A 57671-nucleotide genomic window follows, 5' to 3' on the forward strand; every position below is an offset into this window, starting at 1 on the left:
TTATATATATAACTTGGGCAAGTGTACTTTTCTAGGTTCCGATTCGACGAAAAACACTGTTTCTCGTTAAGCGGAGAACTCTTGGATAAAGTGCAAAAAAATCCCGATGAACGTAACGGGCAGCAAAATCACTTTAGCGATAAAAATTTTCATTTCATCGATGACTGTAAGTGTTTACTTACAATTCAAGGTCTTTAATTTTTATAATCCAATAAGTAAAACGACAAAAACCGTGGAATTAATCCATCCTAATATTAAATGAATTCCAATAATATTCTTTCCTTCTTACTTTTGTTATATGAAAAAAGCCTTGGACCGTTTTTCCATACAATCAAAAATCTACAAAGACCACCGGCCTACTTATCCAGAGGTGTTGCTTAAGTACATATACTCCTTTTGTGATGCCATGAATACCTGTTGGGACTGCGGTACAGGTAACGGCCAAGTGGCTGCTTTGCTATCCAATTCCTTCGATCAAGTTTTTGCCACCGATATAAGCCAGCAACAAATTAAAAATGCTATTACTAAACCAAACATACACTATAGTGTTCAAAGAGCAGAAAAGACTACATTTCAAGATCATTATTTTGATTTGATCACAGTAGCCCAAGCCGTACATTGGTTTGATCTTACAAGCTTCAACAAGGAGGTTAATAGAGTTTTAAAGCCCAATGGCATTATCGCTATTTGGGGCTATGGACTTCTAAAAATCAATCCAGAAATAGATGCCATTGTGAATCACTTTTATCAACATATCATAGGGGAATATTGGGATAAGGAAAGGGATTACATAGATCAAAACTACAGTACAATTCTATTTAATTTTAATGAAATAGACCTCGAGAAGACCTTTAAAATTGAAACCCAATGGACAATTGATCAGTTACAGGGTTATTTTAATTCCTGGTCCAGTGTACAAAATTATAAAGACAAGAATAAGGGCAACAATCCCGTAGAACAACTTATAAAGGATATAACTCCTAAATGGAATACATGGCAACATCAAATAACGTTCCCCATCTTTATACGCATTGGCACCCCGATAAATAATAAAATTTGAATATTGATTATGTATAATTGCCTGTTTTAAGCAACGCGTCCGACTATATTCAGTTTATCAACCACAAATTTTAGGCAGAAGCCATAACCATCCTTCTTCTCATCAACATAAAAATACCAAGAGAAATACATCCACAAACCGAAAACCCAACAAAAAGCGGAAGTGTTGTTCCATGAATAAAACTACCCACATATGTTGCTATAGGTATGGCGATCATTGTAGATATAAATCCTGTAATGGCAGCCCCTATACCCGCTATGTGGCCAATAGGTTCCATCGCAATGGCCCTTAGGTTGCCAAATAAGAAGCCTATTGTAAAAAATTGCATGGCCAAGAAGGTAATCAACACCGCCAGACTTGGATTTTGGGCGTTCCAGAACAGGGCTAAATAGACAATTGAATTAGTACAAAACAATGTTAAAGCAATCCAAGCCAATCTTCTCATTCCCAATTTAACCACCAAGGTACCATTTAGCAAGGTGGACAATCCAACAGAAATAGCCAATCCTGCAAAAACATAGGGGAAATTGTCGGCCAGGCCATACTGAACTTCAAATATTTCTTGTGCAGCGCTCAAATACACCATAAAGGCTCCTGTAATTAATCCAGACACTATAGTAAAAGCCATGGTCTCCCGGTATTGGATCAACTCTCTGAATCCATTTACGAACACCTGTCTGGAAAATTTAATCTTGTATTCAGGTTTTAAGGTTTCGGGTTGCCTTCTCCAAAACCAGACTCCAACCATTATAGTAGCAACCAATTGCATGTAAAAAATGGCCTCCCAACCGTAATGATCCAGGAAAAACTTTCCCAAAGCAGGGGCGACAATGGGCACCAAAATAAAAAATGCCGTAACGAAGGACATAATCTTTGCCATATAATCTCCCTTATAGGAATCCCTTATCATGGATATGCTTATGGTTCTAGGAGCAGAAAGTCCTATTCCTTGAAGTATTCTCCCAAATATCATCCATTCCAAAGAAGGAGCAAGAACGCATATAACACTGGCCACACTAAATACTATAAAACCAATATAGACAATAGGTTTCCTGCCAAAACTATCCGATAAAGGCCCAAAAACCAATTGACCCAAGCCCAAGCCCAAAAAAATCATAGTAATAAACTTCTGATTTTCAGTAGGATCCAAGCTGTGGATGTCCGCCCCAATTGTGGACATTGCCGGCAAGAGGGCATCAATGGCCAAGGCTACAATCGACATTAACGACGCCATTATGGCGACAAATTCGAATTGTGGTCTCTGCTGATTTTTTTGCATTCGGCAAAATTAAACATATGGAATAAGATTAGCCCACTTATTATAGGAAATAACAAAACCATAACATATAATAAATAAAATGCAAAGCATTGATACTTTGTTAATTATAAAAATCATTAACCGTATTTCAATAATCCAATCCGTTATTCCAATTACCATTAAGGAAAAATTATTTCCATGGTAGCTTCCCTAAAATATAATTCTTATACATTTGGAGGTATAAACGCTAATTATTTATTTATGAGAATTTATTTAATCACTGCTCTAGTATTATTGTCAACCTTATTTAGTTATGGCCAAAAGCTAAAAGTTAAACAGGGAGATTTTAATTTTATCAAAGGTCAGAAGGAAATAAACGTAGAATTTGTCTATGACAATATGAAACTTTTGAAAAAGAATCTGTCAAATGATGAATACGTAAAAGAGCATTCCGCAGAATTGGAAGAAAAAACACGGGGAAAAGGTACATCTTGGGAAAAAAGCTGGTATGCAAGTAGGGAGCTGATCTATGCCCCAAAATTTTTGGAATTAATGAATAGATATCTTTATGAGGACCACAATGTTTTCTTTAATGAGAATTTAGCTGAGGCCAAATACACCCTTATTGTGGAAACGATATGGGTTTATCCAGGTTGGGATGCCGGCGTCATGAAGCAACCTGCAAAAGTTAGCACCTTATTAAAGTTCGTTGAAACCAATAATAGAGATAATGTACTGTTGGAAGTTTCTAGTGAGAATGCACCTGGAGACCAATGGGGAAGTTCATTTAGCAATGAAGACCGATTGGGCGAAGGTTATGCCAAAACTGGAAAATCGTTTGCGAAGTTAATTTTGAAAAAAGGATTCTAGACCAACCTTAACGATGCTCTAAAAAAAAGTGAATGACAATGTTATTCACTTTTTTGCTTTTCAAGCTCAATAATATGGGCCACCGTTCTAATAAGTCTGTTGTGCTTTGTCACAAAGGGATTGGTCTTATCCCAAACATAACCTGCCAAAACCGAACATATTTGTCTTTTTACTTCAGGATTTTCCGGTTGGTGAAAAAATAAGGTCTGTAGATTACCGCTATACCATTCCTTAACATAAGAAGAGAATACCTTTACCCCTTCTTTAATATATTCTGAATATTCCTTCTCCCAATCTACTGGTTCATTACTAAGTTCCCTGGCAATCAGTTTTGCCCCCAACAAGGCCGATTCCGTAGCAAAAGTAACTCCCGACGAAAAAACAGGGTCCAAAAATTCGGCACTATTTCCCGTTAAAACAAACCCTTTTCCATAAAGTTGTTTTACCGATTTGGAATAGTTCTTTATCAAAACAGGCTCGAACAAAAATTCAACCCCTTTAAAGCGTTCATAATAATAATCGGACAGCTTTAATAACTGACTCAATTTTTCTGCATTATTTCCTTCAAAAGATTCTAAAAATTCTGTAGGGCCTACATAACCAATACTTGTTCTTCCGTTTGAGAATGGAATAACCCATAACCAAACCTCGGTCTCGACAACATCAAAAGTAATTAAGGTCCCCTCCCTACCCTCAGGCCGATTTACATCCACAACATGGGTAAAAATAGAAGAATGATTAGGCAAAACAGAGGGTTTGTCCAAGTCCAACAATCTGGGCAATACCCTTCCATAACCACTGGAATCTATAATATACTTGGCTTCCACATGGTATGGTATCCCATTTTCATCCTTTATGGTAGTCGTAGAAATACCCTTTTCGTTAATGGTCACATCTACAACTTCTTGTCCAAAGGAGACTTCCACTCCTTTTTTAATAAGTTCATCTACCAATACCTTGTCAAAGTCCGCTCGTGGCACCTGCCAGGTCCAATCCCAACCTTTGGTATGCTTCTTACTAAAATCAAATTCACAGATTTTATCCCCTTTTATAAAGCGGGCTCCAAACTTTTTTTCAAAACCAAAGGCATTCAAGCCTTCCAATAGCCCCACTTCCTCAAAATGATCCATACATCTTGGCAAGAGACTTTCTCCAATTACGAACCTCGGGAAAACACTTTTTTCAACCACATGGACCTTAATTCCCTGACTGTGTAAATAAGCCGCCGATACGCAACCAGACGGCCCTGCACCAATTACTAAGACTTCGACAAAACGTTGATTCATTATTTTTAAAATATTGATTGGTTAAATATCATACATTTGCAATCCAAAATAACTATTTTTATTAATTGTTATTCAATTTACTTTTTAAATATTGAATTTATATACATGTTGACTCTTAAAGGAAAGTTGGGAATAGAGGATTTCTATCAAATAATTTTTAAAGAAGAACCTATTCTAATTAATAAAGACGTTTTAGCAACCGTTGAAAACAGTTTTAAATTTTTAAGCCAATTCTCCCAAAACAAAATTATTTACGGTGTAAATACAGGTTTTGGACCAATGGCGCAGTACAAGATAAAAGATTCCGACAGGATTCAATTACAGTACAATCTAATAAGGAGTCACGCTTCCGGATCAGGAAATTTAATCCCTACCAAATATGTTAAGGCCGCCATGTTGGCCCGATTAAACACTTTAAGCCTAGGACATTCAGGAGTACATGTTTCGGTAATCCAATTAATGTCCTCTCTAATAAATAAGAATATTACCCCTGTAATTTTTGAGCACGGTGGTGTTGGAGCCAGTGGGGACTTAGTCCAATTGGCTCATATTGCCCTGGTACTTATTGGGGAGGGTGAAGTTTTTCACGAAGGAGAGAGAAGACCAACGGAAGAAGTTTTTAAAATAGAAAACCTAAAGCCGATAACCGTTTCCTTAAGAGAAGGCTTGGCGCTCATCAATGGAACTTCTGTAATGACCGGAATTGGCTTGATCAACACAATAAATACCAGGAAATTACTGGATTGGATGATATGCTGTTCTTCTGCTATCAACGAAATTGTAGAGGCCTATGACGATCATTTATCCTTGGAGCTTAATCAATCCAAAAAACATAAAGGTCAACAGCAGATTGCCAAATCCATGAGAAATCATTTAAAGGATAGTACACTTACCCGAAAAAGGGAGCACCATCTGTACAATGGCAACAATGAAGTATTAATTTTTGAAGAAAAGGTGCAAGAATACTATTCCTTGAGATGCGTACCGCAAATTTTAGGTCCTGTCCTTGACACTTTGAACAACGTGGAAAAAATTCTTATCGAAGAGGTTAATTCAGCAAACGACAATCCAATTGTGGATGTTGAAAAAGAACACGTTTATCACGGCGGTAATTTTCATGGGGATTACGTTTCCCTTGAAATGGACAAGCTAAAATTAATTGTGACCAAAATGAGCATGCTCGCTGAAAGACAATTAAATTACCTCTTAAATCCAAATCTAAATAATATACTTCCCCCTTTTGTAAACCTCGGTAAACTTGGTTTAAATTTTGGAATGCAGGGCGTACAGTTTACCGCTACCTCCACCACTGCTGAAAACCAAATGTTGTCCAACCCCATGTACGTGCACAGTATCCCTAACAACAACGACAATCAGGACATTGTAAGTATGGGTACCAATGCTGCCAACATTACCAAAAAAGTCATAGAAAATACTTTTGAAGTCCTTGCCATTGAGACCATAACCATTGTACAGGCAATTGAGTATCTTAAAGTACAGGACAAAGTATCATCAAGAACAAGAAAAATGTATGATGATATTAGAAATTTAGTCCCCATCATCTCCGACAAAGACGTTCCCATGTACCCTTATGTAAATAATGTTAAAAGCTTTATTCAGAATGTTGAAGTAGAAGCTTACGCTTGTAAGCAACTTAATTAAAATTTTGAGTTAGAGCGGTAATATATGTAAAATAATCCCTAATTTAATAGTGGTATAGGATTATAAACATACACCAAGTCCTAGCTTGGCAATTATTGATATTGAACGTATAATTTTAAAAAAATCTCAGATGAAAACAAAAATTACATTTTCAGTTGCACTTTTTTTAATGTTCGGCAATTTTTATGCCCAAGAATACGCCCTCGTAAGGGAAAATGGCCTGTTTGGGTATATTAACACCTCTGGGGAATACGCGATAAAGCCACAATTCAAGAAAGCGGACAACTTCACTAACGAGCGCGCTGCAGCATCAATGGGCGACAAATGGGGATACATAAATACTGCTGGCGAATGGGCAATTCAACCCGAATACGAACATGTAAAGGAATTTAATTCCGGACTGGCCTTGGTAAACAATGGCGATCAATGGAACTATATCAATGTTTCGGGCGAGGTATTGGAAACACCTGTTTCGGAAAAATATTTCGATTTTGACAATGGGGTAGCCTTTTTTAAAAGAGGCGATAAAATAGGCCTTTTGGGTACCGACGGAAAATTGATCGCGGAACCGGATTTTGATGAAATAAAACCCTTTATAGACGGATATGCCAAGGCAAGAAAAGGTGAACTTTGGGGAATGATCAACCAAAAGGGTGAGATTTATATCCCTATTGAGAACCAAGAAATTGGTGATTATAACAGTAAAGGGGTCTGGGTAAAAAAACAGGAATCTTTTGGTATTGTTTCCAATGGCAACTTTAAACCGGTCAAAAATGCCGATAAGATTTGGGAATTCACGGACAAATCCAATTTAACATACGCCAGAAGCAATAAACTAATGGGCTTCATCAACAACCAGGGAGAGTGGGTCATTGCTCCTACTTATGAAAAAGCAAGGGATTTTAGCCAAGGATTGGCGCCGGTATTTATGGATAAAAAATGGGGATACATCAACGAAAAAGGAGAAAAGGTCATTGATTTCAGTTTTAAGGATGCCGAAGTATTCTCCGCCAATGGTCTAGCTCCTGCTAAAGATAAGAAGTGGGGTTTTATAGATAAGAGCGGAAAATGGGTAATACAGCCCGAATATGATATCACGGCCGGATTGTCATTTTCTATATTTAAAAAGAATTTGGAAAAAGGGTTCATAAACGGACTCGCCCGAGTTAAATACAACAAGGAATGGGGATTTTTGAATGCCAAGGGAGAAGTTTTGGGCAATAAATGGTACGAGAATGCGGAGATATTCGATGACGTAAAGAATTAAATCATACTAATTAGATAAATGAGCGAAAAAAAGAAATTTGCACTGGTAACCGGAGGATCAAGAGGAATTGGCAAAGCCATATGCCTGCAGCTCGCAAGAGATACCGAGTATAAGATTCTTATAAATTACCAGTCCAATGAATCCGCAGCACAGGAAACCTTAAATGCAATAGAAAAAATTGGTGGGAGCGCGGAACTTATACAATTTAATGTTGGCGAAGCGGAAGAAGTACAAAGTAAATTGGATAATTGGCATGAGGACAACAAGGAAGCTATTATTGAAGTAATAGTAAACAATGCCGGTATTACCAAAGACGGGATGTTCATGTGGATGAAACCTGAGGATTGGAACAGTGTAATCAACACAAGTCTAAATGGTTTTTTTAATGTTACCAATCATCTAATCCAAAAATTATTGGTGCATAAATACGGGAGAATCATTAATATGGTTTCCGTATCGGGACTTAAAGGGACACCTGGACAAACCAATTATTCCGCTGCAAAAGGAGGAATAATAGCGGCAACAAAAGCCTTGGCTCAGGAAATAGCAAAAAGGAACATCACAGTCAACGCCGTGGCACCAGGTTTTATAAGAACGGATATGACGGGCGAATTGGATGAAAAGGAGCTTAAAAAAATGATTCCTCTTAACCGCTTCGGGGAAGCAGAGGAAGTGGCCCATTTAGTTTCGTTTTTGGCATCCAGAAAGGCATCGTATATTACAGGAGAGGTCATAAATATTAACGGAGGAATTTATTCTTAAAATAGCAGAAGGAAAGATGAGCAGGGTGGTTATTACAGGTATGGGAATATATTCTTGTTTGGGCAAAAACTTGGATGAAGTCAAAAAATCTCTTTACGACGGAACTTCAGGAATTGTTTTTGATGAAAAGAGGAAAGAATTTGGATATCGTTCCTGTTTAACGGGAATGGTGGAAGAACCAGACCTTAAAGAGTTATTATCCAGAAGACAACGGTTAAGTTTGGGAGAAGAAGGAGCCTATGCATATGTGGCTACATTGGAGGCTCTTAAAAATGCAGGATTAACTCAGGAATATATAGACCAAAACGAAGTAGGTGTACTTTATGGAAACGATAGTACGGCCAAATCCGTGATAGAGTCCATAGATAAATTAAGGGAGAAAAAGGATACAACTTTAGTTGGTTCTGGCGCTATTTTTAAGGCCATGAACTCGTCTGTAACCATGAACCTTTCCACCATCTTCAAATTAAGAGGTATCAATTTTACCGTTAGCGCAGCCTGCGCAAGCGGATCGCATGCTATAGGTATAGCCTATCAATTGATCAAGAGTGGACTTCAAGATTGTATTATATGTGGCGGCACCCAAGAAATCAATGAATTGGCAATGGGTAGTTTTGATGGCCTTGGCGTATTTTCTGTCAACGATGTTAAACCAGAGACCGCTTCACGCCCCTTCGATAAAAGTAGGGATGGACTTGTCCCAAGCGGAGGTGCGGCATCACTTATTGTTGAAAGTTATGAATCCGCTAAAAAAAGGAATGCTCCCATTTTAGGAGAAATTATAGGATATGGGTTTTCCTCCAACGGAGACCATATCTCTACCCCCAATGTAGATGGCCCAACAATAGCCATGAAAAAAGCTATAGACCAAGCACATATTAAACCCAGTGAAATAGATTATGTAAATGCCCATGCAACTTCTACGCCAGTTGGGGATTCCAATGAAGCCAAGGCCATATTTGCCGTTTTTGGAAAAGATGGCCCCTGTGTTAGTTCCACAAAATCCATGACAGGACACGAATGTTGGATGGCAGGTGCCAGTGAGATCGTCTATTCCATGCTAATGATGGAGCATTCGTTTGTTGCGCCCAATATAAATCTTGTAAACCCGGACGAGGATGCCGCCAAATTAAATCTGGTAAGAAAAACACTGGATAAAAAAATTGATGTATTTTTGTCCAATTCTTTTGGATTTGGAGGTACAAATTCAGCATTGCTAATAAAAAAAGTGAAAGATTAAAAATGAATAAAGAAGTAATTATTGATAAAATAAACAACTTTCTTATAGATGAATTTGAAGTTGATGCAGATGATATTTCCCCAATGGCCAATTTAAAGAAAACACTTGAATTGGACAGCTTGGATTTTGTTGATTTAGTAGTGGCCATCGAATCTAACTTTAGTGTAAAATTGATGGGAGAAGATTTCATAAATGTAATTACATTACAAGATTTTTACGACCTTATTGAGCAAAAATTAAACTAAAATTTAGTCGCATAACTGGTATATTCCTTTAAAACCTTGCGTATTGGATAAGCAAATATCAAATCAATGGAAAGGAAAGTCCAGAGGTTCTGTTTTAGGATATAAAATTTTTGTTTTTTGTATTAGAAGGCTGGGATTAAGATCTGCCTATTTCATACTGTATTTCGTTGCTTTCTATTTTTGCTTTTTCGCGGCCTCAAGTACTAGGGCAAGTTATTATTACTTCAATAAGAGACTTAAATACAATACTCTAAAGAGTATTTTAGCCATATATAAAAGCTACTATGTATTTGGGCAGACCATTTTGGACAAGGTGGCCATTTCGTCGGGACTTAGAAATAAGTTTACCTATCATTTTGATGGAATAGAACATTTAAACCAAACTTTGGCCAATAAAAAAGGTGGGATATTGATCAGTGCCCATTTGGGAAACTTCGAAATAGCTGAATTTTTCTTGGACGAATTGGAAGGGAATGCCACTATTAATTTGTTGACCACGGATGTGGAGCACAAGGCCATAAAGGAATACCTTGATCAGTATATTAAAAAATCCAAAACCAAATTCATTATCCTTAAGGAAGATCTTTCCCATATCTTTGAAATGAATGCCGCTTTGGCAAAAAATGAAATTATTTGCATGACAGGGGATCGATATGCTACAGCGTCCAAGTTGATGACGGCACCTATTTTAGGTAAAAACGCACAATTTCCCTCAGGTCCTTTTTTATTGGGATCTAGATTAAATGTGCCGGTCCTATTTGTATACGTAATGAAGGAGACCAATAAGCACTATCATCTTTACGCAAGAACGGCAGACTTTAAGAAGAGGGATGCCCAAGGATTATTGGCCAATTATATTGAAAGTATGGAATGGATCATAAAACAATATCCATTCCAGTGGTTTAACTATTTTGATTTCTGGGATTCAAAAAAACCAAAGTAGTTGAACCGAAAGTGTAAAATCCTGTTTTTAGATATAAATTAGGCTATGGCCTAAAGAATTAAAAACAAAATTTAGATTATATTCAAAGTCCAGGAACAAGTCTTTTACCTTTTGGTTAAATGGCGATCTTGGCGGCATTAATAAAGAGTAATAGGTTACCCATGAAAGAAGTTCTTATAATTTATTATTCCCAATCAGGGCAGTTATTGGATATCGTTCAAAATTTGGCATCTTCGCTAGACCCTGAAAAAGTAAACATCACCTATTACCGGATACAACCCGAAAACGATTATAAATTTCCCTGGAAACAGGAGGAGTTCTATGATGCATTTCCAGAATCCTTTTTGCAGATACCATGTAATCTACATCCTCCAAAGGCAGATATTCTTGAAAAGAAATATGACCTTGTAATACTCGGTTACCAGGTCTGGTATTTAACACCTTCCATACCTATAAACTCTTTTCTAAAATCCGATTTTGCCAAAAAAATCCTTGACAATACTCCTGTAGTAACGGTAATAGCTTGCAGAAATATGTGGTTAATGGCACAGGAAAAAATGAAACGCCTGCTAATTTCATGTAACGCGCAACTGGTGGGCAATATAGCTTTGGTGGACCGCCATATAAATCATATCAGCGTAATAACCATAGTGCATTGGATGTTAGGCGGAAAAAAAACCAAGTATCTGGGCATTTTTCCAAAGCCAGGGGTGTCCGACGAGGATATAAAATCCTCGGCAAAATTTGGAAATCCAATCAACAAATCATTATTAAGTAATGATTATACCAACTTACAGAACGATTTATTAAAATTGGATGCAGTTAAGGTAAAACCCTTATTGATCCAGACCGATATACGGGGAAATGTATTATTTACCAAATGGGCCAACCTCATAATTAAGAAAGGACCTTCAGGTAATCCGAAACGGAAAAAATTGCTGGTATTGTTCAAATATTATTTGTTATTTGCAATCTGGGCTATAGCTCCAATAGTTTTTATTGTATTTTTGGCGACTTACATTCCCCGGTACAGTAAAATTAAAAGGGATAAAGCATACTATTCATCCGTTAGTTTAAAGAACAATTAATGAAAGACGTTTATATTACCAGAATAGCCAAGTTCTTACCAAATAATCCTATTGACAACGATCAAATGGAGGAGAAATTGGGTATTATTAATGGTAAAAACTCTAAAGCCAGACGTATCGTCTTACGTAACAATCAAATTAAGACCAGATATTACGCAATAGACGATAAAGGAAACATTACCCATAACAATGCCCAACTAACCAAGGAGGCCATTGAGCTTTTATGTGATGACACTTTTACCACTAAGGATATTGAACTTCTTTCTTGTGGCACTAGTAGTCCTGACCAAATATTGCCCTCCCACGCCTCTATGGTGCACGGCTTTTTAAAAAATGTAAATTTAGAGGTGAATTCCCCCTCAGGAGCCTGTTGTTCGGGAATGAATGCCTTAAAATATGGTTTCTTGGCCATTAAGGCCGGGCAAGTATCCAATGCAGTATGCACAGGATCCGAAAGAACCTCAACTTGGATGAAATCCGATATTTTTGAAAATGAGGTGGAGCACTTGAAAGAGCTGGAGGACAACCCCATATTGGCCTTTAACAAGGAGTTTTTGCGATGGATGCTTTCCGATGGCTCTGGAGCCGTATTGCTGGAAAGCGAACCAAAGGGCGCGGCACTCAAAATTGAATGGATGGAAGGATATTCCTATGCACATGAAATGGAAACATGTATGTATGCCGGTGCCGATAAGTTGGAAAATGGCCATTTAAAACCTTGGAGCGAATATCCTGCATCAGAATGGGCGAAAAAATCCCTTTTCGCCATGAAACAGGACGTTAAATTATTGGGTGAAAACATATTGGGCAAAGGTGTCGATAGTCTAAAAATGGCCATGGCAAAACACAATATTACTACAGCCGATTTTGACTATTATTTACCACATATCTCTTCTTATTATTTTAAGGAAAATTTATACGAGGAATTAAAACGACAAGGAGTAGAAGTACCTTGGGAGAAATGGTTTATGAATTTGACCAAGGTGGGCAATGTTGGTGCAGCCTCGATTTTTGTAATGCTTGAGGAATTGGTAGGTGCCGGTAAACTAAAAAAAGGCGATAAAATATTGTTGCATGTACCGGAAAGTGCTAGGTTTTCCTACGCATATGCTTACCTAACGGTCTGTTAAATGAATTTATTAAAACAAACAATAAACGATAAAGGGTTAATTGAAAATCTAATTCCCCAAAAAGCACCCTTTATTATGGTAGACAAGCTGTTGCACTTTTCCGAGGAAAAAGTGATAACTGGTTTTACGCCACCCAGCACTAATTTGTTTGTGGACAACAATAAATTTATGGCTGCCGGACTTATTGAACACATGGCACAGTCCGTTGCCCTTCATACAGGATACCAATATTTTTTAAAAAATGAGTCGGCCCCAACAGGCTACATAGGGGCCATTAAATTGGCTGAAATATTGGAATTGCCAAACCAGGATCAAGAACTAATTACGACAGTCACAATTCTACATGAAATTATGGGCGTTACCTTAGTACGGATCCAAGTAACCTACAATGACAAAATTATAGCAAACAGTGAAATGAAAACCGTATTGGCAAACTAATTGAATACAACACCTTCACATATAGATATACATAAGTTTTTGCCCCACAGAGCACCAATGCTCTTGGTCACAAAAATAATTAACCTTGATAAGGAAACGGTGACTACCGAATTTAAAGTAACCGAAGATTGTATCTTTGTAAAAAACAATAGATTTACCGAATCGGGGATTATTGAAAATGCGGCCCAATCATGTTCGGCCATCGTTGGCCAGGATTTTTTTGCCGCGGATGATCTTGAGGGTGAAGGCAATAGTGTTATTGGGTTTATTAGCGGTATTAAGAAGGCAAATATTCTGTTTTTGCCCAAGATGGGAGACACCCTAACAACTAAGGCTAAACTCGTATCCAATTACAGTTCGGGAAATTTTAGCATATGCACCATGGATTGCAAAATTTACACAGACGAAGTATTGGTGGCAGATTGTATATTAAATTTTCTAATACAGGAAGTTTAAGTTGATAGAGCGATCGAATAGAAAATTGTAAAAATTACTTTATAAGCCTGCTATTTGAGGCCTATAATTTATAAAGACCTAGGGGATGAAAAAAAATGAGGTGCCACAGGACAAAAGCAATCTAGAATCGGCCAATTTCAAGGAACTGTGTTATGCCATTGATGAGAATGGGGAATACACTACCGAATTAAGTACCGGGTGGGACCCAAAGACCATTGCGCTGAACAATGCTATCGAAGCTATAAACGAGCGCATTTCCGAATCAAAACAGCGGGTAAAGGATTATAAAGTGAGCCCCTTGGAATACTATATGGAACTCCATAAAATGGACCTCCCGATCCTAGCCAGTTATGTTGGGATCTGGAAGTGGAGGGTTAAAAGACATTTTAGACCTGCCATATTTAAAAAACTAAATAATAAGACATTACAAAAATATGCCGATGTCTTCGATATTACGATCGAAGAGCTACAACGTACCGACCTCTAAACAATGGAAATAGATTTTAAACACAAACAAGCCGCACATTGCGAAAATGGTGTAGTAGCCAACCTAATGACATATAATGGGTTTACCGTAAGTGAGCCCATGGTTTTTGGAATAGGATCTGGGCTATTGTTCAGCTATATCCCTTTTTTAAAAGTAAATCATGCACCAGTAGTGTCGTACAGGGCAATGCCCGGAATTATCTTTACGAGATTTGCCAAACGTGTAGGGATTAAAATTAAGCGCGAAAAATTTAGCAATGCGCAAACAGCCAAGACAAGATTGGATGAAAACTTGGAAAGAAACAATCCGGTAGGACTGCAGGTAGGCGTTTTTAACCTACCCTACTTTCCCGATGAATATCGCTTCCATTTCAACGCCCACAACATGGTCGTCTATGGCAAAAAGGATGGCAGTTATTTAATAAGTGACCCTGTAATGGAAACTGTTACCTCACTTACCGAAAAAGAACTGGAAAAAGTAAGATTTGCCAAAGGAGCCTTTGCCCCTAAGGGACACATTTACTATCCTACTGCTTTCCCTAAAAAGCTACAGCTCGAAAAAGCTATTATCAAAGGCATAAAGCACACCTGTAGGGATATGCTGGCCCCGGTTCCGATTGTTGGAGTAAAAGGAATACGGAAAATTGCAAAACTTATTCGTAAATGGCCAAAGTCCAAAGGAATTAAAACTGCCAATCATTATTTGGGGCAAATTGTACGAATGCAGGAAGAAATAGGCACCGGAGGTGGCGGGTTTAGATATATTTATGCTGCATTTTTGCAAGAAGCTGGGAAGTTATTGGAAAACAATAAACTTTTGGAACTTTCCAAAGAAATGACCTTGATCGGTGACGAATGGCGCGATTTTGCAGTAGAGGCATCACGTATTTACAAAAATAGGAGCAACTCCGAAGCTGTTGACCAATACGATCATGTGGCTACACTACTGGAAGACATTGCCAACAAAGAGGAAGTTTTTTTTAAAAAACTAAAAAAGGCAATATAAGGTAACAGATGATCCAAATTTCCCAACTCTCCAAAAGATATAAAAATGCCGAAGAATATTCGGTATTGGGCCTAGACCTTCAAATTAACGAGGGTGAAATTTTTGGACTTTTAGGACCTAACGGAGCAGGAAAAACAACACTGATTTCCATGCTGAGCTCATTGATAAAACCCACATCGGGCCATTTTTCCATCAATGGATTGACTTTTCAAAAGAACGGAAATCAACTCAGACAACTAATTGGCATTGTACCACAGGAATATGCGCTCTACCCTACCCTAACGGCATATGAGAATTTGTATTACCTAGGCAGCATGTATGGTCTAAAGGGGAGGCAGTTAAAGGAAAAGATCAATTTTCATTTGGAAGTTTTAGGCTTGGAAAAATTTTCCCGTAAAAAATTGGATACCTTTTCTGGCGGTATGAAACGCCGTGTCAACTTAATTGCCAGTATCCTACACGACCCCAAGGTTTTATTCTTGGACGAACCTACCGTTGGCGTGGACGTACAGTCCAAAAATGTAATTATAGATCATTTAAAAAAATTAAATACCCTAGGCACCACCATAGTATATACATCCCATCATTTGAACGAAGCAGAACAATTTTGCACCAGAGTGGCCATTATAGATCACGGAAAAATCATCGTAGAAGGCGCACCTAAAGATCTAATTTCCCAACATCCGGAATCACATAATCTTGAAGATGTCTTTTTAACCTTAACCGGAAAAGCCCTAAGAGACCATGCATAAACTATGGGCCTCCACATATAAGGAATTACTACTCCTATCCAGGGATATTGGGGGGTTGGCCATCCTATTTGTGATGCCATTGGTATTGGTGATCACCATCACCTTGATTCAGGACAGCACATTTAGATCCATCAATGACCACAAAATTCCCATCCTTTGGGTGGATTATGATAAAGGTGAGGTTTCCAAAAATATTTACGATGGTCTGGCAGAGTCCAAATCCTTTAATATCATTGAGAAAAAATCGGACAAAGAAGCCAAAGAACTTGTGTTTAAGGGAAAGTATCAATTGGCTATTGTGATTCCAACCAACCTTAGTTCGGAACTGGAAAAAAAAGTGAATCTTAATGTTGAAGGGTTGTTGTCCAAATTTGGTTTGGACCAAGAAATGCCTGAGTCACAAAAAGTAGATTTGAAAAAAAAGGAGGTGATACTTTATTTTGACCCAGCTACTCAAATGGCCTTTAAAAATTCCATAAAGAATGGAATAGACAAGATGATCTTTAAAATTGAGACCCAGACTATTTATAAGGCTTTCCAATCCCAAATTACAGACGATGAAACCGAAGCCATATTTGACACCGAAAGTTTTATCACCTTTAAAGAAATAACCCCCACTATTGGCGAAAATGAAATAATACCGAATTCCGTGCAACACAATGTTCCCGCTTGGACATTATTCGCCATATTTTTTATAATTGTCCCCTTGTCCATCAATATGGTCAAGGAAAAAAGTCAAGGTACCTTTGTTCGCCTTAGGACCAATCCGGTTTCCTATTTAACCGTATTGGGAGGAAAGACTTTGATATACCTGTCCGTTTGCCTTATTCAATTTGGGCTTATGTTGGGGATAGGGGTTTATCTTTTTCCTATCTTAGGGCTTCCAAGTCTTGATGTTTCAGGAAAAATTCCGCAATTGTTCCTAGTTGCTATTTTTGCAGGACTTGCGGCCATAGGCCTTGGTTTACTTTTGGGAACCGTAGCAAAGACCCAGGAGCAATCCGCTCCCTTCGGAGCCACTTTCGTGGTTATATTGGCAGCTTTGGGCGGTGTGTGGGTACCTGTCTTTATTATGCCTAAGTTTATGCAGACACTATCAAATTTATCTCCGATGAATTGGGGCCTAAATGCCTTTTATGATGTTTTTTTGAGAGACGTGGGCATTATTGATCTTGTTCCTGAACTAACCTTATTGTTTTTATTCTTTGTCATAACCACCGCAATTTCTATTTTGTATAATGAAAGAAAAAATGCCGTCTAATAACAAATCGGAGATTAGCTTTACCAGTGAAATTAGGGTTCGCTTTGCGGAAACAGACCCTTTGGGCATTGTATGGCATGGAAATTATATCCAATATTTTGAAGATGGCAGAGAAGCCTTTGGGCGCCATCACGGGATTTCCTATCTGGATCAAAAAGCAGCTGGCTTTACCACTCCGATCGTTAAATCCAGTTGTGAGCACAAACTTCCTTTGCGCTATGGTGATGTTGCCACCATTAAAACAATTTTTGTAGATTCACCAGCGGCAAAAATGATATTTAAATACGAAATTTATAATCCACAAAACAAATTGGTATGCACTGGGGAAACCGTTCAGGTTTTTGTGGAAGACGAAGGAAGTTTATACTTGACCATGCCTACATTTTTTTTGGAATGGAAACTTAAAGTTGGACTATTAAATGAATAAGACCTATCTCTCATATAACAATATTGTTTCATCAATAGGTTTTGATAGTCCTACAGTGGTGCAAAATATCCGTAAGGGAGTATCGGGGATTACATTAATTGAAGATGTAAATTTATTCCCCACCCCATTTTACGCCTCGGTTATCAATTCCAATTCAATTTCAGAGGCCTTTGAACAGTTGGGTTCCAATGATGAATATACGCGTTTGGAGCAAATGATGATAATTTCCTTGGACAAAACACTTAAAGAATCCGGGGTTAAATTAACGGATAGGGTTGGCTTGATTCTTTCCACTACCAAAGGAAATATAGACACCTTGGACCCAAAGCATCCAATGCCCCCTGAAAGGGCTTATTTGGGAACTTTAGGACATATAATCAAAAACTATTTTGGATTTACTACAGAACCTGTTGTGCTATCCAATGCCTGTGTTTCAGGAGTATTGGCCATTTCAATTGCTAAAAGATTTATTGCACAGGGGACGTTTGATCAAGTTTTTATAGTAGGCAGTGATATTGTTTCCAGTTTTATTCTTTCCGGTTTTAATTCCTTCCAAGCCATGAGTTCCTTGCCCTGCAAACCTTATTGCAAACATAGGTCCGGAATTAATATCGGGGAAGTGGCCGCCAGTGTACTAGTGAGCAAAGACCAAGACAATTTAGTGCCAGAGGCCGTAGAGGTATTGGGTGAAGCCTCCTGTAATGACGCCAATCATATTTCTGGTCCATCTAGAACTGGGGAAGGCCTATATCGCAGCATTCAATCAGCCTTTAAAGAAGCCAAGGTAGGCCCTGAGGATATAGATTATATATCCGCCCATGGCACTGCTACCTCCTTCAATGATGAAATGGAGGCAATTGCCCTGAACAGATTAGATTTGGGCAGGGTTCCTTTAAATAGCCTTAAAGGATATTTTGGGCATACACTGGGAGGGTCCGGCCTTTTGGAAACCATTATTGGCATGCATTCCCTTTACCACAATACCTTATATTCCTCCATGGGGTTTACCGAGTTGGGAGTATCGCAACCCATCAATGTAATTACGGAAACTACCTCCGGGAATTTAGATTACTTTTTAAAGACTGCCTCCGGTTTTGGGGGCTGCAATACTGCTGCCGTATTTAAAAAAGTACAGTCATGAAGGTCCAACAACTAAAAATAAAGGCATATTGCAGCATTTTCAATAACAAGGTAATGTTGAACGACCAGTTGCTCTTTGAAAACCAGGAGACCGATTTTAGCTCATTTATAAAACTGGCCTATAAAAATATGGATACCAACTATCCAAAGTTTTTTAAAATGGACGACCTGAGTAAACTGGGGTTTTTGGCCGCTGATATTTTACTCAAACCACTAACCACAGATTCGGAAAGGGCAAATAATATTGCCTTGGCATTTTCAAATAGTGCATCCAGTCTGGAAACCGACAGGAAGCATCAAGATTCCATTGTTGACAAAGAAAACTATTTTCCGAGTCCCGCTATTTTTGTCTATACCCTGCCCAATATATGCCTTGGAGAGATTAGTATTAGACATAAGCTATATTCTGAAAATAGTTTTTTTATCTTTAACCACTTTAATGCGGGATATCTATATGACTATGCAACGTGTTTAATTAATACTGGTAAAGCGGACGAAGTGTTATGCGGATGGATAAACCGTGACACAGATGACTATGAAGCATTTTTGTACTTAGTTTCTACAGAAGGAAGCATTACACATAATAAAGAAGAAATAATAAAATTGTACACAACCAAATGAGCGATTTAAAACAAGAACTAAAGGAAAAAATTATAACTCAATTAAACTTGGAAGATATTGCAATTGATGAAATTGCAGATAACGATCCGTTGTTTGGTGACGGTCTTGGGCTGGACTCCATTGACGCCTTGGAACTTATAGTAATGTTGGACAAGGATTATGGAATTAAACTAACCGACCCTAAAGAGGGTAAAAAAATATTTGAGTCCATAGAAGTAATGGCAAATTATATTACAACGCATCGAACAAAATAATCCAATTACTTTAAGTATACCGAAACTTAAGTGTTCATTCACCTAATAAAGAAATTGGTTACATCCAAGGAAATCTAGACCCTAAATATAAAAATTACATGTCCAAAGGAGTAGCTATAACGGGAATGGGAATAATATCTGCTATTGGAAACAATGTGGCCGAGAATTACCGGTCACTTTTGGAGGGCAGAACTGGAATTTCCCAAATTTCCAAAATAGACACCCTACATAAAGACAGTATTATGGTAGGTGAAATTGAATTCAACAACGGGCAATTAGAGGAGAAATTGGGCTTAAGCCCTAATAACAATTACTCTAGAACTGCTTTATTAGGGGCAGTAGCAGCTAAGGAAGCTATTGCTAATGCCAAAATAACCGACATAAAAGCTTACAGGACGGGTCTTATTTCATCCACCAGTGTTGGAGGCATGGATATGACCGAAAAATATTATTACGATTACTTGGAAAGTGGGGACAATAGGAGATATATAGAAGGTCACCATGCTGGAGACTCTACAGAAAAGATTGCGGAACAATTGGGCATAGATCAAAGTTTGGTCACGACCATAAGTACAGCTTGTTCCTCTGCTGCGAATGCGATAATGTTCGGGGCCAGGTTAATAAAAACGGGGCAATTGGATAGGGTTATTGTGGGTGGGGCCGATTGTTTATCCAAATTCACGATTAATGGTTTTAAAACCTTAATGATCTTATCCGATACGTACAGTACCCCTTTCGACGAAAATAGAAAAGGCCTTAATTTAGGGGAAGCAGCTGCCTATTTGGTGTTGGAATCGGAGATGCTGGTGAAAAAAGAAAATAAAAAAGTATTGGGATATGTGGCCGGATATGGCAATGCCAATGATGCGTTTCACCAGACTGCATCTTCAGAAAATGGTGATGGTGCCACCCTATCCATGGAGAAAGCCCTTGCCGTTGCAGGACTGAAACCGAAGGACGTTGATTACATAAACGCCCATGGGACCGCCACTGGTAACAACGACTTGTCCGAAGGGCGGGCCATTATCCGAGTTTTTGGGGAAGAAGTTCCCGAATTCAGTTCAACAAAAGCCTATACCGGACATACCTTGGCTGCAGCAGGGGCAATAGAAGCGGTGTATGCTATACTATCACTTCAAAACAATATTATTTATCCCAATTTGAATTTTAAAACTCCAATGAAGGAGTTTGCCCTAACCCCTGAGACCACCTTAAAAGAAAAAGTATTAAACACAGTGCTTTCCAATTCCCTTGGGTTTGGCGGAAACTGTTCCACACTAATTTTTTCAAAAAACCCCTAAGAGGGAATTGTTATATTTACATCTAGGTCACTTGATCTTTTTAGATATTATATTATAAATCGGCATTTTCAAAAAGTAATGGAAAAAGTTTTTATTAACAGTATCGGTTCCATATCTGCCCAAAAAACATTTGATAACAAGGTTTTTTTGGAGGAAATTACCACCTATGAAGACAACGTTATTCCTGCAATAGAACCCAACTATAAGGATTTTATTCCGCCAGCGGCGGCCAGAAGAATGGCAAAGGGAATAAAAATGGGAGTAGTTGCTGCCAAAATAGCTATGGAGGAAGCCAATCTATCGAATGTAGATGCCATTATTACCGGAACAGGAATGGGATGTGTTCGGGATTCCGAAAAATTTGTCACCGCCATTTTGGACAACCAAGAGCAGTTTCTCACCCCTACCTCCTTTATACAGTCCACCCATAATACGGTTGCGGGCCAGATAGCCCTGGGTATCGGATGCAAAGGATATAATTTTACCTATGTCCATAGTAGTATTTCATTTGAATCTGCATTAATAGATGCCTTAATGCAATTACAGACCAAGGAAGCAGAAAACATTCTTGTCGGTGGTGTTGATGAATCGGGCGAACATACCAATACCATTCACAAACTAATACAGCACATAAAACTGGAAAAAATAAACACCAACAAGCTGTTGCAGTCCAATACCGAAGGTGCTGTTTTTGGAGAGGGAGCCAATTTTTTTGTATTGTCCAACAACAAACAAAATTCCTGCTATGCCCAAATATTGGGTGTAAAGACTTTTAACACCCTACCCATATCAAAGCTAACGGCCAATCTAGAGGGATTTTTAAAAGACAATAATCTTTCTGTAGACGATATAGACGTGCTGATCAGTGGAAATAATGGAGACCTTAACTTCGACAATTATTATTTGGAACTCACCCAGGGGCTTTTTAATAACACCCAACAAGTTTATTACAAACATCTAAGTGGTGAGTTTAACACCGCATCCTCATTCGGATTTTGGTTGGGTGCCAAAATTCTGAAGACCCAACATATACCTAGTGAGATTGCCTTAAATTCGATTAAATCCAAAGGGTTTGGAACTGTTTTACTGTACAATCAATACAGAGGTAAAAACCATAGTTTCACCCTCCTTCGCCAATGTTGAAGTTTCCTGTAATAAATCGCCTTTTTGCAATTGCATTTATCGCTCTAATTATATTGGATATTATTTGGGAGATCAGATGGTGGACATATCTACTAATGGCAATGCTTTGGGCAACTTTTACCATTATTGGCTCCTTCCATATCCGTTGGAATTATCATCTTCCAGCCCTTCATTTCAATAAAGAGATCCAAAAGAATTGGGTTGCCATTACCTTTGATGACGGTCCCCATCCAGAATTCACACCAAAAGTCCTGGAATTACTGCAAAAATATAATGGAAAGGCATCTTTTTTTTGTGTGGGACAGCAAGTTAGGCAATATGGCGAAATTGTAAAGGATATCATTGAAAGAGGTCATACCATAGGAAATCACACTTATACACATTCCAATGGCTTTGGATTCTTAAGTACCAAAAAAGTATTATTGGAACTACAGAAAACAAATGAAATCATAAATGATCTTACAGGGCTCAATACAAAAATATACAGACCCGCCTTTGGGGTAACAAATCCCAATATAAACAAGGCAGTAAAAAAAATGAAACTTCAAACAATTGGCTGGAGCATTCGATCTTTGGACACCACCAAAAGATCAAAAAAGGACATTTTGGAACGTATTACCAGTAATTTAAAGAAAGGCGACATCATCCTACTTCACGACAGTAGTGAAAAAACAGTTGAAGTATTGGAACAGTTATTGCTATTTTTACAGCAGAACAAAATGCAATCGGTTTCTGTAGACCAATTGCTAGATATTGAAGCCTATGCGTAACGTATTATTTCTAATTGTCCTATTTAGCCATGTTTCTCTTTTGATAGCCCAGGAAAGCAACATGGACAATGCCGAAATTGTAAGGTTTAAGTCCATGATCAATGAAACTTCAAAGGCAACGACGACAATCCAAAGCAATTTTACTCAATATAAGCACTTGGATTTTTTATCCAATGATATCATAACAGAGGGAAAAATGGCGTTTAAGGCTCCCAACATGGTAAAATGGGAGTATCTAAAACCCTTCGAATACAGTGTTATTTTTAAGGACGATAAATTATTAATAAACGATTCTGGAACCAAAAGCAATGTGGACCTAGGAAATAGTGCCCTTTTCAAAAAACTAAATGAACTAATCATTAATAGTGTAAAAGGCAACTTGTTCCAAGATTCGGACTTTAGTATGGATTACTACAAAAGCCCAAATTATTACAAGGTCATCTTTATCCCTAAGGACGAGAAAATAAAAGGTTATATCGCCTCTTTTATATTATTATTCGATAAGAAAAATGCCGACGTTCTAGAGGTTAAAATGATTGAACCGTCAAAGGATTTCACTAGAATTGTATTTACTGACCGACTGATTAACAAACCATTGGACAATGAAGTATTTACTAACTAGCTTAATAGCATTGTTATTGGCTTGTTCTTCCTATCCAAAAAAGAATAATTTAGAAAGGAAAATTGGGGTTACCTCAACTATATCCAATCCTTACTTTTCCGATATGGCCAAGGATTACGTATATAAGGCCAAAATAAACTTCGCCGCGAAATCCTTTGGCGGAATATTCATAGTAAAAAAGCTGGGTGAAGAGCACCATAGAGTAGTCTTTACAACAGAAATGGGAAATAAAATATTTGATTTTTCGTTTATCAAAAACGAATTCAAAATTAATTTCATTCTAGAAGAAATGAATAAAAAAATTCTCATTAACCTTCTTAAGCGGGACTTTCATGTTTTGACCAATGAATATCCCAAAATTTTGAACCATTACGAAATACCAGGGGATACCATATTCTTGGAGACCCAGATAGAGAATAAAACATACTTTTACCTTACCGCAGACCAGCAATTGCATCAAATACTGGAAACACGGGGGGGGAAAGAAAAATCGGACTATATTTTTACACAAGTAGAAAACAATCATGCCAGGGAAATTAATATAAGGCATAAAAACATTAAGTTAACTATTGATTTAAAAGCGATTTAAAGATGAAAAAACTACTGTTATTGAGCCTTTTCCTCATTATTTCTTCCAATCTATTTGCCCAAAGTAAATCCCAATTAGGTATAAGGTTGGGTGCAAACAGTGCAAGAGTGCTGAATTCGGAACTGGACACCAAAACGGGAATATATGCGGGGTTATTTTTAGCAGTCCGCTTCACGGATAGTTATACAATGCAGCCAGAAATCGCATATTCCAATCAGGGAGGCAATGCTAGCTTCAGAAATGGGGAAGACTTAAATATCAATTATGTATCCATTGGTCTGGCCAATAAGTTTTTTGTAAGTAAGAATCAGGGGTTCCACTTTACTTTGGGTCCGAGTCTAGACATTAATTTTGATGATAATTTTATCAACCTAATTAACGATAATGGCGATAATTTGGAAATAACTCCCATAGACATAGCCGTATTTGGAGGAATTGGGTATGAGTTCGATTTTGGATTGGCAATGGAATTGAGATTTAAGCAAGGATTAATCGATCTGGATTTTAATGACTCCGGGGAGTATGGAGGCAATTCAGAAGAAAATCAATTAAACAGAGTCATCCAAATTGGACTGGCCTATAAATTTAATATGTGAGGCAAATGTTAATACAAGGTCTATATACTACCGAAACTTTTAATAAAAACGAAGAAGGCATATCCGCCCAAATCAAATTAAATCCCAAGCACGAAATATTTAAAGGCCATTTCCCAGGAAAGCCTATTATGCCAGGTGTTTGTATGATTCAAATTATAAAGGAACTCACGGAAAGGGGTCTTGGTAAGGATTTGTTTCTATCCATTGCTTCCAATGTAAAATTTATGGCAATTATAAATCCTGAAACCGACCCGACACTGGTTATAGACATAAACCTTAGTGAATTGGACGGTTTGATCAAAATAAAAAGTACTACCACCTTTGGGGAAACAGTTGCCCTTAAACTTAGTGCAACCTTTAAAAGTATGGCCTAAATGAAATTCCTCTGTTTTCTCGTATTACTGATTTCCCAATCGCTTTTCACTCCCGATTTAGCCCAGATTCGCAAGGATTTTAAATTGGCCACCAATAACCGTGAATCAGCCTTGGACTTAAGAGATAAATTAGAGCCTATAACCAAGGAGGACAACAAACTACTGGTAGCCTACAAAGGTGCGGTTATGGCGTTATCAGCAAAATACACCAAGGATAATGTAGAAAGAAAAAACCTCTTTAAAAACGGTGTAACATTATTGGAGTACGCGGTATTGCAAAAACCTGAAAGTATAGAAATAAGGTGTCTTAGATTAAGTATTCAGGAAAATTCCCCTAAGTTTTTGAAATATAAATCCAACATTCAAGAGGACAAGACATTCATTTTAAACCACTACGAAAAGACCAATTCACAAGCGGTCAAGGATTTTGTGAAATCATTTATATTACAATCAACAGAATTTAATACTGAAGAAAAGCAACGGTTTTAACTTTAGTAATTCCTATTTTTGCGAACCATATCTTGTTTTTTCCTTCAAGGAAGAACAACCAAATTGCAAAAAACCGTGTCACAACAAACCACATCCACAACTGAAGCTATGGATCAGCTTAAATGCTGTGTGGTTATACCTACATACAATAATCACAAAACCCTAAAAAAAGTCATTGACGGGGTGTTGCAATACACCAATGATATTATAGTCGTAAATGACGGGTCTACGGATACCACTTCCGATATATTGACCAAATTTCACAATATCCGTACTATTTCCCTTCCGCATAACAAAGGCAAAGGATATGCCTTGAGAAAAGGTTTTGAATTGGCTCTGGAACAGGGTTTCCACTTTGCCATCACCATTGATTCCGATGGTCAGCACTTTCCGGATGATATACCCGTACTTATTGATAGCTTAAATAAAGAAACGTCCAAAAACGTACTTTATATAGGGGCAAGAAATATGGGACAAAAAGACGTTCCTAAAAAAAGTAGTTTTGGAAACAAATTTTCCAATTTTTGGTTTTGGGTAGAAACTGGGGTAAGACTACAGGACACCCAATCTGGTTATAGACTATATCCCATAAAAGCTTTAAAGGATATCACCTTCTTTACAAGAAAATTTGAGTTTGAGATTGAAGCAATCGTAAAGGCCGCATGGAACGGAATACAAGTGAAGAATATCCCGGTAAAAGTAACCTACGATGTCACGGAAAGGGTATCCCATTTTAGACCCTTTGTAGATTTTTCACGTATTAGCCTGTTAAATACTTATTTGGTAATACTCACATTTCTTTATATTTTCCCCCGTGATATAATCCAAAAAATAAAAAAAAAAGGAATTAAAAGATTCTTCTATGAAGACTTTCTAGGCAGTAATGATTCCCATGAAAAAAAAGCACTTTCCATAGCATTGGGAGTCTTTATTGGTTTATCCCCCCTTTGGGGATTCCAAACCTTGATAGTTATTTTCTTGGCCGTACTGTTTAAACTGAACAAAACCATTGCCTTTGCCTTTTCCAACGTAAGCTTCCCTCCATTTATCCCTTTTGTGTTATTTATTAGCCTAAAGATAGGACACTGGGTCTTGGGCACCGAGTTTGACTTTACCTTTGAGGAAGCTGGAGCAAATTTTGAAGTGATAAAACATTTAAAATCCTATATAATCGGTAGCATAACCCTTTCCTTTTTTGGAGCTTTAACCACGGGATTCTGTGGATATATAATATTGAATATTTTTGACAGAAAGAAAATTGCACTTAAAAATGGGTAGTTTTTTATATCGGTTTTATCATTTTGTTGCCAATAGAAGGCTACCTAGCGTCTTTGGTCTGATTGCCCTATTTTCCATCTTAATATTTTTTGCTTCCAAAATTGAATTCGAAGAGGACATAACCAAGCTCATACCAAATAATAGCAGGACTGTAGAAATTCAAAAAGTATTAAAATCAGTAAATTTCTCAGATAAGATCGTCGTTAATATTGTTAGGCAACCAGGGGCAACCATTGAAGAACTAACTGGGTATGCAACTGTTTTCCTCGATAGCATATCCAAAAAATCTTCTTCACATATAAAGAAAATCCAAGGCAAGATAGATGATGGAGACCTAGGTAATACCATGAGTTTTGTCTATGAAAATGCTCCCTTGTTCTTGGATAGGGAAGACTACAATATTATTTCAAAAAGACTCGAAAAGGACAGTATTTCCAAAATCACAGAAAAAAATTACAGAACATTAATTTCCCCATCTGGAATTGTTGCCAAGGAAATGATTCTAAAAGACCCCCTAGGAATTTCCTTTATTGCCCTGAAAAGATTAAGACAACTGGGCATCGGAGAGCAATTTACCCTTAAAGACGGCTTTCTCCTGAGTAAGGACCTGCAAAATATTTTACTTTTTATTACTCCTGTCCACCCTTCTAGTGAAACCGTGGAAAATACCAAATTTGTTGCCGATCTATATGAAACCCAAGAACAGCTGGACCAATTGTTTAAGGACAAAATAAAAAGTGAATATTTTGGTGCCACTTTAATAGCGGTGGCCAACGCTAAACAGATTAAAACCGATATTCAATTAACGGTCAGTATTGCGCTATCCATCTTAATTGTTATCCTGATTCTATTTTATAGAAAAATAACTATTCCCATTATTCTCTTTACCCCTACCCTTTTCGGAGCAATACTATCCGTAGCTGTACTTTATTTGACCAGAGGGAAGATTTCTGCCATTTCCTTGGGCATAGGCTCCGTACTACTTGGCGTTACCTTGGACTATTCCTTACATATCCTAACCCAAATAAGAAATAACCCGTCTATAAGGACACTTTACACCGATGTGGCCAAGCCCGTAATTATGAGCAGCATCACCACTGCCCTAGCCTTTTTATGTCTGCTTTTTCTGGATTCTCAGGCTCTACAGGACCTTGGTATTTTTGCCGCCGTTAGCGTAATTGGCTCCTGTATATTCGCTCTCCTTTTTATACCCCACGTTTACCGGAATAATGACAAAATTAAAATTAGGAACACCCTTTTAGATAAAATAGCTTCCTACAATTTTCATAAAAACAAATGGGGCATTGTTGTTCTTGTAGGCTTGTTGACTGCCAGTATTTTTTTTCACGATAAGGTAATTTTCAATAAGGATATTTCCAAACTCAATTACGAGCCTACCGCACTGATGCAAGCTAGGGAAAGACTGGATGCACTTACCAATATGTCTTCCAAATCCATTTATTTGGCCATATATGGAGAAGATAGCGAAGTAGCGTTTCAAACCAACGATACCATTTACCAAGAATTGGTCCGCTTAAAGAACAAGGGAGAAATTCTTAGTTTTGGATCTATTGGCACCTTAGTTCTTTCCCAACAGAAACAGCAAGAAAAAATTGCACTTTGGAAGGATTTTTGGGACGATAATACTATTGCAAATACAAAAGAAAATCTTATAGAAAGCGGTACGGAGTTAGGATTTAAGCCAAACTCCTTCGATAAATTTTATTCCTTTCTCGACAAAGATTTTAACCTGCTGAACATTTTGGATTACAGCGGCGCAGCAGCTCTACCTATTGACGACTACGTTAATACCGATAATGATTTTACCACTATTACATCACTGATTAAATTAAAGGAGGGAAACGGAGAAAAGGTAAAGCAAATTTTTAAAGGATACCCCAAAACCCTGGTAATAGATAGGCAAGAAATGAATGAGATGTTTTTAGGCAATCTCAAAAATGATTTCAATAAGCTTATTGGCTACTCCCTTGGAATAGTGGTTTTGATCCTGTTTCTTTTTTTCAGGAGCTTTTCCCTCGTTTTGGTAACCAGCATTCCCATTTTGCTTACTTGGTGGTTGACCATTGGTATTATGGGTATGTTTAATATAGAATTCAACATCTTTAACATCATTATCTCCACCTTCATCTTTGGCTTGGGAATAGATTACAGTATATTCATAACCACAGGACTGCTCAAGGAATATGGTAAAGGAGAAAAATTACTCACTACACATAGAACCTCTATCCTCCTATCCGCCATAACGACAATCTTGGGTATCGGCGTACTTATTTTTGCAAAACACCCAGCTTTACATTCCATTAGTCTAGTTTCACTAATAGGCATCCTATCGGCTATTTTTGTTGCTTTTACCATACAACCATTATTATTCTTACTCTTTATTGGAAGTAAAGAAAAACGCCCCATAAGCCTGCGATTACTAATTCATTCCGTCCTCTCATTTGGGTATTACGGTTCCGGTGGACTATTGTTGTCCATATGGAGTGTTACGTTTATGAAAATCCTGCCCTTTAACAAAAAAATTAAAATGAAATGGTTTCATAGAACGATTTCAAAATTCATGAAATCGGTTCTTTATACCAATCCCTTTGTACGTAAAAAAGTAATTAATTTATCAGGGGAAGACTTTAGCAAACCTGCTATAATTATTGCAAATCACACCTCATTTTTGGATATTTTGGCTGTTGGCATGTTACATCCAAAGATTATTTATTTGGTAAACGATTGGGTGTACAAATCTCCAATTTTTGGAAAAGCCGTTCAATTGGCAGGGTTTTATCCTGTATCCCAAGGAATTGACAACGGCCTGGAACATTTAAAAAACAAGGTAGCCCAAGGATACTCCTTAATGGCATTCCCAGAGGGCACACGGTCCAGGACCAATAAAATAAGACGATTCCACAAAGGAGCCTTTTATTTGGCGGAACAGTTCAACATGGATATTGTTCCGGTATTAATCCATGGAAATTCAGAAGTCCTCCCTAAAGGGAGTTTTGTGATAAAAAACGGCAGTATAACGGTCAAGATTTTGGATAGAATCTCACCGGAAGACGACGAATACGGCAAAACCTACCGAGAGCGCAATAAAAGCATCGCTGCCCATTTCAGATCCGAATTTCAAAAATTAAGAAATGAGGTGGAAGGAGACACTTATTTTTTAAGAACCATTCTGGAAGATTATCGCTACAAAGGAGATTCCATCTATCGTGCGGTAAAGAAAGATTTAGAAAATAACTCGAAAATATATTCCAAAATCTCAAAACACATTGGAACTTCAGATTCCATAATTCATCTTTCAAAAGAATACGGGCAACTGGATTTTCTATTATCTTTAAATGCTGTTGATCGCAAAATTTTCACCTATCTTAAGGATGTGGAGGTAAGACCTATTGTAAAAAACAGTTTTATTGCTCAGCAAATAGCCAAATTAATCTTGGTAGAATCAATTGATGAGGCCGTTGAACAGCCTGCGGAGATAATGATCATTGATTTGGAAATAGAAGATTTAAAAGTGCTTGGGCATATAATAAAAAACAATATTCAGATACTGATATTAGTAAAAGAAGCTGCAAAATTGCCTTCGAAAATTATAACGGCAACTGGTTTTGAAAATATTTTGGAAAATGAAAACCTTATTATCCTTGAAAAAATAAAGGCCCAACATAACCCTTAGGGATAGGCGTCGAAAAGCATCCATGTATTTCAATTGGGAGGGATAATAAATAATATACAGTTAGGCAACACCTACCAAAACCCTTAATTGAGCATTGGTTTTGGGAATTGTAAAGAATTCAGCATATGAAAGAACATTACGACATTGTAATTGTTGGAAGCGGATTAGGGGGATTGGTTTCTGCCTTGATAATGGCCAAGGAAGGTTATAGTGTCTGTGTCTTGGAAAAAAACAATCAATTTGGAGGCAACTTACAGACCTTTGTCAGGGATAAAACCATTTTTGATACTGGTGTACATTATATTGGAGGACTTTCAGAAGGCCAAAACCTGAACCAATATTTTACATATTTGGGTATAATGGACCAATTAAAACTCAAAAAACTGGATGAAGACGGCTTTGATATTATAACGTTCGACGATGATCCAATAGAGTACAAACACGCTCAAGGGTATGATCGGTTTGAAAACAGTTTGATAGCCCAATTTCCAGAAGAGGAAAAGGCCATAAAAATTTATAGTAAAAAGCTAAGGGATACTTGTTCCAAGTTTCCATTGTACAATTTAAACAAAGGTAAGCCTTCCTATGGGAGTGATGAAGTGTTTAACTTAAATGCCAAAACTTATATCAATTCCCTTACAGATAATAAAAAGCTACAGGCGGTTTTTGCGGGCACCAATTTTCTTTATGCCGGAGATGGGGAACGTTCTCCTTTCTATGTTCATGCTCTTTCCGTTAATTCCTATATAGAAAGTGCTTACCGATGCGTAAACGGGGGAAGCCAGATTACCAAAGTACTTATCAGACAAATAAAAAAATATGGAGGCGATACTTACAAACACCATGAAGTATCCAAATTCAATGTTAAAAATGGGGAAATTACTTCGGTTGAAACAAAAAATGGAAAGCTTATAAATGGCGACATCTTCATATCCAATGTAGAACCCAAGCTCACCTTAAAAATGGTTGGTGAGGAAAACTTTAGAAAATCCTATACCAATAGAATCAATAAGATTGAAAGTATTATTTCGGCCTTTAGTCTATACATTGTATTAAAACCTAATTCCTTTAAATATCACAATAAGAATTTTTATCATTTTAAATATGGAGATCGGGTTTGGGATGCCCAAAATTACACTCAAGAGAGTTGGCCTGAAGGATATATGGTCTCCATGGGCGTTAATAAAAAAGATGATGGTTGGGGAGATAGTTTGATAGCTATGACCTATATGAATTTCAATGAGGTCAAACACTGGCAAAATACATTTAACACTGTTGCCGCTAAAAATGACAGGGGACAGACTTATGAGGAGTTTAAGAATTATAAGACAGAAATTTTTATTACGGAATTGGAGAAAAAGTTCCCAAATCTTCGAGATTGCATTCAAACGGTTTATGCCTCCACGCCTTTGTCCTATAGGGATTACATAGGATCACATAATGGATCCATGTATGGCTATGTTAAGGACGTAAACAATCCTCTGCATTCATTTGTCTCTCCTAGAACAAAAATCAAAAATCTTTTATTTACCGGTCAAAGTTTAAATATGCATGGAATCTTAGGAGTAACCATAGGAGCAATCATTACTTGTTCCGAGTTGGTTGGAAAAGACTATTTACTGGAGAAAATTTTGGAAGTCAATAAAACTCAAGAGGTGTAAAAATTTTAATATGGGACAAATTAAAACGATACCGATTACCAGGGTAAGCAATATTAGTAAGGAAGATTTTATTAATAAATTTTATAAAACCCAACGTCCCGTTTTAATTGAAAACCTCACTAATGATTGGCCTGCCCGAAAATATTGGAATATAGAATATATACAGGAACGGGCGGGAGACCAGATTGTTCCACTCTACAATAATGAACCTACCAAGGGGAAACAAAACTCTGCCGCCCCGGCGATGGAAATGAAACTGTACGACTACCTTGAAATACTTAAAAACCAACCTACGGACCTTCGTATATTTTTCTACAACATTCTGGATAAAATGCCGGAATTAATTAAGGATATAAGGTACCCTGATATAGGATTAAAATTTTTCAAACGCTTGCCTGTCATGTTTTTCGGTGGTAAAGGCTCAGTAGTGCTGCCCCACTACGACATGGATTTATCAGACCTACTTCACTTTCATTTTCACGGTCACAAAAGTGTTCTTTTGTTTCCACCAGAACAGACCAAATACCTATACAAGGTGCCTTTTTCAGTGCATAATTTGGAATCTATAAACATGGACGAGCCAGATTTTGAAACCTATCCAGCCTTAAAAAAGGCAGAAGGACTTTATATTGAAATGAAGCACGGTGATGCCTTGTACATGCCAAGCGGATACTGGCACTATATTAAATATATGGATGGTGGCTTTTCCATTACCCTAAGGGCATTGCCAAATCGTCCCATATTATTGTCCAAAATGTTTGGAAATCTATTCTTTATGAGGCCATTTGAAAACACAATGCGTAAACTATGGGGGCAAAAATGGGTAAACTTTAAAGAGAAAAAGATGCTTATAAGAACCAATAAAAGGTTTGGAAATCAATAAAATAGGTATTTAGGATGCACCGGATAAAATGGATTATATGTCTTTCTGCCCTGCTAGGACTTTTGGGCTCCTGTGGAATTTCGAAATCCCTTAAGGATAGGCCCAATATAAGCGCCTACAACCCTAAAGTTCCGGAAATAACAAAAACTTCGGATACTTCCTTCGTTTATTCCAATAACCACTTGACTAAAAACAAACAAGGCCTATGGGAGCTCTATGTATCTGGAGACCCCTTGCAAAGGGGCTTAATTACAGGAGCTCTTACAGAAGAGCTATTTCAGCACCAGGAAGCTATATTTTTATCCAAGGTAAAACAATTGGTACCTTCCAAGACAAAAAGATATTTTCTAAAAAAATTCTTGGCCTGGTACAATAGAAAAATGTATAAGAACATTCCCGAGGAAATTAAGGTGGAAATTTGGGGACTATCCAAATACGCTTCTGACGACTTTGACTACATCGCGGAACCATATTCGAGGGTACTTTACCTTCATGGCGCCCATGATATTGGCCATGCCCTACAAGATTTGGCCTTAGTAGGATGTTCTTCCTTTGCAGCCTGGGGGGATAAATCTGATGATGGGAGTTTGATCATTGGTCGGAATTTTGACTTTTATGCAGGGGACGATTTTGCCAAAAACAAAATAATTTCATTTGTAGACCCTACCGAAGGCCATAAATTTATGTCTGTGACATGGGGCGGTATGATGGGAGTGGTCTCCGGAATGAACGAGCATGGTTTAACAGTTACCATCAACGCGGGAAAATCTAAAATTCCGTTGGTGGCCAAAACACCCATCAGTATCGTTGCTAGGGAAATTTTACAATATGCGGCAACACTGGAAGAGGCCGTAGCCATTGCCAAAAAACGCCAAGTATTTGTTTCGGAATCTATTTTAGTAGGTAGTGCCAGTGACAAAAAAGCAATAGTAATCGAAGTCTCGCCACATAATTTCGGAGTATATGAGGTCCCTAATACCAATCAATTGATCTGCTCCAACCACTTTCAGAGTGATGCCTATGCCAAGGACAAAAACAACAAAAAACAAATTTTGGAAAGTCATTCCAACTACAGATATGAGCGACTGGAAGAACTCTTGGGAAACCACGAAAAAATAACGCCTAAAATTGCAGTGGACATCCTTAGAAATAAAGAAGGTCTTAGGGATATGGATATTGGCTACGGCAATGAAAAGGCTTTGAACCAGTTATTGGCCCATCACGGAATTGTATTTAAACCAGAACAAGGATTGGTTTGGGTTTCTTCAAATCCCTACCAATTAGGAGAATTTGTAGCCTATAACCTGAACAAAATTTTTAAGGACAGTTTAAATCACGGGAACAAAACTACCCTTTCCATCGCGAATAAAAACATTAAAAAAGATAGTTTTCTATATACCCTAGCGTATCAAAACTACGAGGAATATAGGTCAATGTCCGACAAAATAAAGGAAGCAGTAACAGACGAAAAACACTTAACTCCTGAATTCCTTGAGAAATTTAAAACATTGAATCCTGAATATTGGGAAACCTACTATTGGGTAGGTCGCTATTATTACCATAGAAAATATTATTTAGCTGCCTTGAATGCTTTTAAGGAGGCAAGTACAAAAGAAATAACTACAGTTCCCAAGGAAGCTCTGGTACATTCGTATATTCGAAGATTAAAACGTAAATTAAAATAATGATCCCTGATATAGAAAAAGCAACCGAGGAAGAAATACAACTGTTACAGGAACAGCGTTTACGGGAACTTATTTCCTATACTACCAAAAACTCGGCCTATTATAAAAGAATTTTCAGAGAAAATAATTTACAGGCCAGCGATATAAATACATTGGCAGACCTGACCAAACTACCCACAACTTCCAAAGAAGACCTACAAAGATATAATGATGATTTTTTGTGCGTAGATAGAAACAAGATTATAGACTATGTAACTACTTCGGGCACATTGGGCGAACCTGTCACCTTTGCCCTAACAGACAATGACCTGAACAGGTTGGCCTATAACGAGGCCATTTCTTTTGACTGTGCCGGTGTTACAACAGACGATATTCTGCAATTAACTACCACTATAGATAGACGATTTATGGCCGGTTTGGCTTATTTTCTGGGAGCTAGGGAGCTGGGAGCGGGAATTATTCGAGTAGGTGCCGGAATTCCTGAGCTTCAATGGGATTCCATCCATAAATTTAAACCAACCTACCTCATTGTAGTCCCTTCATTTTTATTGAAACTCATAGAATATGCCCATAAACATGGAATAGATCCGAACAAGGCAGGGGTAAAAGGTGCCATATGTATTGGGGAATCGCTAAGAAATGATGATTTTTCATTGAACACCCTCGCTGTCAAGATAAAGAAAGATTGGAACATCCCCCTTTATTCCACCTATGCCTCAACCGAAATGAGCACTGCCTTTACCGAATGCAAGGCCCAACAAGGTGGCCACCACCATCCGGAATTGATCATCGTCGAAATTCTGGACGATGAAGAAAAACCCGTTTCAGTTGGTATGCCCGGAGAACTTACCATTACTACCTTAGGTGTCGAAGGCATGCCTTTACTGAGGTTTAAAACTGGTGATATTGTTAAAGCACATACTGCCAAATGTTCCTGCGAAAGGAATACCTTACGCCTAGGACCCGTTATTGGTAGAAAAAAACAGATGATAAAGTACAAGGGTACAACATTATATCCCCCGGCAATGTACAACGTACTCAATTATTTTAATGAAATAGAAGCCTTTGTAATAGAAATTGCCCATAACGATATAGGAACTGATGAAATTTGTATTAAAATTGCAACACAGAATCCTACAGATACATTATTACAAACAATTAAGGATCATTTTAGGGCAAAGTTAAGGGTACTCCCTAAGATTGAATTCCATGATTTTAAAACCCTTCAGGAATTGCGATTTCCCAAAATGAGCAGAAAACCAGTTATTGTAATAGACCATCGACTTTAATTTAGGAATTTAGGCTTAGTACACCCAACACTTTAAATTTGTAACTCTTCCGTTAATTTCCTACATTATAAAGCCATACAGGCAGAATTCCGTTCCTTAAACCATTTCCAGTCTTTATAGGTATATTTTTTTGTTTGGACCACGAAACTAATCACCAAAAATATATTTGCATTAAAATTGGTATTACATTTGATTAATCATTGGCAATTCCAGTGTATCACTATGAAAAAACAAATATTCATCTGCATTCTAATATTTTGTATACCCTTTATGGGCATTGGACAAAAGTTAGACAATCAGGAAATAAAGAATTTAATCGATTCCTATAAAAAGGACATCCGAGGACCCTATAAGGAGATTCGTTGGTTTTGCACGGATGGCAGTATACGCCAACCTAAAGATCCATGTCCCGATAATATTGGACCTGGAGTTCAGCACGCCACCTATAAAAGCTCGGTAACCGATCTGGGCAAGACCAACCACATCTACTTGGGGCAGATTTTAGCCTATACGACCAAAGAGGAATTTTGGGACTCAGCACATAATAACTCCCGACTTAAGCAGTATCAACTGGACAAGTACTTAAGAACTGTTGATAATGGCTGGATTTTACAAAAGGGTCAGTTCTATCGTGGAGCACTACAGGCCGAGGATGAAGAGGCCTGGGGCGTCGATTTTTATAAATGGCTATTATCAAACACCGAAAATTTAACCAAAAACTTTTATCTCATTCGACAGTCCTTAAAGGATATTCCTCACAATGGAGATGATAATCTAGCCCAAATTATTAGGAGCGATTCCAAGGTAATATCAGATTTAGTGCCAGAATTTATGGACTTAAGGGTTAAGATCCATAGTCAACCTGATGCTGGTGATATTAATAGAGTAAAGGATTTTAAAGCTAATAATAGCAACAAGCTATCCAACGAAAATAAAGCCAAAATTGATGCTTTAGTATCCACCATGACCAATTTCTACAAACCAGTAGATATTGCGCAGATACAAAAAAGCACTCCCCTAGTAAAGGATAGCCCTATCGGGGTATCAATTAAAACCTTTGCGGCCAGCTACAGTGGAGAGAAAAATGCCGCAGTACTTATTCCCGCTACGGCCGAATTGCTTTTAGATATAAGACAGGCCGTCCTAAAAGAAGAAAATGCGATTGCCCGCCTGCAATTATTGGACGCCTCTTTAAAATTGGAAGAAATAATATTCAAGAATTCGCCCCAATGGCAACCAGAAGATCTAAATGGGTTGTTGGATAAGGTATGTTATTTGGGCATGGCGAATGCCGGGGCAGGATATATAGAACTTGCAGAATGGGAACAGCTTAATTTATCCATTAAGGGGTCCAATACAAGCACTATGTCTCTTGGGCAACTGACTACTGTATTGGAAAATGCGCGTAGGGAAGTGGAATGGAGTTCTTCCATGGTGAAGGCAAATTATCAGGAAATAGTAGATATTTACACCACTTTTGAACCAAAGGCTTACGGATTTATAGACGATAAAATAAGAGGCTCCATTGCGTTGTACCTAGGCCAGACCGTAGGGGAATTGGGCGATATCATTGCACAGGAATCCGCTTTGACCAATAAGGTCCTGGACATAGACAACCAAAGTGGCCTACGCGGTCTTAATCCGGGGTATGCCTTGGGCGAATTGGTAGTGGTCAGCGGTTCTCCCGATGAGATCGAGGTGTCCTCGGACAAAATTTATGTTTTTCAACGTCCGCCTTCCGATCTCAAACCAATTGCTGGTATTGCCACAGTTTCAGAGGGCAATATGGTTTCCCACGTGCAGTTATTGGCACGGAATATGGGCATCCCCAATACCGCCCTTGGAGATGACAATCTAAAAAGTCTTCAAAAATATAACGGAGAAAGAATATTCTATGCGGTGTCCAATAAAGGCAATGTTATTATGAAGTTGGAAAAGGATATGTCCGAAGAGGAACGCAATTTGTTTGTCAAGATAGAACGCAAGGAAGAAAGAATAGAAGTGCCTATAGAGAATATAAGGTTGGATGAAACAGCAATACTAAACCTAAGATCGGTTGATGCAGAGGATTCGGGTAAACTTTGTGGTCCAAAGGCAGCCAATTTGGGACAGTTAAAAAAGATGTTCCCTGAAAAGGTGGTTGAAGGCCTGGTTATTCCTTTTGGCATATTCCGGGACCATATGGACCAACCTATGCCCAATCAATCGGGCAGCTATTGGGAGTTTCTAAATTCCACCTTTAAGCAAGCAGAGAGCATGCGTTCAGATGGCATTTCGGAAGGGGAAGTAGAGAACTATCAATTACGGCAATTGGAAAGCTTAAGAGAGGCTATAAAGGTAATGCCAATGAAAGCCGAATTCATTTCCCAATTGGAACGCGACTTCAAGGAAGTGCTGGGCAAGGCTATTGGCGAAATCCCTGTTTTTCTTAGAAGTGACACCAATATGGAGGATTTAAAGAATTTTACCGGAGCGGGATTAAACCTCACCATTTTCAATGTTGCTGCCAAGGAAAAAATAATCTCGGGAATTAAGGACGTTTGGGCTTCCCCTTATTCCGAACGTAGTTTTAAATGGCGACAAAAATACCTCCTAAACCCTGAAAATGTTTTCCCCTCCATTTTGGTCATCCCTAGTGTGGACGTAGATTATTCTGGCGTACTGATTACCAAAGGGATAAGTTCTGGCAATCCGGAAGATTTGACCATTGCTTTTAGCAGGGGCGCCGGTGGTGCAGTCGATGGCCAATCGGCAGAAACTTATTTAATAAAGGATATTGGAGGTACCCAACTGCTGGCACCAGCTAGGGAAATGTACCATAATCGACTTCCAGCCACTGGAGGAACAGAAAAACGAATGTCCACTTTTGAAAATTTCATCCTAAGCCAGGAAAATATTAAAGAAATAAGGGATTTTGCCAAGACTATTCGTATCACTATGCCCAAGGAAACAAAATCGGATTATGAAGGGGCCTATGATGTGGAATTGGGATTCCAAAACAATAAACTATGGTTATTCCAAATTCGGCCTTTTGTAGAAAACAAAAAGGCGTTAAGTTCCAATTATTTGGAATCTATTACCCCAAATATTGATTTGAACAAAAACATACCACTTTCTAAAAAAATATAAGATGCGCAAGTATATTAATTATATTGTTTTACTACTGATCTGTTCGGCATTTACCACTGCGAGCTATTACCCCATTGACGGTTATTTGCACACAGGAATCAAGCGATTGAAGTATTTGGAACTCGTAAAAAGTGGGGAACTCAAATCTACCACTGTAATTCCACCAGGGGCTCAAAAGTCCTATATGGATATTGAACTAAATCTGCTTTCCAAAAAGGAGGACAGTGTGGGGGCCTTTCTAAAGGTAGATGAGCAATTCCAGAAAGAAATCAATTCACTGTTTAGGGGATTGGACAAAAGTTATTCCATTGCCGTTTTGGATATTTCCGATATTGACAGTGTTAGATTTGCCAAGCGAAATGAAACTGCCGGCTATCAACCTGGTAGTGTAGGCAAATTGGCCGTAATAGTTGCATTGTTTAACCAATTGGAGAAATTGTATCCGGATTCTTTTGAAAAACGACTGGAACTTTTGCGTTCAAAATCCGTAAAATCGGGCGTTTGGGGTTTAACCGATGAGCATACGGTACCCATTTTTAATTTGGAAACGAATAAACTTCTAAAAAGACAGGTAATCGCCAGTGATGTTTTTACCTTGTTTGAATGGGCAGACCATATGCTTTCCGTTAGCAACAATGGTGCGGCCAGTATTGTATGGCGGGAAGCCCTATTAATGGCCGCCTTTGGTGATTCCTATCCCACCCTGACCCAGGAACAAGCGGATACGTACTTTACAACTACCCCAAAAAAGGAATTGACAGATTTGGCCAATGACGTGGTAAACCTGCCTTTAAGGGAATTAGGAATTACTACGGATGAATGGAGATTAGGGAGCTTTTTTACTTCAGGCCCCAATCGATATGTAGGAGATAAAGGGGGCAGTATTGGTTCTCCTGTTGGATTGTTGAAGTTTTTAATTCAATTGGAACAGGGCAAGGTGGTGGACGAAGCCTCCAGCTTGGAGATGAAGCGACTTATGTATATGACGGACCGAAGGATTAGATATGCCCAATCCCCGGCCTTAAAGCCCGCTGCGGTTTATTTTAAATCGGGCAGTTTATATAAATGTGACAGAAGCAAAGGTGAAGCCTGTGGAAAATATATGGGCAATGTAACCAACTTTATGAATTCTGTGGCCATTATAGAACATCCGGACAATTGCAAATATATGGTGGTACTGATGACCAACGTATTGCGAAAGAATTCGGCTACGGACCACATGACCTTGGCCAGTAGCGTCGACAAAATTATTAAACGATAATTTTTCTAAAGGCAGTCAGAATCTCGGCTGCCTTTTTTCTTGCCTTTTCATTGGAATCTTCCAAAACCATTTCCAGTATGGGAATAAATTTGGGGTCCCGGGTTTTTTCGATTAAGTAAAGAACCGCTAATTTTAGCTTGATGTCCTTTCGCTTTAAAAGGGCCAAATAGCTTTCGGATTCGCTCAAGACCTTTACATTTAGATTCTTTAAATTTTCTTCGGAAATAGCACCTGCCTGTATAATGGATTCCGCCACAGGAATCAATTCCTTTTTAAGCTGAATATCCAGGATATTATCCAAAAATTCAATGGCATGTATACGCTGTTCCTCTTTTCCTTTTAATATGGCGTTTAGAATAGGATCCACATCCTGTGGGGGATATTTTATCCCCAAAAATTGAAAAATCCGCTGTAATTGCCTGTCCAACCTTAGTTCCAGCAAATGTATCAGGCCATTCCTGGCTTCATTTTCTTCCTTGGACTCCAGTTTTTCAGGGTTCTTTTTATACTGTAAAACTATTTGGGTATGAATTACAGACAGTGTACTTTGGTATAGATGGCACTCGTCCAAAATCTTATCCACAATAAAACGGTCCTTTATTTTAAGATGGGGATACTTCCATTTTAGGTGTTTTAAGGCTTCAATAGCCTCAATTTTCACCGTATGTTCCATATCTTCGGTAAGTTTTATCAAGGTATTGATGGCCTTTTGGGAAGCGAACTTTCCAATAACCATAACCACGTAGGCGGTATCATCCGGATCAATGGTTTCTTTTCGTAATCCCTCAAACAAAATATCGATGATAGGCTCCCCGTAAAAGTAGAGGGCCTCCATAGCTGATTTTCTGGTATCCTTACCCGATAATTTGGAGATAATAATATCAATAAACTGCTTGTCCAAGGTTTTGGATGCCGCCAGAATTGCAGTATTGATCGTCTGATCGTCCTCCAAATTAAGATGGGCATATAATACCTCATAAAACCTTTCTACTTTGGCATTTCCTATGGTTTCCAAAATGGCAAGGATTTTATTGGTCCTTTCCAATTCGGAAGTGCTTTGCGATAACTGGGATAAGGCATGTTCAATTTTTTGTTCCAAACTAAATCGGTCCTGCATTATCCTATTATTTCGCAACTCCATGGACAAACCAATTAGGGCCGCATTGGCAATGGTGTTGTCCTCCACCGATAGATATTTATCCAAAAGGTCCACAGGGTTTAGTTGATAGTGCTTTAACAGGTACCTAAACGCAGAAGTGGTCACTTGTTGATCCTTATCCAAGACCATGGACTCTATTGCAGGACATAAATTTTCCGTATTTAAAAAATACAGGTTTTCAATGGCCAAAGCCCTTACCTTGGCAGATGGATTATTTAATAAGCTTTTGATGGCTATAAAGAAACGTTCATCCTTAACTTCCAATGTTTTATTCAACATATGCAATATCTGATTCTCGTTCCCCGTTTCAAATACCCTGATTACCGTTTCTATAATGGAAGTAACTTTAATTTCCGACTTGTTCGCCTTCTCTTTTTTAAGAGGGCTATATTCCAAGAGACTCTTGAAAGAAATTATATATTCATTCCTTAGGTGATAAATAAAATACAGCCAGATCAAAATAAGACCTATAATAATTATACTGATATAGGTAGAAGATATTTCCAGTCCGTTTATAAAGAAGATAAGAATAAAGCCCGCAAGCCCAGTAGCTATGCTGTCCACTACAACATCTGTAAATGTTTTGGTCTTCTTTTTAATTTCTATGGGAATGGGTATGGAAAGTAATTCCGTTGCTGCCTTATTTACCGACTGTTTTAAACTTCCGTCCACGATTTTTATAAACACCACTACCCAAAGTTGAGGCACCACCAGTAGTAAAAAAGAGCCCAGTAATATTCCCGAAGGTAACCACAATAAAGATTTACCAACGCCAAAAGTTCCCACTATACGTTTGGTAAGGAACAATTGTATTAAAAGGGAAATAACGCTCAATGTGGAAAACCAAAATCCAAAAAAAGAGGTTAATTCATCTTGGTTCTGAAAAAATTTAGAGGCATAATCACTGTACTGATAATCTACCAACTTGGCCACTAAAACGCTTATTCCTATGACCACCGCAATTAAACTAAGAAGTTTGGATTGTTTGATCAGCCTAAAAGGGGATTCGGCTTTAGGATTGGAGCGACTGGACACCTGAAAAGGATTGAGTTTCAAAACTTCGTTTTTCCAGATGTAACGCGTTATGGGCAAGCAGCACATTAGGAGGGCAGCTGCGACAAACAATAAATCCTCAGTGTACAGGATATTGGTCAAAAGGGAAGTTAAATAACCCCCAAATATACCCCCGGCAATAGCACCGGCACCAATAAAGCCAAAAACACGTTTGGCCTCCCTAACATTATAAACCAAATTGGCCATTACCCAAAACTGTGAAGCGGTCAACAATCCAAAAATAGCCACCCAAACATAAGGGATATATAGTATCAATCCATCACCGAGATTAAAATTAAGGGCAAGACCGAATATCACCAAGGAAATAACGGAGCCGATCAAGGTGCGATCTACAATACCATTCAGAGGGTACTTTTCTAAGGCCCTATCATAAAAAAAAGAGCCCACTACGGCCATTATAGCTGTTAAAACATAGCCGAGTGGCAGTGCTTCTGAAGTAAGTTCGGAAAGAAAAAGGGAATTTATGGTAGGTTTTACGATCAATAAAACCGTAATGATGAGGAATATATTTAATTGAAGGAGAAATGTCTTGGTCAGTTCCTCTTCTTTTAAATCAAATGCCTTTAGAATGTATGTTTTAAACGTTTTAATAAATGAAATCAGGTAGTTCAATTTTTAGGCGTTTTAAAAAAAAATTCAACAGCACTCCTATCTAAAATATATCCATAGAAGATTAAAGCCAAAATTACTTTATTGGCCAATATTATACGAATAAATAAAGGGAATTATAATAATAGGACTTAGTTAGCAGCCAAATGCACTCGCTCTGCCTTCAAAACTTTTTCAACAGGCCTAACCAGATCTCTAATAATTTGCTCACCTCCGGCATCATCTATTAAGGCTACCAAAATATAACGGCGATTGGGATTATTTCCCCATACCAGAATGGAATCGGAATGAAAGGTTCTCCAAGAGCCCGACTTTCTATATAATCTGGCGTCGGGAGCAATGTTGTCCAACGTATTTACAAATTTATGATGAAGTTCAGGATCTCCCATGATATCCAACATTTGCTTGGAACGGCCTTTGCTCACCAGTTTGCCATTGGCCAATAGATAATAATACCTACAAACTTGATTTACAGTTGCCGCATGCGACAAATTCTTTAGGGGCTCCCTATTGGTATCACCACCGCTTCCGTATCTTTTACCTACCCATAGTCCACCGCCTTGACTCTCATCATAGAACATATATTTTGGATCGGTCATTACGGACTGTATCTTATCGTATCCCAATCGATCGATCATTCTTGTGGTTGCTTCGTTGTTTGATTTGCTGATCATTGATCGCATATCCTTCCTTATTTCCTGAGTTTCCTTTAACTCCCCCTTTTCTAGGGCATCCATAGAGGACAACAATACCGCTATTTTCGGCAAGCTGGCCGCATACATCATATAATCGCCATTAATACTAGCATATTTTGCATTTTCCGGATTGGATAGGTCTACTATACCAACTGCCATCTTATTGTTGTTCATTAATGATTTCCAGGAAGGATTGGACATTAGTTCCTTTTCCAAACTTGCTTGCAAGGCACTATTGGTTAAACTGGGCAAGGGTTTAACCTTGGCATTGCCCAAATTAATGGGAAGGTCTTTTTGCGCCAAAGCCATTCCAGAACATACGAATACGCACAAAATTCCAATTACGCGCATTTTCAAATGAAAATAAGATGTACCCATAATATAAACAGTATAATACTGATTGTTAAGAATTAGATATGAACCTCAATTTAAAAAGCTGGTCAAAAAAACCCGATCAAAGATATTCTATAATCGTATTCGACATTTGTTAAAATTTATACTTCAGCAAAAAACAAAGAACCTAATTAATATAACGTATAATTAGTCATAATCTGATTTTACTCTGTTAAAATTTATTACCACAGCACCTAAAAAGAATTCACTTCCCTAAAGAAACAATAAAGTCCATGTAGATGGTCTTTATATATACGTTGTAAGTGGATAAAAAGTTTAGGTGTTTATAGGTCAGGGAGACATTTTAATCATGACAGTTTGATTGCAAATTGTTATTTTTGGAACAAATTAGAAATACATGTTGGTTATTGGTATTGCGGGTGGTACGGGTTGTGGAAAAACTACGGTTGTAAATCAAATTATAAATGAATTACCATATGAGGAAGTAGGGGTCATTTCCCAAGATTCTTACTATTGCGACCTGTCCCACTTATCATATGACGAACGTACCCAAGTAAATTTTGACCATCCACGTGCCATAGATTTTGAATTATTGGGCAACCATTTACAGGATTTAAAAAAAGGAATTCCAATTCACCAACCCGTTTATTCTTTTGTTAAACACAATCGTACCACTGACACCATACTAACACACCCTAGAAAGGTTATGATCGTAGAGGGTATCTTAATAATGACAAATCCTAAAATAAGGGAGATGTTCGACATTAAAATATTTGTCCATGCCGATTCGGATGAGCGATTGATAAGGCGTCTAAAAAGGGATATAACTGAACGTGGCAGGGATTTGGATGAAGTTTTAACACGGTATCAAAATACCCTAAAACCTATGCACAATCAATTTATAGAGCCCACAAAGGAATATGCCGATATTATTATTCCAAACAATAAATACAATACCGTGGCAGTAGATATCGTAAGAACCATAATCAACGAAAAATTAAGTTAATCACCTATGGGAATCAAAGGGATAAGAAATAAAAAATGGTTTGGCGTGGTTACCAATATGTATGTTTTGGTACTAACAATTTTTGTGGTTTGGATGGTTTTTTTCGATACCAACTCCCTCCTAATACATTGGGAACTAAAAAAGCAAATAAACAATCTTGAAAAGCAAAAAGATTTTCTCCATGAGGAGATAGCAAGGGATAAAAAAATCATAGAAAAATTGTCGGATCCCGAGGAGTTGGAAAAATTTGCCCGGGAACAGTACTATTTGAAAAGAAAAAACGAAGAGATATATTTAATTGAATATGAAGATAGTCTAAAAACAAAGGATGATGAGTAACCTTAAACTCTTTAACGATTTTCCCGAGATTTCTTCCAAAGCCTGGAAGCAAAAAATCCAGTTCGACTTACAAGGTGAGGATTACAATGAAAAGTTGGTTTGGGAATCCCCTGAGGGCATAAAAGTAAAACCTTTCTATCATTCGGAAGACCTGAAGGCCCTCAAGTTAAAGGGAGCCACTAAAAATACTGGTTGGCGCATTGGACAGGGAATATTCTCGGGAAATACCAAATTGGCCAACAAAAAGGCCTTGGACGCCATTGCAAGGGGAGCTGAGAGTATCCAATTTACCATTCCATCCGAAGAAATAAAGATTCATGAGCTGCTTAAAGAAATAGACCTTGGGCAAACAGATATTTATTTTAACCTTCAATTTCTATCCTCCTCTTATGTAATATCAATATTGGAGGCCACCAAAAACCAAATCAACAAGGTTTATCTCAATGTAGATATCATTGGTAATTTGGCCAAAAATGGCAACTGGCAATTCAACCTTAACCAAGACCATAAAATATTAGATGACATTCTTAATTTAAATCACACCCAAACCTTGTGTGTAGATGTTGCCCTCTATGAGAATGCCGGGGCTAATCTAATACAACAATTAGCCTATGCCGTTGCCCACGCAAATGAATATTTGAACCATTTAAACGACAAGCATAAGGACACACTTAAAAGAACTGTAATTACCTTTAAGGTTTCCGTAGGAAGCAATTATTTTTTTGAAATTGCCAAACTTAGGGCTCTGAGAATATTGTTTGGGACACTAGCCCAAGAATATGGAGCTTTGGAGCAGTGCCACATAATTGCTACACCTACCTTTAGAAACAAAACCCTGTACGACTACAACAATAACATGCTGCGAACTACCACTGAATGTATGTCGGCTATTTTAGGGGAGGCAGATATGGTAATAAATATGCCATATGACGCCATTTACCACAAGGACAATGAATTTGGCGAACGTATGGCCAGAAATCAATTGCTGATTTTGAAACACGAGAGCTATTTTGACAAAGTGGACAATGCGGCGGATGGAACTTATTATATAGAATCCATCACCCATCAACTTTCAACCAAAGCACTGGATTTATTTAAACAAATTGAAGCGGGAGGAGGTTTTTTGGTACAACTAAAAGAACACATCATTCAGAAAAAAATAAAGGAAAGTGCAGCTAAAGAACAAGATAATTTTAATAGGCTCGACAAAATCTTGGTGGGCACCAATAAGCATGCTTCCAGGTTGGATAAAATGAAGGATAATTTAGAAATGTATCCATTTGTAAAAACGAATACCCGGAAAACCTTGATCGAACCGATCATTGAAAAAAGATTGTCCGAGGATTGGGAACAAAAGCGATTAAAAATAGAATAACAACCTGGTCAATCAGGTTTAAAAAGATGTAAAGTTTCCAAAAGGTCCAATTGATACATTAGGTTAAGACGATTCAATATAATGGCAAGAAAAAATCTCCAACAAATTCAACTGAGGTCTGTTCCTGAAACGAACCCAAAAGACCATGACCCAGTATTGCCATTTGAGACCGCGGAAGGAATTCTCCTAAATAAAACATATTCCAAGGCAGATATTGAGGATTTGGAACATCTGAACTTTGCCGCAGGTATACCTCCCTTTCTCCGAGGACCTTATAGCACCATGTATGTCAGTAGACCCTGGACTATAAGGCAGTATGCCGGATTCTCTACAGCTGAGGAGAGCAATGCATTTTACAAAAAAAATCTCAAGGCCGGACAAAAGGGCCTTTCAGTAGCCTTTGACCTCCCAACGCATAGAGGATATGACAGCGACCATCCACGTGTGGTGGGTGATGTAGGAAAAGCCGGGGTAGCCATTGATTCCGTGGAGGATATGAAAATTTTGTTCCAGGATATTCCATTGAATGAAATGTCGGTTTCCATGACCATGAACGGTGCTGTGTTGCCCATATTGGCATTTTATATTGTAGCGGCAGAGGAACAGGGAGTTTTGCCAAAAGACCTTTCTGGAACCATTCAAAATGACATCCTCAAGGAATTTATGGTCAGGAATACATATATCTACCCTCCTGCCCCCTCTATGCAGATCGTTGCAGATATTTTTAAATACACCAGTATGTTTATGCCCCAGTTTAACAGCATAAGCATTTCTGGCTATCATATGCACGAGGCAGGCGCAACCGCCGATATTGAATTGGCCTATACCCTGGCCGATGGACTGGAATATATTAGGACAGGGCTAAAAGCTGGATTGAATATAGACGATTTTGCCCCTAGACTTTCCTTCTTTTGGGGAATTGGGATGAATCATTTCATGGAAATTGCAAAAATGCGGGCAGGTAGAATGATATGGGCAAAATTGGTAAAACAATTTAATCCTAAAAATGAAAAATCGCTGACTTTAAGGACCCATTGCCAAACCAGTGGATGGAGCCTTACCGAGCAAGACCCGTTCAATAACATTACCAGGACAACTATAGAGGCTGCTGCGGCAGTTTTTGGCGGCACCCAGAGCCTACATACCAATGCCTTGGACGAAGCCATTGCATTGCCTACGGATTTTTCAGCACGTATTGCCCGCAATACCCAATTATATTTACAAAAGGAGGCGGAAATCACAAAAACGGTAGACCCTTGGGCCGGTAGTTATTATCTAGAAAAACTAACGGACGAAATTGCACATAAAGCTTGGACACTCATTGAAGAAGTAGAAGCATTGGGCGGTATGACCAAGGCTATTGATGCTGGCATACCTAAATTAAGAATCGAGGAGGCCTCTGCAAAAAAACAAGCTCGCATAGACAGTGGTAGGGACATCATTGTCGGAATTAATAAATACACGACCAAGGAAGAAGATACCCTTCAAATATTGGAAGTGGATAATGCCGAAGTTAGAAGGCAACAGTTAGCACGTTTAAAAGTCGTAAAGGAAAAAAGAAATGAAAGTGATGTTAGGCAATCACTGCAAGAATTAACCGAAATTGCCACACGTAGAATTAACTCCCAAGTTCCCAAAACAGCTAACGAATCAGCTATAGATGAGGAAAATTTATTAGCTTTAGCTATCAAGGCTGCCAGGGCAAGAGCTACATTGGGCGAGATCAGTGCTGCATTGGAGAATGCTTTTGGCAGGCATAAGGCAACTATAAATTCGTTTACGGGAGTGTATTCAAAAGAAATAAAGGGAGATGAGAGTTTTGGCAAGGCTAGGGAAATGGCGGACAAGTTTGCCGAGCAGGAAGGCCGTAGACCTAGAATAATGATTGCCAAAATGGGTCAGGACGGTCATGACCGGGGATCCAAAGTGGTAGCAACAGCATATGCCGACCTCGGTTTTGATGTAGATATTGGCCCACTCTTCCAAACTCCGGCAGAAGTAGCCAAACAAGCCGTGGAGAACGACGTACATATTTTGGGGATTTCTTCCTTGGCGGGCGGACACAAGACTTTGGTGCCCCAAGTACTTCAGGAATTAAAATCCTACGGACGGCAAGATATTATGGTAATCGTAGGCGGAGTAATCCCAAAACAGGATTATGAATTTTTGTATGATGCCGGGACTGTAGCCATTTTTGGTCCAGGTACTAAAATAAGCGACACGGCCATCCAACTTCTGGAAATCCTAAGCGCATAATATCCATAGTTCATGAACGAACAGAAATGACATGAGTTCGATTGATTGATTATCAATTGATTGATTTTTTTTAAATCAAACTCATATTATAGAGGGCTAGCCCTCAAAATAAGCCTTAAAGCTCAATTAGGAAATAAGCTCAAGGCCCAAGGTATTTAATCAATGATCCCTCCTTTTTAGGCTTCTTTCCATAATTTTACTACAATGTGGCCGAGGCTTTTAATAATTGGGTCTCATTAATAAGTTGTGTATAAGTGATTCGTAAAAAAACAATAAACCTCTAATAGCCTGACAACAAATCCCATACAACTTTAACGCACTTTAACGCTAAAGACTGCAGTTATTCACCCAGTGTTAACAAATTACATTTTATAACAACTTAAATAATCGTATTTTTACCCCCTAACTTACTATGATAATGGGCAAAATAATTGCTATTGCTAATCAAAAAGGGGGTGTAGGAAAAACTACCACTTCGGTAAATTTGGCCGCCTCTTTAGGTGTATTGGAAAAAAAAGTATTACTCATAGACGCTGACCCCCAAGCTAATGCAACTTCAGGATTAGGATTGGATGTGGATAGTATCGAATTGGGAACTTACCAATTATTGGAACACACCAAAACTGCTGAAGAAACTATCGTTAAGACCTCCTCCCCAAATGTAGATCTTATTCCAGCACATATTGACCTTGTAGCTATCGAAATTGAATTGGTAGATAAGGACGATAGGGAATATATGATGAAAAAAGCCATTCGTGGACTAAAGGACAAATACGATTATATTCTTATAGATTGCGCTCCTTCACTTGGACTTTTAACATTGAATGCCCTTACTGCGGCCGATTCTGTTATGATACCTATACAATGCGAATATTTTGCTTTGGAAGGATTGGGCAAATTACTGAATACCATTAAGAGTGTTCAAAAAATACATAATCCGGATTTGGATATAGAAGGAATGGTACTTACCATGTACGATTCCAGGTTAAGGCTATCCAACCAGGTTGTGGAAGAAGTTAAAAAGCACTTTTCCGAAATGGTGTTCGATACGATCATCCAAAGAAATGTTAGGTTAAGTGAAGCCCCAAGTTATGGCGAAAGCATTATTAAATATGATGCCAGTAGTAAAGGAGCCGCCAATTATTTAAATTTGGCACATGAAGTAGTTGTGAAAAACAAGGAGACAGTATAATGGCGAAAGCAATAAAAAAACAAGCGTTGGGCCGCGGTTTATCAGCCCTATTAAAAGATCCTGAAAACGATATACAATCGGCTACGGACAAGAACGCCGATAAAGTAGTGGGCAATATTGTGGAATTGGATTTGGACGCGATAGACGTTAATCCATTTCAGCCCCGTTCCAATTTTAATGATGAAGCCTTACAGGAATTGGCCTCTTCTATAAAGGAATTGGGAGTTATACAGCCAATAACGGTAAGAAAACTAGATTTTAATAAATATCAGTTAGTTTCTGGTGAACGTAGGTACAGGGCATCCAAATTAATTGGACTGGAGACCATACCGGCCTATATCCGCATTGCAAATGACCAGGAATCCCTGGAAATGGCCTTGGTCGAAAATATTCAACGACAGGACCTGGACCCCATAGAAATTGCACTTTCCTACCAAAGATTGATCGATGAAATTCAGTTGACACAGGAAAAAATGAGTGAGAGGGTAGGCAAAAAACGCTCTACGATCACCAACTATTTACGATTACTGAGGTTAGACCCCATTATTCAGACAGGAATAAGGGACGGTTTTGTAACTATGGGCCACGGAAGGGCTTTGGTAAATGTGGATAAAAAGCAAGACCAAATTGCACTTTACGAAAAAATAGTAGGTGAAAATCTTTCGGTCCGTGACACGGAAAAAGCCGTTAAGGATTATCAAGAAGGTAATACCGACGCCGACCCGATTAATTCCGCAGTGACTAAAGGGCAAAAGAAATCTGCCATAAACCCAGATTTCATTGATAAAAACCTTGGTCACCTTTCAGATTTTTTATCTGTAAAAGTAGATATTAAAGCTTCTGAAAAAGGTAAAGGAAAAATCACCATACCCTTTCATTCCAAGGAGGAATTCAATAGGCTAAAAAAATTGATTACGGGTGAGTAAATATCTTGTTTCTCTGGCTGTATATTTTCTTGTTATAACTTTCGGACTTGCCCAAGAGGAAGAAAATACTACCCAGGCATCAGATTCCATTAAGACCACTCTTAAAAAAGAGGGGGTTTCCGTAGTAGACACCCTAAAAGTCAAAAGAAAAGCCATAAATCCTTTGGCGCCAAGTAAGGCTGCCTTCTATTCTGCTGTATTTCCCGGACTTGGTCAAATTTACAATAGACGTTATTGGAAGGCCCCCATTGTTTATGCAATAATGGGTGGTGGAATATATGGCTACATTTACAATGACGACCTCTATGACCGCTTTAGAACGGCATTTAAACGCAGACAAGCTGGATTTACAGATGATGAATTTTATGATCTGGGAGCACCCAATGCCCCTGGGGCCGATCCGGACTTTTCCGAAGCAGCCTTGGAAAGTGCACAAGAAAGATATCAAGAAGATAGGGATTTATGGCTGCTGGTCACGATTGCCATGTACGCCCTAAATATTGTTGATGCTAATGTTGATGCACATTTAAAACAATTTAACGTGGATGATGACCTAAGTATGGATTTAAAACCATATTTGGACCTAGATGCCATTACCGCCAGACCAGTTTATGGCTTGGCCTTAACCATTAAGTTTTAGTTTATGAATATTGCCTTGTTCGGATATGGTAAAATGGGTAAAATGATCGAACAGATCGCCCTTAAAAGAAACCATTCTATAGTAGCAAAAATTGATTTGGATGCAACAGATATAGATTTTTCGAAAATCGACGTCGCCATTGATTTTAGTATGCCAAACGCCGCTTTTGGAAACATCAAAAACTGTCTAGAGCACAACGTCCCCATAATTTCAGGAACTACGGGTTGGCTTGAAGATTATCAAAAGGCCGTGGACCTATGCAATGAAAACCAGGGCGCATTTATCTACGCTTCCAACTTTAGTTTGGGCGTTAACCTTTTTTTTGAGCTAAATTCCTATTTGGCAAAAATGATAGGTTCCCAAAAACAATACCGGGTTTCCATGGAGGAAATCCACCATACCCAAAAATTGGATGCACCTAGCGGAACAGCAATTACTTTGGCCGAAGGCGTTATTAACGAAACCGATTATACCAAATGGAAATTGGACAATGCAGGGGATAGTGAAATTCCAATTACAGCTAAGCGTATCGCCGATACTCCTGGAACCCATACCGTTTCCTATGAAAGCGAGGTAGACAGCATTGAAATTAAACATACTGCCCATAACAGGGAAGGTTTTGCGTTAGGTGCTGTAATAGCAGCAGAATGGATTGTGGGAAAAACAGGTGTCTTCACCATGAAAGACGTGTTAAACCTTAGTTAAAGAGCGTAACAAAGATCAATTTAAAATGACTTAAAGATTGACGAGTTCTTAAAAGCCCATCAATCATTAAATAACAATTACCAATATGAACGGCACACAGTGGATTATTTTTATTTTAAGTATTCAGGTGATACATTTTTTAGGCACCTGGAAATTATACCTAAAAGCAGGTAGAAAAGCTTGGGAAGCTGCAATCCCTGTATATAATGCCATTGTTCTGATGCAGATTATCAACAGGCCGAAATGGTGGGTAATTTTGCTTTTTATACCAATCATTAATTTATTGATGTTTCCGGTAGTCTGGGTTGAAACCCTTAGAAGTTTTGGAAAAAACAGCTTATTGGATACCTGGTTGGCCATATTGACCTTAGGGCTTTATATTTACTATGTCAACTATTTTGAAGACGTAAAATACATTGAAAACAGGGATATACACCCCAAAAGTGCCTTAGGCGAGTGGGTCAGTTCCATTGTATTCGCCATTGTGGCCGCTACTTTGGTCCATACTTATTTGATCCAACCCTTTGTTATCCCTACAAGTTCTTTGGAAAAAACCCTGCTGGTTGGCGATTTTCTATTCGTAAGCAAATTTCACTATGGAGCAAGGATACCAATGACTACTGTAGCCGCACCTATGGTTCACGATACCTTACCCGTACTGAAAACAAGATCCTACGTTGCCGATGTTGACCCTGCTACTTATAGAACTTCAATTTGGAACAAATTACAGTTGCCCTACCTTAGACTTCCTGGATTTAAAAAGGTAAAACGAAACGACATTGTTGTTTTTAGCTGGCCAGCCGATACGGTTTACCAGTTCTTTAAGAAACAGAAGGGAGTGCGTAAGCCGATAGATAAAAAATCGAACTATGTAAAACGCTGTGTTGGGGTACCGGGCGATTCCCTGACCATTAAAGATGGCTACGTTTACATTAACGGAGAAAAAACAGTTCTACCTTATAGGGCAAAGCCTGAATTCTTGCATACGGTTACCGTAGAAGGACAATTCTCCAATGCTGCCATAGAATTATTGGGCCGGGAGAACCTATCCGGCAACGTAATTCGGGTTCCAAACAGCTCGCTACAACAGGAACGGGCTTCCGAAGTAATAACTGCCATGAATTTGGAACTGATAAAATCAGATTCAACATATACTTATTACGCCGGCAATATTGGCAACCAAAAGGTTAAGGAATACCTGAAGTCCGAAGACATGAAGAACATGGCGCTCTTTAATCTAACCGAGGCGGAGGCCAAAAATTATACGGGCAAGGACGGCATAACCTCAATAGATAAATTTTCCTATAAGATTCCGGACACCTCTATATTCCCGCAAGATGCCGCACATTCAGGTACCGTGGACAATATGGCGTCTATTTATATTCCTGAAAAAGGAAAAACTGTTCCTCTTAACCTCGAGGTACTTCCTATTTATGAAAAGATCATCAAGGAATATGAAGGAAATGACCTTAAGGTAAATGGAAACCAGATTCTTATTAACGGGGAGGTGAGCAATTCCTATACTTTTAATCAAAATTATTATTGGATGATGGGTGACAACAGACATCGATCGGAAGATAGCCGATTCTGGGGTTATGTACCTGAGGACCATATTGTAGGAACTCCCATTTTTATATGGATGAGTATAGATGGCATCAATGATGGCATGAGCAATTGGAAAGTAAGATGGGACAGGGTTTTTACAACCGTAAACGGCGATGGAGAACCCACCTCTTATTTTAAATATTTTCTAATCTTATTGGCAGCCTGGTTTATTTTCGATTTCTTCAGGAAAAAGAAAACAGCAGCCAATAAATAATTAATGCAGCAATAATTTTCTAAACCATGAAACTTTTGCTTCATCCGGGCTATTTCCCCAATATTGCCAATTTTGCTGCTATAGCTCAAAATGATGTATGCTGGGAGGTGATGGACAACTATCAAAAACAGACCTTCCGCAATAGGTGCTATATCTGTACGGACCTAGGAATGCACATGCTTAATATTCCCATAAAACATGTAGGAAACAAAAAGGGGAAACAACGTTATGGTAGCGTAAAAATTGACAATGACTATCCTTGGCAGAGACAGCACTGGCGCACCTTGGAAACGGCATACAGAACCTCTCCGTTTTTCGAGTTCTACGAAGATGATATTGCCCCATTGTACCATAGAACATTTAATTCCTTAATGGATTTTAACCTCAAAAGTATTGAGACCATCTGTGAATGTTTGCAAATAGAAATGCCTATAGGGACAACCGAGAGCTATGAAGTTGATGTTACCGACAAAATAAACGGGAGGTTTTTAATAAATTCAAAATCAAAGTTTGCATTTGAACAGCCGGAATACGTTCAGGTTTTCGATGACAGAAACGACTTTATACCCAACTTAAGTGTTTTGGATCTTTTATTTAATGAAGGCACCAATACACTTACCTATCTAAAAGCCCTCAAACTAAACCTTCATAATGCTTAGGTTTTGTGTACATTACGGCATTCATTTTTTACTTCCAATTATAATTGGACTGTATTTTTACAAAGAACACCGACTACAAATAATTTTAATACTATTGGCAGGAATACTTATTGATTTGGACCATTTGTGGGCAAATCCAATTTTTGATCCCAACCGATGCAGCATCAACTTTCATCTGCTACACACCTATTGGGCCATTGCCGGCTATTTCCTATTATTATTTTTCCAAAAAACAAGAGTTTTTGGAATAGCTTTTTTAATACATATTTTGGCAGACACGGCAGATTGCTATTTAATGTAAGTCCAGCCCAGGCCCCACTTTGTTATCTTCCCAAATTTACCTGTCTGTGGTTGCCATCGACACCGGGGCATCCATAACTTACTTTAAATAGGCCTTATACAATTTTTGCTCCCTAAATTCCTCCTCCAACTTTATCCTTTTAACCATAACTTCAAGAATGACACAAACACTCTTTGGGCATCCTATCTACTTTAAAAATTTATTGCTATTTTGTATAGCCCTTTGCTCAAGGATAAATCTAATTTATATCTGAAAAATGAAAGACCATACAATTAAAAACTCGATTACCCCTGGACGAAGGGAATTCATAAAAAAATCAGGGATAGCCCTTATAGGGAGCTCATTGGCATACCCTTCCGTTTCCTTTGGCGCTACCAATCTTTACAAGGATTCCCCTCTTAAGGTAGGCCTGATCGGTTGTGGCGGGCGCGGAACTGGAGCTGCTGCTCAAGCATTGGAGGCTGATCCCAATGTGGTTCTATATGCCATGGGGGATGTTTTTGAAGATCGATTGGAAGAAGCCCATGCGGCGCTTGTAAAGATTGCAGGCGACAAAATAAAAGTGGACAAGCAGAACAAGTTTATAGGTTTCGATGCCTATCTAAAAGTAATTGAATCTGGCGTAGATGTGGTATTATTAACTACACCACCTGCATTTAGACCAGACCATTTAACCGCAGCTGTTAATGCTGGTAAACATGTTTTTTGCGAAAAACCAGTGGCGGTGGATGCCCCTGGAGTCCACAAAGTTCTGGCTGCAGCAAAAAAGGCCAAAGAGAAAAACCTGTCCCTAGTTTCCGGTTTCTGTTTCAGGTATGATTATCCCAATAGAGCCATTTACGGCCGTGTTCTGGATGGGCAAATAGGGGACATTAGAACAGTCACCACCTTTCGTCATGGAGGAGAGGCCTGGTACAAGGACCGCCAACCAAATTGGACCGATATGACCTATCACATGCGCAACTGGTATTATTACAATTGGCTGTCAGGGGACTTTATTGTAGAACAGGCCGTTCATAGTTTGGACATGATGTCTTGGGTGATGGGAGATAAAATGCCCGTAAGTGCTACTGGAACTGGAGGGCGACAGGTAAGGGTAGACAAAAAATACGGCAATATATTTGATCACTTTGCCGTAGAATTTGAATACGCCAATGGGGCAAAAGGCTATCATTTTACGAGGCAACAAAGCGATACATCCCATAAAAATAGCGTTGAAGTATTTGGTAGCGATGGCAGCGCCATTGTACATATTGGTCGTAAGTATGAAATTACTGGCAAAAACAAATGGACATACGATGGTGAAAGAAACAATATGTTCCAGACAGAACACGATGAACTCTTTGCATCTATCAGAAATGGAAACCCAATCAATAATGGTGAATGGATGGCAACCAGTACCATGTTGGCTATTTGGGCACGTATGGTAGGCTATACCGGACAGACCATTAGCTGGGAACAGGCATTCAATTCCCAAGAATCCCTGGGTCCAAAAGTGGATGAATATAATTGGGATTTAAAATGGCCCACACCACCCATAGCCGTGCCCGGAAAAACTAAATTTATATAGCATTCCCAATAATGACCAAATATTAATTAAGTGCTATGCATTTAATGTCTTCAGAACAAATACAAACAATCCAATGAAGCTATTCCTAAAACTAAGTCTACTATTTTTCTTGTTGTCCAGTGCATCCGTATTGGCTCAGATCAAACCAATAAGCTTTGGCACCGAGACTACTTTAGGGCAATTGGCCTCCAAGGGAAAGGAAAAACCCATTAATTGGATCAATGTGAATACAGATCCGGATACCTGGAGAAAAGAAAAAGATATTCTTGTCTGCTCAGGTCTTCCCATTGGTGTTATGCGTTCGGAAAAACAATATGAGAACCTTATACTATTGGTTGAATGACGACATATGGAAGCCGAGGGCAATTCTGGTGTCTTTGTTTGGAGCCATGCCAAACCTGGGGAAAAAGATCCTTTGCCAGGTGGTGTCGAAGTCCAAATGCTGGAGCTCGACTGGGTAAATCAGAATATACGTGACGGAGTAAAGCCTTCCATAGCTTACGTCCACGGCGAACTTTTTGGCGTAGGCGGAGTTAAAACCATACCCGACAACCATAGGGGTGCCAGAAGCAAATC

The 57671-nt window shown here is 38.4% G+C and carries 54 protein-coding genes (1 of these 54 running past the window's edge); 50 read left to right on the forward strand and 4 right to left on the reverse strand.

Annotated features, from left to right (window positions below):
• The first annotated feature begins 298 nt into the window (after positions 1 to 298).
• Positions 299 to 1060 carry a class I SAM-dependent methyltransferase gene (locus tag H4O18_RS19100; protein ID WP_187587631.1) on the forward strand — a complete coding sequence of 254 codons (762 nt, stop codon included), beginning with the start codon at positions 299 to 301 and terminating at the stop codon, positions 1058 to 1060.
• Positions 1061 to 1130: 70 nt separating this feature from the next.
• On the opposite strand, the gene H4O18_RS19105 is transcribed toward H4O18_RS19100, so the two are convergent.
• On the reverse strand, positions 1131 to 2339 hold the full coding sequence (locus H4O18_RS19105) for a multidrug effflux MFS transporter (RefSeq protein ID WP_187587633.1): 1209 nt from the start codon (positions 2337 to 2339) through the stop codon (positions 1131 to 1133).
• 240 nt (positions 2340 to 2579) lie between these two features.
• Between H4O18_RS19105 and H4O18_RS19110 the strand changes: the two genes are divergently transcribed.
• A complete protein-coding gene (locus tag H4O18_RS19110; protein WP_187587635.1) occupies positions 2580 to 3188 on the forward strand; it encodes a hypothetical protein in 609 nt (202 codons plus the stop codon).
• A gap of 41 nt (positions 3189 to 3229) precedes the next feature.
• Here the strand turns inward: H4O18_RS19110 and H4O18_RS19115 are convergent, their stop codons facing one another.
• Positions 3230 to 4474 (reverse strand): NAD(P)/FAD-dependent oxidoreductase, encoded by a 1245-nt coding sequence (locus tag H4O18_RS19115; protein WP_187587637.1) that lies wholly within the window; start codon positions 4472 to 4474, stop codon positions 3230 to 3232.
• Between the two features lie 105 nt (positions 4475 to 4579).
• Between H4O18_RS19115 and flxA the strand changes: the two genes are divergently transcribed.
• The 34 genes from flxA (at position 4580) to H4O18_RS19285 (ending at position 40416) form a co-directional block, all read left to right on the forward strand.
• A complete protein-coding gene (flxA, locus tag H4O18_RS19120; protein ID WP_187587639.1) occupies positions 4580 to 6136 on the forward strand; it encodes a flexirubin biosynthesis tyrosine ammonia-lyase FlxA in 1557 nt (518 codons plus the stop codon).
• 130 nt (positions 6137 to 6266) lie between these two features.
• Complete coding sequence (locus H4O18_RS19125) at positions 6267 to 7403, forward strand: WG repeat-containing protein (RefSeq protein WP_187587641.1); 1137 nt, start codon at positions 6267 to 6269, stop codon at positions 7401 to 7403.
• An 18-nt stretch (positions 7404 to 7421) separates the two neighbouring features.
• Positions 7422 to 8165, forward strand: coding sequence for a flexirubin biosynthesis SDR family reductase FlxB (gene flxB / locus H4O18_RS19130; RefSeq protein WP_187587643.1), 744 nt, complete (start codon positions 7422 to 7424; stop codon positions 8163 to 8165).
• 16 nt (positions 8166 to 8181) lie between these two features.
• The gene (locus H4O18_RS19135; protein WP_187587645.1) at positions 8182 to 9405 is read left to right on the forward strand and encodes a beta-ketoacyl-[acyl-carrier-protein] synthase family protein; all 1224 of its coding nucleotides are present in this window, start codon (positions 8182 to 8184) and stop codon (positions 9403 to 9405) included.
• Between the two features lie 2 nt (positions 9406 to 9407).
• The gene (locus H4O18_RS19140) at positions 9408 to 9650 is read left to right on the forward strand and encodes a phosphopantetheine-binding protein (RefSeq protein WP_103474022.1); all 243 of its coding nucleotides are present in this window, start codon (positions 9408 to 9410) and stop codon (positions 9648 to 9650) included.
• 43 nt (positions 9651 to 9693) lie between these two features.
• Positions 9694 to 10593: a lysophospholipid acyltransferase family protein gene (locus tag H4O18_RS19145; protein ID WP_222942472.1), complete on the forward strand. Its 900-nt coding sequence runs from the start codon at positions 9694 to 9696 to the stop codon at positions 10591 to 10593.
• 161 nt (positions 10594 to 10754) lie between these two features.
• Entirely contained in the window at positions 10755 to 11681 is a 927-nt protein-coding gene (locus H4O18_RS19150; RefSeq protein ID WP_187587647.1) for an NADPH-dependent FMN reductase family protein, read from the forward strand.
• On the forward strand, positions 11681 to 12811 hold the full coding sequence (darB, locus tag H4O18_RS19155; RefSeq protein ID WP_187587649.1) for a dialkylresorcinol biosynthesis protein DarB: 1131 nt from the start codon (positions 11681 to 11683) through the stop codon (positions 12809 to 12811). Before H4O18_RS19150 ends, darB begins: the two co-directional genes overlap by 1 nt.
• Complete coding sequence (locus H4O18_RS19160; RefSeq protein ID WP_187587650.1) at positions 12812 to 13249, forward strand: hotdog family protein; 438 nt, start codon at positions 12812 to 12814, stop codon at positions 13247 to 13249. It begins immediately after the preceding gene.
• Positions 13250 to 13705, forward strand: coding sequence for a hotdog family protein (locus tag H4O18_RS19165; RefSeq protein ID WP_246474455.1), 456 nt, complete (start codon positions 13250 to 13252; stop codon positions 13703 to 13705).
• An 85-nt stretch (positions 13706 to 13790) separates the two neighbouring features.
• Positions 13791 to 14192 carry a flexirubin biosynthesis protein DarG gene (gene DarG / locus H4O18_RS19170; protein WP_187587652.1) on the forward strand — a complete coding sequence of 134 codons (402 nt, stop codon included), beginning with the start codon at positions 13791 to 13793 and terminating at the stop codon, positions 14190 to 14192.
• Positions 14193 to 14195: 3 nt separating this feature from the next.
• The gene (gene darH / locus H4O18_RS19175; RefSeq protein WP_187587654.1) at positions 14196 to 15197 is read left to right on the forward strand and encodes a BtrH-related acyltransferase DarH; all 1002 of its coding nucleotides are present in this window, start codon (positions 14196 to 14198) and stop codon (positions 15195 to 15197) included.
• Between the two features lie 8 nt (positions 15198 to 15205).
• Positions 15206 to 15949 carry an ABC transporter ATP-binding protein gene (locus H4O18_RS19180; protein WP_187587656.1) on the forward strand — a complete coding sequence of 248 codons (744 nt, stop codon included), beginning with the start codon at positions 15206 to 15208 and terminating at the stop codon, positions 15947 to 15949.
• Complete coding sequence (locus tag H4O18_RS19185; RefSeq protein WP_187587658.1) at positions 15942 to 17210, forward strand: ABC transporter permease; 1269 nt, start codon at positions 15942 to 15944, stop codon at positions 17208 to 17210. The genes H4O18_RS19180 and H4O18_RS19185 overlap by 8 nt, the downstream gene beginning before the upstream one ends.
• Positions 17200 to 17637, forward strand: coding sequence for an acyl-CoA thioesterase (locus tag H4O18_RS19190; protein ID WP_246474457.1), 438 nt, complete (start codon positions 17200 to 17202; stop codon positions 17635 to 17637). Before H4O18_RS19185 ends, H4O18_RS19190 begins: the two co-directional genes overlap by 11 nt.
• Positions 17630 to 18778 (forward strand): beta-ketoacyl-[acyl-carrier-protein] synthase family protein, encoded by a 1149-nt coding sequence (locus H4O18_RS19195; protein ID WP_187587661.1) that lies wholly within the window; start codon positions 17630 to 17632, stop codon positions 18776 to 18778. Before H4O18_RS19190 ends, H4O18_RS19195 begins: the two co-directional genes overlap by 8 nt.
• Positions 18775 to 19398, forward strand: coding sequence for a 3-oxoacyl-ACP synthase (locus H4O18_RS19200; protein WP_187587663.1), 624 nt, complete (start codon positions 18775 to 18777; stop codon positions 19396 to 19398). Before H4O18_RS19195 ends, H4O18_RS19200 begins: the two co-directional genes overlap by 4 nt.
• Positions 19395 to 19652 (forward strand): phosphopantetheine-binding protein, encoded by a 258-nt coding sequence (locus tag H4O18_RS19205; protein ID WP_187587665.1) that lies wholly within the window; start codon positions 19395 to 19397, stop codon positions 19650 to 19652. Before H4O18_RS19200 ends, H4O18_RS19205 begins: the two co-directional genes overlap by 4 nt.
• A 98-nt stretch (positions 19653 to 19750) precedes the next feature.
• Positions 19751 to 20953, forward strand: coding sequence for a beta-ketoacyl-[acyl-carrier-protein] synthase family protein (locus tag H4O18_RS19210; protein ID WP_187587667.1), 1203 nt, complete (start codon positions 19751 to 19753; stop codon positions 20951 to 20953).
• A 78-nt stretch (positions 20954 to 21031) separates the two neighbouring features.
• Entirely contained in the window at positions 21032 to 22096 is a 1065-nt protein-coding gene (locus H4O18_RS19215; RefSeq protein ID WP_187587669.1) for a beta-ketoacyl synthase N-terminal-like domain-containing protein, read from the forward strand.
• Positions 22090 to 22866: a polysaccharide deacetylase family protein gene (locus H4O18_RS19220; protein ID WP_187587671.1), complete on the forward strand. Its 777-nt coding sequence runs from the start codon at positions 22090 to 22092 to the stop codon at positions 22864 to 22866. Before H4O18_RS19215 ends, H4O18_RS19220 begins: the two co-directional genes overlap by 7 nt.
• Positions 22859 to 23488, forward strand: a complete 630-nt coding sequence (gene lolA2 / locus H4O18_RS19225; RefSeq protein WP_187587673.1) for a flexirubin biosynthesis/transport protein LolA2 — start codon at positions 22859 to 22861, stop codon at positions 23486 to 23488. The genes H4O18_RS19220 and lolA2 overlap by 8 nt, the downstream gene beginning before the upstream one ends.
• Positions 23469 to 24077, forward strand: coding sequence for a flexirubin biosynthesis protein LolB2 (gene lolB2, locus H4O18_RS19230; RefSeq protein ID WP_187587675.1), 609 nt, complete (start codon positions 23469 to 23471; stop codon positions 24075 to 24077). The genes lolA2 and lolB2 overlap by 20 nt, the downstream gene beginning before the upstream one ends.
• A gap of 2 nt (positions 24078 to 24079) precedes the next feature.
• Complete coding sequence (locus H4O18_RS19235; protein WP_187587676.1) at positions 24080 to 24673, forward strand: porin family protein; 594 nt, start codon at positions 24080 to 24082, stop codon at positions 24671 to 24673.
• A 5-nt stretch (positions 24674 to 24678) separates the two neighbouring features.
• Complete coding sequence (locus tag H4O18_RS19240) at positions 24679 to 25047, forward strand: ApeI family dehydratase (protein WP_187587678.1); 369 nt, start codon at positions 24679 to 24681, stop codon at positions 25045 to 25047.
• Positions 25048 to 25536 (forward strand): hypothetical protein, encoded by a 489-nt coding sequence (locus tag H4O18_RS19245; protein ID WP_187587680.1) that lies wholly within the window; start codon positions 25048 to 25050, stop codon positions 25534 to 25536.
• Between the two features lie 108 nt (positions 25537 to 25644).
• Entirely contained in the window at positions 25645 to 26814 is a 1170-nt protein-coding gene (locus H4O18_RS19250; RefSeq protein ID WP_187587745.1) for a DUF2062 domain-containing protein, read from the forward strand.
• Positions 26807 to 30508 (forward strand): MMPL family transporter, encoded by a 3702-nt coding sequence (locus tag H4O18_RS19255; RefSeq protein WP_187587682.1) that lies wholly within the window; start codon positions 26807 to 26809, stop codon positions 30506 to 30508. The genes H4O18_RS19250 and H4O18_RS19255 overlap by 8 nt, the downstream gene beginning before the upstream one ends.
• Positions 30509 to 30633: 125 nt before the next feature.
• Positions 30634 to 32169, forward strand: a complete 1536-nt coding sequence (locus H4O18_RS19260; RefSeq protein ID WP_187587684.1) for a phytoene desaturase family protein — start codon at positions 30634 to 30636, stop codon at positions 32167 to 32169.
• Positions 32170 to 32179: 10 nt separating this feature from the next.
• The gene (locus H4O18_RS19265) at positions 32180 to 33052 is read left to right on the forward strand and encodes a cupin-like domain-containing protein (protein ID WP_187587686.1); all 873 of its coding nucleotides are present in this window, start codon (positions 32180 to 32182) and stop codon (positions 33050 to 33052) included.
• A gap of 14 nt (positions 33053 to 33066) precedes the next feature.
• A complete protein-coding gene (locus H4O18_RS19270) occupies positions 33067 to 34737 on the forward strand; it encodes a C45 family autoproteolytic acyltransferase/hydrolase (RefSeq protein WP_187587688.1) in 1671 nt (556 codons plus the stop codon).
• Positions 34737 to 36026, forward strand: a complete 1290-nt coding sequence (gene flxY, locus H4O18_RS19275) for a flexirubin biosynthesis putative acyl-CoA ligase FlxY (protein ID WP_187587690.1) — start codon at positions 34737 to 34739, stop codon at positions 36024 to 36026. Before H4O18_RS19270 ends, flxY begins: the two co-directional genes overlap by 1 nt.
• Before the next feature lie 222 nt (positions 36027 to 36248).
• Positions 36249 to 39155 carry a PEP/pyruvate-binding domain-containing protein gene (locus tag H4O18_RS19280; RefSeq protein ID WP_187587692.1) on the forward strand — a complete coding sequence of 969 codons (2907 nt, stop codon included), beginning with the start codon at positions 36249 to 36251 and terminating at the stop codon, positions 39153 to 39155.
• Position 39156: 1 nt separating this feature from the next.
• Positions 39157 to 40416, forward strand: a complete 1260-nt coding sequence (locus H4O18_RS19285; RefSeq protein ID WP_187587694.1) for a serine hydrolase — start codon at positions 39157 to 39159, stop codon at positions 40414 to 40416.
• Here H4O18_RS19285 and H4O18_RS19290 read toward each other — a convergent pair.
• Positions 40406 to 43261, reverse strand: coding sequence for an Npt1/Npt2 family nucleotide transporter (locus tag H4O18_RS19290; protein ID WP_246474459.1), 2856 nt, complete (start codon positions 43259 to 43261; stop codon positions 40406 to 40408). The two genes, H4O18_RS19285 and H4O18_RS19290, sit on opposite strands and share 11 nt — an antisense overlap.
• 128 nt (positions 43262 to 43389) lie before the next feature.
• Positions 43390 to 44262: a serine hydrolase gene (locus H4O18_RS19295; protein WP_425489141.1), complete on the reverse strand. Its 873-nt coding sequence runs from the start codon at positions 44260 to 44262 to the stop codon at positions 43390 to 43392.
• A gap of 442 nt (positions 44263 to 44704) precedes the next feature.
• Here H4O18_RS19295 and udk point away from each other — a divergent pair, with 442 nt between their 5' ends.
• The 14 genes from udk to H4O18_RS22020 form a co-directional block, all read left to right on the forward strand.
• Positions 44705 to 45313 (forward strand): uridine kinase, encoded by a 609-nt coding sequence (gene udk / locus H4O18_RS19300; protein ID WP_187587696.1) that lies wholly within the window; start codon positions 44705 to 44707, stop codon positions 45311 to 45313.
• Between the two features lie 6 nt (positions 45314 to 45319).
• Positions 45320 to 45652 carry an FtsB family cell division protein gene (locus H4O18_RS19305; protein WP_187587698.1) on the forward strand — a complete coding sequence of 111 codons (333 nt, stop codon included), beginning with the start codon at positions 45320 to 45322 and terminating at the stop codon, positions 45650 to 45652.
• Positions 45642 to 47027, forward strand: a complete 1386-nt coding sequence (locus tag H4O18_RS19310) for a methylmalonyl-CoA mutase subunit beta (RefSeq protein WP_343065479.1) — start codon at positions 45642 to 45644, stop codon at positions 47025 to 47027. Before H4O18_RS19305 ends, H4O18_RS19310 begins: the two co-directional genes overlap by 11 nt.
• 81 nt (positions 47028 to 47108) lie before the next feature.
• The gene (gene scpA / locus H4O18_RS19315; RefSeq protein WP_187587700.1) at positions 47109 to 49283 is read left to right on the forward strand and encodes a methylmalonyl-CoA mutase; all 2175 of its coding nucleotides are present in this window, start codon (positions 47109 to 47111) and stop codon (positions 49281 to 49283) included.
• A 418-nt stretch (positions 49284 to 49701) separates the two neighbouring features.
• A complete protein-coding gene (locus tag H4O18_RS19320; RefSeq protein ID WP_187587702.1) occupies positions 49702 to 50475 on the forward strand; it encodes a ParA family protein in 774 nt (257 codons plus the stop codon).
• The gene (locus H4O18_RS19325; RefSeq protein ID WP_187587704.1) at positions 50475 to 51401 is read left to right on the forward strand and encodes a ParB/RepB/Spo0J family partition protein; all 927 of its coding nucleotides are present in this window, start codon (positions 50475 to 50477) and stop codon (positions 51399 to 51401) included. Before H4O18_RS19320 ends, H4O18_RS19325 begins: the two co-directional genes overlap by 1 nt.
• Positions 51394 to 52041 (forward strand): DUF5683 domain-containing protein, encoded by a 648-nt coding sequence (locus H4O18_RS19330; protein WP_187587706.1) that lies wholly within the window; start codon positions 51394 to 51396, stop codon positions 52039 to 52041. Before H4O18_RS19325 ends, H4O18_RS19330 begins: the two co-directional genes overlap by 8 nt.
• A gap of 3 nt (positions 52042 to 52044) precedes the next feature.
• Entirely contained in the window at positions 52045 to 52746 is a 702-nt protein-coding gene (gene dapB, locus H4O18_RS19335) for a 4-hydroxy-tetrahydrodipicolinate reductase (RefSeq protein WP_187587708.1), read from the forward strand.
• An 85-nt stretch (positions 52747 to 52831) separates the two neighbouring features.
• Positions 52832 to 54565 (forward strand): signal peptidase I, encoded by a 1734-nt coding sequence (gene lepB / locus H4O18_RS19340; protein ID WP_187587710.1) that lies wholly within the window; start codon positions 52832 to 52834, stop codon positions 54563 to 54565.
• Positions 54566 to 54591: 26 nt separating this feature from the next.
• A complete protein-coding gene (locus H4O18_RS19345; protein ID WP_187587712.1) occupies positions 54592 to 55224 on the forward strand; it encodes a WbqC family protein in 633 nt (210 codons plus the stop codon).
• Positions 55217 to 55525, forward strand: a complete 309-nt coding sequence (locus H4O18_RS22010; protein WP_222942473.1) for a DUF6122 family protein — start codon at positions 55217 to 55219, stop codon at positions 55523 to 55525. The genes H4O18_RS19345 and H4O18_RS22010 overlap by 8 nt, the downstream gene beginning before the upstream one ends.
• A gap of 256 nt (positions 55526 to 55781) precedes the next feature.
• Positions 55782 to 57095, forward strand: coding sequence for a Gfo/Idh/MocA family protein (locus H4O18_RS19350; protein ID WP_187587715.1), 1314 nt, complete (start codon positions 55782 to 55784; stop codon positions 57093 to 57095).
• A 73-nt stretch (positions 57096 to 57168) separates the two neighbouring features.
• Positions 57169 to 57438 (forward strand): hypothetical protein, encoded by a 270-nt coding sequence (locus H4O18_RS22015; protein WP_222942474.1) that lies wholly within the window; start codon positions 57169 to 57171, stop codon positions 57436 to 57438.
• Between the two features lie 6 nt (positions 57439 to 57444).
• Positions 57445 to 57671 carry the 5' portion of a hypothetical protein gene (locus H4O18_RS22020; RefSeq protein WP_222942475.1) on the forward strand. It continues 25 nt past the right edge of the window, so only the first 227 of its 252 coding nucleotides appear in the window; it begins with the start codon at positions 57445 to 57447; its stop codon lies off the right edge, out of view.

It is taken from the genome of Arenibacter arenosicollis (assembly GCF_014397245.1).
Classification (GTDB): Bacteria; Bacteroidota; Bacteroidia; order Flavobacteriales; family Flavobacteriaceae; genus Arenibacter; species Arenibacter arenosicollis.

Excerpts from the sequence above, each read along its gene's own strand:
- H4O18_RS19100 (WP_187587631.1), top strand. The coding sequence starts at position 299 with ATGAAAAAAGCCTTGGACCGTTTTTCCATACAATCAAAAATCTACAAA.
- H4O18_RS19105 (WP_187587633.1), bottom strand. The coding sequence starts at position 2,339 with ATGCAAAAAAATCAGCAGAGACCACAATTCGAATTTGTCGCCATAATG.
- H4O18_RS19110 (WP_187587635.1), top strand. The coding sequence starts at position 2,580 with ATGAGAATTTATTTAATCACTGCTCTAGTATTATTGTCAACCTTATTT.
- H4O18_RS19115 (WP_187587637.1), bottom strand. The coding sequence starts at position 4,474 with ATGAATCAACGTTTTGTCGAAGTCTTAGTAATTGGTGCAGGGCCGTCT.
- flxA (WP_187587639.1), top strand. The coding sequence starts at position 4,580 with ATGTTGACTCTTAAAGGAAAGTTGGGAATAGAGGATTTCTATCAAATA.
- H4O18_RS19125 (WP_187587641.1), top strand. The coding sequence starts at position 6,267 with ATGAAAACAAAAATTACATTTTCAGTTGCACTTTTTTTAATGTTCGGC.
- flxB (WP_187587643.1), top strand. The coding sequence starts at position 7,422 with ATGAGCGAAAAAAAGAAATTTGCACTGGTAACCGGAGGATCAAGAGGA.
- H4O18_RS19135 (WP_187587645.1), top strand. The coding sequence starts at position 8,182 with ATGAGCAGGGTGGTTATTACAGGTATGGGAATATATTCTTGTTTGGGC.
- H4O18_RS19140 (WP_103474022.1), top strand. The coding sequence starts at position 9,408 with ATGAATAAAGAAGTAATTATTGATAAAATAAACAACTTTCTTATAGAT.
- H4O18_RS19150 (WP_187587647.1), top strand. The coding sequence starts at position 10,755 with ATGAAAGAAGTTCTTATAATTTATTATTCCCAATCAGGGCAGTTATTG.
- darB (WP_187587649.1), top strand. The coding sequence starts at position 11,681 with ATGAAAGACGTTTATATTACCAGAATAGCCAAGTTCTTACCAAATAAT.
- H4O18_RS19160 (WP_187587650.1), top strand. The coding sequence starts at position 12,812 with ATGAATTTATTAAAACAAACAATAAACGATAAAGGGTTAATTGAAAAT.
- DarG (WP_187587652.1), top strand. The coding sequence starts at position 13,791 with ATGAAAAAAAATGAGGTGCCACAGGACAAAAGCAATCTAGAATCGGCC.
- darH (WP_187587654.1), top strand. The coding sequence starts at position 14,196 with ATGGAAATAGATTTTAAACACAAACAAGCCGCACATTGCGAAAATGGT.
- H4O18_RS19180 (WP_187587656.1), top strand. The coding sequence starts at position 15,206 with ATGATCCAAATTTCCCAACTCTCCAAAAGATATAAAAATGCCGAAGAA.
- H4O18_RS19185 (WP_187587658.1), top strand. The coding sequence starts at position 15,942 with ATGCATAAACTATGGGCCTCCACATATAAGGAATTACTACTCCTATCC.
- H4O18_RS19190 (WP_246474457.1), top strand. The coding sequence starts at position 17,200 with ATGCCGTCTAATAACAAATCGGAGATTAGCTTTACCAGTGAAATTAGG.
- H4O18_RS19195 (WP_187587661.1), top strand. The coding sequence starts at position 17,630 with ATGAATAAGACCTATCTCTCATATAACAATATTGTTTCATCAATAGGT.
- H4O18_RS19200 (WP_187587663.1), top strand. The coding sequence starts at position 18,775 with ATGAAGGTCCAACAACTAAAAATAAAGGCATATTGCAGCATTTTCAAT.
- H4O18_RS19205 (WP_187587665.1), top strand. The coding sequence starts at position 19,395 with ATGAGCGATTTAAAACAAGAACTAAAGGAAAAAATTATAACTCAATTA.
- H4O18_RS19210 (WP_187587667.1), top strand. The coding sequence starts at position 19,751 with ATGTCCAAAGGAGTAGCTATAACGGGAATGGGAATAATATCTGCTATT.
- H4O18_RS19215 (WP_187587669.1), top strand. The coding sequence starts at position 21,032 with ATGGAAAAAGTTTTTATTAACAGTATCGGTTCCATATCTGCCCAAAAA.
- H4O18_RS19220 (WP_187587671.1), top strand. The coding sequence starts at position 22,090 with ATGTTGAAGTTTCCTGTAATAAATCGCCTTTTTGCAATTGCATTTATC.
- lolA2 (WP_187587673.1), top strand. The coding sequence starts at position 22,859 with ATGCGTAACGTATTATTTCTAATTGTCCTATTTAGCCATGTTTCTCTT.
- lolB2 (WP_187587675.1), top strand. The coding sequence starts at position 23,469 with ATGAAGTATTTACTAACTAGCTTAATAGCATTGTTATTGGCTTGTTCT.
- H4O18_RS19235 (WP_187587676.1), top strand. The coding sequence starts at position 24,080 with ATGAAAAAACTACTGTTATTGAGCCTTTTCCTCATTATTTCTTCCAAT.
- H4O18_RS19240 (WP_187587678.1), top strand. The coding sequence starts at position 24,679 with ATGTTAATACAAGGTCTATATACTACCGAAACTTTTAATAAAAACGAA.
- H4O18_RS19245 (WP_187587680.1), top strand. The coding sequence starts at position 25,048 with ATGAAATTCCTCTGTTTTCTCGTATTACTGATTTCCCAATCGCTTTTC.
- H4O18_RS19250 (WP_187587745.1), top strand. The coding sequence starts at position 25,645 with ATGGATCAGCTTAAATGCTGTGTGGTTATACCTACATACAATAATCAC.
- H4O18_RS19255 (WP_187587682.1), top strand. The coding sequence starts at position 26,807 with ATGGGTAGTTTTTTATATCGGTTTTATCATTTTGTTGCCAATAGAAGG.
- H4O18_RS19260 (WP_187587684.1), top strand. The coding sequence starts at position 30,634 with ATGAAAGAACATTACGACATTGTAATTGTTGGAAGCGGATTAGGGGGA.
- H4O18_RS19265 (WP_187587686.1), top strand. The coding sequence starts at position 32,180 with ATGGGACAAATTAAAACGATACCGATTACCAGGGTAAGCAATATTAGT.
- H4O18_RS19270 (WP_187587688.1), top strand. The coding sequence starts at position 33,067 with ATGCACCGGATAAAATGGATTATATGTCTTTCTGCCCTGCTAGGACTT.
- flxY (WP_187587690.1), top strand. The coding sequence starts at position 34,737 with ATGATCCCTGATATAGAAAAAGCAACCGAGGAAGAAATACAACTGTTA.
- H4O18_RS19280 (WP_187587692.1), top strand. The coding sequence starts at position 36,249 with ATGAAAAAACAAATATTCATCTGCATTCTAATATTTTGTATACCCTTT.
- H4O18_RS19285 (WP_187587694.1), top strand. The coding sequence starts at position 39,157 with ATGCGCAAGTATATTAATTATATTGTTTTACTACTGATCTGTTCGGCA.
- H4O18_RS19295 (WP_425489141.1), bottom strand. The coding sequence starts at position 44,262 with ATGGCTTTGGCGCAAAAAGACCTTCCCATTAATTTGGGCAATGCCAAG.
- udk (WP_187587696.1), top strand. The coding sequence starts at position 44,705 with ATGTTGGTTATTGGTATTGCGGGTGGTACGGGTTGTGGAAAAACTACG.
- H4O18_RS19305 (WP_187587698.1), top strand. The coding sequence starts at position 45,320 with ATGGGAATCAAAGGGATAAGAAATAAAAAATGGTTTGGCGTGGTTACC.
- H4O18_RS19310 (WP_343065479.1), top strand. The coding sequence starts at position 45,642 with ATGATGAGTAACCTTAAACTCTTTAACGATTTTCCCGAGATTTCTTCC.
- scpA (WP_187587700.1), top strand. The coding sequence starts at position 47,109 with ATGGCAAGAAAAAATCTCCAACAAATTCAACTGAGGTCTGTTCCTGAA.
- H4O18_RS19320 (WP_187587702.1), top strand. The coding sequence starts at position 49,702 with ATGGGCAAAATAATTGCTATTGCTAATCAAAAAGGGGGTGTAGGAAAA.
- H4O18_RS19325 (WP_187587704.1), top strand. The coding sequence starts at position 50,475 with ATGGCGAAAGCAATAAAAAAACAAGCGTTGGGCCGCGGTTTATCAGCC.
- dapB (WP_187587708.1), top strand. The coding sequence starts at position 52,045 with ATGAATATTGCCTTGTTCGGATATGGTAAAATGGGTAAAATGATCGAA.
- lepB (WP_187587710.1), top strand. The coding sequence starts at position 52,832 with ATGAACGGCACACAGTGGATTATTTTTATTTTAAGTATTCAGGTGATA.
- H4O18_RS19345 (WP_187587712.1), top strand. The coding sequence starts at position 54,592 with ATGAAACTTTTGCTTCATCCGGGCTATTTCCCCAATATTGCCAATTTT.
- H4O18_RS22010 (WP_222942473.1), top strand. The coding sequence starts at position 55,217 with ATGCTTAGGTTTTGTGTACATTACGGCATTCATTTTTTACTTCCAATT.
- H4O18_RS19350 (WP_187587715.1), top strand. The coding sequence starts at position 55,782 with ATGAAAGACCATACAATTAAAAACTCGATTACCCCTGGACGAAGGGAA.
- H4O18_RS22015 (WP_222942474.1), top strand. The coding sequence starts at position 57,169 with ATGAAGCTATTCCTAAAACTAAGTCTACTATTTTTCTTGTTGTCCAGT.